Annotated in this window: 55 protein-coding genes, 2 pseudogenes and 1 riboswitch (1 of these 58 cut by a window edge); of the genes and pseudogenes, 31 read left to right on the top strand and 26 right to left on the bottom strand. The window is 71.5% G+C overall.

The window, feature by feature from the left end; all coding sequences use genetic code 11:
• Nucleotides 1–56: 56 nt before the first annotated feature.
• From POF73_RS34370 to POF73_RS34405, 8 genes are all read right to left on the bottom strand, one after another.
• Nucleotides 57–1661: an alpha/beta hydrolase gene (locus POF73_RS34370; protein WP_272122999.1), complete on the bottom strand. Its 1605-nt coding sequence runs from the start codon at nt 1659–1661 to the stop codon at nt 57–59.
• Nucleotides 1662–1790: 129 nt separating this feature from the next.
• Entirely contained in the window at nt 1791–2564 is a 774-nt protein-coding gene (locus tag POF73_RS34375; RefSeq protein WP_272123001.1) for an urease accessory protein UreD, read from the bottom strand.
• On the bottom strand, nt 2552–3229 hold the full coding sequence (gene ureG / locus POF73_RS34380; protein WP_272123002.1) for an urease accessory protein UreG: 678 nt from the start codon (nt 3227–3229) through the stop codon (nt 2552–2554). Before ureG ends, POF73_RS34375 begins: the two co-directional genes overlap by 13 nt.
• A 77-nt stretch (nt 3230–3306) precedes the next feature.
• Nucleotides 3307–3981 carry an urease accessory protein UreF gene (locus tag POF73_RS34385; protein ID WP_272123003.1) on the bottom strand — a complete coding sequence of 225 codons (675 nt, stop codon included), beginning with the start codon at nt 3979–3981 and terminating at the stop codon, nt 3307–3309.
• Between the two features lie 13 nt (nt 3982–3994).
• Entirely contained in the window at nt 3995–5716 is a 1722-nt protein-coding gene (locus tag POF73_RS34390; protein ID WP_272123004.1) for an urease subunit alpha, read from the bottom strand.
• Complete coding sequence (locus POF73_RS34395; protein WP_272123005.1) at nt 5709–6020, bottom strand: urease subunit beta; 312 nt, start codon at nt 6018–6020, stop codon at nt 5709–5711. Before POF73_RS34395 ends, POF73_RS34390 begins: the two co-directional genes overlap by 8 nt.
• An 11-nt stretch (nt 6021–6031) precedes the next feature.
• A complete protein-coding gene (locus POF73_RS34400) occupies nt 6032–6334 on the bottom strand; it encodes an urease subunit gamma (RefSeq protein ID WP_147997413.1) in 303 nt (100 codons plus the stop codon).
• A gap of 112 nt (nt 6335–6446) precedes the next feature.
• Nucleotides 6447–7097 (bottom strand): TetR/AcrR family transcriptional regulator, encoded by a 651-nt coding sequence (locus POF73_RS34405; RefSeq protein WP_272123006.1) that lies wholly within the window; start codon nt 7095–7097, stop codon nt 6447–6449.
• 140 nt (nt 7098–7237) lie between these two features.
• Between POF73_RS34405 and POF73_RS34410 the strand changes: the two genes are divergently transcribed.
• Nucleotides 7238–8284 (top strand): ABC transporter permease, encoded by a 1047-nt coding sequence (locus POF73_RS34410; RefSeq protein WP_272123007.1) that lies wholly within the window; start codon nt 7238–7240, stop codon nt 8282–8284.
• Between the two features lie 107 nt (nt 8285–8391).
• Here POF73_RS34410 and POF73_RS34415 read toward each other — a convergent pair whose 3' ends face one another.
• On the bottom strand, nt 8392–8670 hold the full coding sequence (locus POF73_RS34415) for a type II toxin-antitoxin system Phd/YefM family antitoxin (protein WP_272123008.1): 279 nt from the start codon (nt 8668–8670) through the stop codon (nt 8392–8394).
• A 68-nt stretch (nt 8671–8738) separates the two neighbouring features.
• Here POF73_RS34415 and POF73_RS34420 point away from each other — a divergent pair, with 68 nt between their 5' ends.
• The 3 genes from POF73_RS34420 (at nt 8739) to POF73_RS34430 (ending at nt 10719) form a co-directional block, all read left to right on the top strand.
• Nucleotides 8739–9374 carry an ATP-dependent Clp protease proteolytic subunit gene (locus tag POF73_RS34420; RefSeq protein ID WP_272123009.1) on the top strand — a complete coding sequence of 212 codons (636 nt, stop codon included), beginning with the start codon at nt 8739–8741 and terminating at the stop codon, nt 9372–9374.
• Nucleotides 9375–9381: 7 nt separating this feature from the next.
• Complete coding sequence (locus tag POF73_RS34425) at nt 9382–9690, top strand: hypothetical protein (protein WP_272123010.1); 309 nt, start codon at nt 9382–9384, stop codon at nt 9688–9690.
• 419 nt (nt 9691–10109) lie between these two features.
• Nucleotides 10110–10242: riboswitch (cyclic di-AMP (ydaO/yuaA leader) on the top strand.
• A gap of 3 nt (nt 10243–10245) precedes the next feature.
• Nucleotides 10246–10719: a C40 family peptidase gene (locus POF73_RS34430; RefSeq protein ID WP_272123011.1), complete on the top strand. Its 474-nt coding sequence runs from the start codon at nt 10246–10248 to the stop codon at nt 10717–10719.
• 53 nt (nt 10720–10772) lie between these two features.
• Here the strand turns inward: POF73_RS34430 and POF73_RS34435 are convergent, their stop codons facing one another.
• Complete coding sequence (locus POF73_RS34435) at nt 10773–11387, bottom strand: LysE family translocator (RefSeq protein ID WP_272123012.1); 615 nt, start codon at nt 11385–11387, stop codon at nt 10773–10775.
• 124 nt (nt 11388–11511) lie between these two features.
• Here POF73_RS34435 and POF73_RS34440 point away from each other — a divergent pair, with 124 nt between their 5' ends.
• Nucleotides 11512–12426: a LysR family transcriptional regulator gene (locus tag POF73_RS34440; protein WP_272123013.1), complete on the top strand. Its 915-nt coding sequence runs from the start codon at nt 11512–11514 to the stop codon at nt 12424–12426.
• Between the two features lie 144 nt (nt 12427–12570).
• On the opposite strand, the gene POF73_RS34445 is transcribed toward POF73_RS34440, so the two are convergent.
• Nucleotides 12571–13014, bottom strand: a complete 444-nt coding sequence (locus POF73_RS34445; protein ID WP_272123014.1) for an ATP-binding protein — start codon at nt 13012–13014, stop codon at nt 12571–12573.
• A gap of 213 nt (nt 13015–13227) precedes the next feature.
• On the opposite strand from POF73_RS34445, the gene POF73_RS34450 reads away from it, so the two are divergent.
• The gene (locus POF73_RS34450) at nt 13228–14106 is read left to right on the top strand and encodes a helix-turn-helix domain-containing protein (RefSeq protein ID WP_272123015.1); all 879 of its coding nucleotides are present in this window, start codon (nt 13228–13230) and stop codon (nt 14104–14106) included.
• 9 nt (nt 14107–14115) lie between these two features.
• Nucleotides 14116–14343 (top strand): DUF397 domain-containing protein, encoded by a 228-nt coding sequence (locus POF73_RS34455; RefSeq protein ID WP_272123016.1) that lies wholly within the window; start codon nt 14116–14118, stop codon nt 14341–14343.
• Between the two features lie 100 nt (nt 14344–14443).
• Here POF73_RS34455 and POF73_RS34460 read toward each other — a convergent pair whose 3' ends face one another.
• Nucleotides 14444–15571: an 8-amino-7-oxononanoate synthase gene (locus POF73_RS34460; protein ID WP_272123017.1), complete on the bottom strand. Its 1128-nt coding sequence runs from the start codon at nt 15569–15571 to the stop codon at nt 14444–14446.
• Nucleotides 15572–15718: 147 nt separating this feature from the next.
• Here POF73_RS34460 and bioB point away from each other — a divergent pair, with 147 nt between their 5' ends.
• From bioB to bioD, 3 genes are read left to right on the top strand one after another with little or no spacing between them, the layout of a single operon-like run.
• Nucleotides 15719–16945 carry a biotin synthase BioB gene (bioB, locus tag POF73_RS34465; RefSeq protein ID WP_272123018.1) on the top strand — a complete coding sequence of 409 codons (1227 nt, stop codon included), beginning with the start codon at nt 15719–15721 and terminating at the stop codon, nt 16943–16945.
• 10 nt (nt 16946–16955) lie between these two features.
• Nucleotides 16956–18236, top strand: coding sequence for an adenosylmethionine--8-amino-7-oxononanoate transaminase (locus tag POF73_RS34470; RefSeq protein ID WP_272123093.1), 1281 nt, complete (start codon nt 16956–16958; stop codon nt 18234–18236).
• 1 nt (nt 18237) lies between these two features.
• A complete protein-coding gene (gene bioD, locus POF73_RS34475; protein WP_272123019.1) occupies nt 18238–18963 on the top strand; it encodes a dethiobiotin synthase in 726 nt (241 codons plus the stop codon).
• A gap of 95 nt (nt 18964–19058) precedes the next feature.
• On the opposite strand, the pseudogene POF73_RS34480 reads toward bioD, so the two are convergent.
• Both POF73_RS34480 and POF73_RS34485 read right to left on the bottom strand, forming a co-directional pair.
• Nucleotides 19059–20396 (bottom strand): annotated as a pseudogene (locus tag POF73_RS34480) (helix-turn-helix transcriptional regulator); the annotation flags it as partial.
• An 815-nt stretch (nt 20397–21211) separates the two neighbouring features.
• Nucleotides 21212–22070: pseudogene (locus POF73_RS34485) on the bottom strand (LuxR family transcriptional regulator); the annotation flags it as partial.
• A 115-nt stretch (nt 22071–22185) separates the two neighbouring features.
• On the opposite strand from POF73_RS34485, the gene POF73_RS34490 reads away from it, so the two are divergent.
• Both POF73_RS34490 and POF73_RS34495 read left to right on the top strand, forming a co-directional pair.
• Nucleotides 22186–22872: an esterase/lipase family protein gene (locus tag POF73_RS34490; protein ID WP_272123020.1), complete on the top strand. Its 687-nt coding sequence runs from the start codon at nt 22186–22188 to the stop codon at nt 22870–22872.
• 112 nt (nt 22873–22984) lie between these two features.
• Complete coding sequence (locus POF73_RS34495) at nt 22985–23677, top strand: class I SAM-dependent methyltransferase (RefSeq protein WP_272123021.1); 693 nt, start codon at nt 22985–22987, stop codon at nt 23675–23677.
• A gap of 42 nt (nt 23678–23719) precedes the next feature.
• Here POF73_RS34495 and POF73_RS34500 read toward each other — a convergent pair whose 3' ends face one another.
• Nucleotides 23720–24094, bottom strand: a complete 375-nt coding sequence (locus POF73_RS34500) for a fic family toxin-antitoxin system, toxin component (protein ID WP_272123022.1) — start codon at nt 24092–24094, stop codon at nt 23720–23722.
• A gap of 4 nt (nt 24095–24098) precedes the next feature.
• Nucleotides 24099–24326: an antitoxin gene (locus POF73_RS34505; RefSeq protein ID WP_272123023.1), complete on the bottom strand. Its 228-nt coding sequence runs from the start codon at nt 24324–24326 to the stop codon at nt 24099–24101.
• Nucleotides 24327–24515: 189 nt separating this feature from the next.
• Between POF73_RS34505 and POF73_RS34510 the strand changes: the two genes are divergently transcribed.
• From POF73_RS34510 to POF73_RS34540, 7 genes are all read left to right on the top strand, one after another.
• Nucleotides 24516–25364, top strand: a complete 849-nt coding sequence (locus POF73_RS34510) for an ABC transporter ATP-binding protein (protein WP_272123024.1) — start codon at nt 24516–24518, stop codon at nt 25362–25364.
• A 4-nt stretch (nt 25365–25368) separates the two neighbouring features.
• On the top strand, nt 25369–27948 hold the full coding sequence (locus tag POF73_RS34515; RefSeq protein ID WP_272123025.1) for an ABC transporter permease: 2580 nt from the start codon (nt 25369–25371) through the stop codon (nt 27946–27948).
• 46 nt (nt 27949–27994) lie between these two features.
• Nucleotides 27995–28936: an LLM class F420-dependent oxidoreductase gene (locus POF73_RS34520; RefSeq protein WP_272123026.1), complete on the top strand. Its 942-nt coding sequence runs from the start codon at nt 27995–27997 to the stop codon at nt 28934–28936.
• A 77-nt stretch (nt 28937–29013) separates the two neighbouring features.
• A complete protein-coding gene (locus tag POF73_RS34525) occupies nt 29014–29439 on the top strand; it encodes a GNAT family N-acetyltransferase (RefSeq protein ID WP_272123027.1) in 426 nt (141 codons plus the stop codon).
• Nucleotides 29440–29619: 180 nt separating this feature from the next.
• On the top strand, nt 29620–30960 hold the full coding sequence (locus tag POF73_RS34530) for a hemolysin family protein (RefSeq protein ID WP_272123028.1): 1341 nt from the start codon (nt 29620–29622) through the stop codon (nt 30958–30960).
• Nucleotides 30957–31970: a hemolysin family protein gene (locus POF73_RS34535; protein ID WP_272123029.1), complete on the top strand. Its 1014-nt coding sequence runs from the start codon at nt 30957–30959 to the stop codon at nt 31968–31970. Before POF73_RS34530 ends, POF73_RS34535 begins: the two co-directional genes overlap by 4 nt.
• A 71-nt stretch (nt 31971–32041) precedes the next feature.
• Nucleotides 32042–32824, top strand: coding sequence for an SGNH/GDSL hydrolase family protein (locus POF73_RS34540; RefSeq protein ID WP_272123030.1), 783 nt, complete (start codon nt 32042–32044; stop codon nt 32822–32824).
• Between the two features lie 95 nt (nt 32825–32919).
• On the opposite strand, the gene POF73_RS34545 is transcribed toward POF73_RS34540, so the two are convergent.
• On the bottom strand, nt 32920–33621 hold the full coding sequence (locus POF73_RS34545; protein WP_272123031.1) for a hypothetical protein: 702 nt from the start codon (nt 33619–33621) through the stop codon (nt 32920–32922).
• A 524-nt stretch (nt 33622–34145) separates the two neighbouring features.
• Here POF73_RS34545 and purB point away from each other — a divergent pair.
• Together purB and mug are read left to right on the top strand one after the other, a co-directional pair.
• A complete protein-coding gene (gene purB / locus POF73_RS34550) occupies nt 34146–35588 on the top strand; it encodes an adenylosuccinate lyase (protein ID WP_272123032.1) in 1443 nt (480 codons plus the stop codon).
• Between the two features lie 28 nt (nt 35589–35616).
• Nucleotides 35617–36165: a G/U mismatch-specific DNA glycosylase gene (mug, locus tag POF73_RS34555; protein ID WP_272123033.1), complete on the top strand. Its 549-nt coding sequence runs from the start codon at nt 35617–35619 to the stop codon at nt 36163–36165.
• A 41-nt stretch (nt 36166–36206) separates the two neighbouring features.
• Here the strand turns inward: mug and POF73_RS34560 are convergent, their stop codons facing one another.
• The 3 genes from POF73_RS34560 to POF73_RS34570 are packed head-to-tail and all read right to left on the bottom strand — an operon-like array spanning nt 36207 to nt 38326.
• A complete protein-coding gene (locus tag POF73_RS34560; protein WP_272123034.1) occupies nt 36207–36635 on the bottom strand; it encodes a hypothetical protein in 429 nt (142 codons plus the stop codon).
• Between the two features lie 41 nt (nt 36636–36676).
• Nucleotides 36677–37402, bottom strand: a complete 726-nt coding sequence (locus tag POF73_RS34565) for an ABC transporter permease (protein WP_272123035.1) — start codon at nt 37400–37402, stop codon at nt 36677–36679.
• A 3-nt stretch (nt 37403–37405) separates the two neighbouring features.
• On the bottom strand, nt 37406–38326 hold the full coding sequence (locus POF73_RS34570) for an ABC transporter ATP-binding protein (protein WP_272123036.1): 921 nt from the start codon (nt 38324–38326) through the stop codon (nt 37406–37408).
• Nucleotides 38327–38435: 109 nt separating this feature from the next.
• On the opposite strand from POF73_RS34570, the gene POF73_RS34575 reads away from it, so the two are divergent.
• The 3 genes from POF73_RS34575 to POF73_RS34585 all read left to right on the top strand — a co-directional run bounded on the left by POF73_RS34575 (nt 38436) and on the right by POF73_RS34585 (nt 41663).
• Entirely contained in the window at nt 38436–39605 is a 1170-nt protein-coding gene (locus tag POF73_RS34575) for a sensor histidine kinase (protein WP_272123037.1), read from the top strand.
• 14 nt (nt 39606–39619) lie between these two features.
• Complete coding sequence (locus tag POF73_RS34580; protein WP_272123038.1) at nt 39620–40282, top strand: response regulator transcription factor; 663 nt, start codon at nt 39620–39622, stop codon at nt 40280–40282.
• Nucleotides 40283–40505: 223 nt separating this feature from the next.
• Nucleotides 40506–41663 (top strand): ROK family transcriptional regulator, encoded by a 1158-nt coding sequence (locus POF73_RS34585; RefSeq protein WP_272123039.1) that lies wholly within the window; start codon nt 40506–40508, stop codon nt 41661–41663.
• 87 nt (nt 41664–41750) lie between these two features.
• Here the strand turns inward: POF73_RS34585 and POF73_RS34590 are convergent, their stop codons facing one another.
• Both POF73_RS34590 and POF73_RS34595 read right to left on the bottom strand, forming a co-directional pair.
• Nucleotides 41751–42512: a GntR family transcriptional regulator gene (locus tag POF73_RS34590; protein ID WP_272123040.1), complete on the bottom strand. Its 762-nt coding sequence runs from the start codon at nt 42510–42512 to the stop codon at nt 41751–41753.
• A 205-nt stretch (nt 42513–42717) separates the two neighbouring features.
• A complete protein-coding gene (locus POF73_RS34595) occupies nt 42718–43602 on the bottom strand; it encodes an RNA polymerase sigma-70 factor (RefSeq protein WP_272123042.1) in 885 nt (294 codons plus the stop codon).
• Between the two features lie 135 nt (nt 43603–43737).
• Between POF73_RS34595 and POF73_RS34600 the strand changes: the two genes are divergently transcribed.
• Nucleotides 43738–44568: an alpha/beta fold hydrolase gene (locus tag POF73_RS34600; protein WP_272123043.1), complete on the top strand. Its 831-nt coding sequence runs from the start codon at nt 43738–43740 to the stop codon at nt 44566–44568.
• A gap of 13 nt (nt 44569–44581) precedes the next feature.
• Here the strand turns inward: POF73_RS34600 and POF73_RS34605 are convergent, their stop codons facing one another.
• The 3 genes from POF73_RS34605 to POF73_RS34615 all read right to left on the bottom strand — a co-directional run bounded on the left by POF73_RS34605 (nt 44582) and on the right by POF73_RS34615 (nt 47514).
• On the bottom strand, nt 44582–45451 hold the full coding sequence (locus POF73_RS34605; protein WP_272123044.1) for an alpha/beta fold hydrolase: 870 nt from the start codon (nt 45449–45451) through the stop codon (nt 44582–44584).
• A 78-nt stretch (nt 45452–45529) separates the two neighbouring features.
• Entirely contained in the window at nt 45530–46036 is a 507-nt protein-coding gene (locus tag POF73_RS34610; RefSeq protein ID WP_443049680.1) for an SRPBCC family protein, read from the bottom strand.
• A gap of 95 nt (nt 46037–46131) precedes the next feature.
• Complete coding sequence (locus tag POF73_RS34615) at nt 46132–47514, bottom strand: cation:proton antiporter domain-containing protein (RefSeq protein WP_272123045.1); 1383 nt, start codon at nt 47512–47514, stop codon at nt 46132–46134.
• Between the two features lie 221 nt (nt 47515–47735).
• Between POF73_RS34615 and POF73_RS34620 the strand changes: the two genes are divergently transcribed.
• From POF73_RS34620 to POF73_RS34645, 6 genes are all read left to right on the top strand, one after another.
• Entirely contained in the window at nt 47736–48413 is a 678-nt protein-coding gene (locus tag POF73_RS34620) for a hypothetical protein (RefSeq protein WP_272123046.1), read from the top strand.
• A gap of 56 nt (nt 48414–48469) precedes the next feature.
• A complete protein-coding gene (locus POF73_RS34625; RefSeq protein ID WP_272123047.1) occupies nt 48470–50230 on the top strand; it encodes an NAD(P)/FAD-dependent oxidoreductase in 1761 nt (586 codons plus the stop codon).
• A gap of 235 nt (nt 50231–50465) precedes the next feature.
• Nucleotides 50466–50915, top strand: coding sequence for an RNA polymerase sigma factor (locus POF73_RS34630; RefSeq protein WP_272123048.1), 450 nt, complete (start codon nt 50466–50468; stop codon nt 50913–50915).
• Nucleotides 50916–50937: 22 nt separating this feature from the next.
• Nucleotides 50938–51510, top strand: a complete 573-nt coding sequence (locus POF73_RS34635) for a hypothetical protein (protein ID WP_272123049.1) — start codon at nt 50938–50940, stop codon at nt 51508–51510.
• An 81-nt stretch (nt 51511–51591) separates the two neighbouring features.
• Nucleotides 51592–53175 (top strand): ABC1 kinase family protein, encoded by a 1584-nt coding sequence (locus POF73_RS34640; protein WP_272123050.1) that lies wholly within the window; start codon nt 51592–51594, stop codon nt 53173–53175.
• Between the two features lie 70 nt (nt 53176–53245).
• A complete protein-coding gene (locus POF73_RS34645) occupies nt 53246–54133 on the top strand; it encodes an SAM-dependent methyltransferase (protein ID WP_272123052.1) in 888 nt (295 codons plus the stop codon).
• Between the two features lie 120 nt (nt 54134–54253).
• Here the strand turns inward: POF73_RS34645 and POF73_RS34650 are convergent, their stop codons facing one another.
• Nucleotides 54254–55396 carry the 3' portion of a wax ester/triacylglycerol synthase domain-containing protein gene (locus POF73_RS34650; protein WP_272123054.1) on the bottom strand. It continues 102 nt past the right edge of the window, so 1143 of the gene's 1245 nt are visible here — the last part of the coding sequence; its start codon lies beyond the right edge, outside the window — the gene reads right to left on this strand; the stop codon is at nt 54254–54256.

The raw sequence follows: 55396 nt of genomic DNA on the forward strand, positions 1-55396 counted from the left end.
CCCCCCCCCCCCCCCCCCCCCCCCCCCCCCCCCCCCACACTTCGTACACCTACTTCTTACGGCTTGGGCGTGGCGTGCGGGGTACAGGTCACGTCCGCGGCGTCCAGCTTGCCGCTCAGCAGGTAGTCGTCCACCCGCTGGTTGATGCACGGGTTGACCAGGCCGGTCACACCGTGCGAGCCCGCGTCCTTCTCGGTGATCAGACGGGAGCCCTTGAAGCGGTTGTGCAGTTCGACGGCGCCGTCGAACGGGGTGGCGGCGTCATGGGTGGACTGCACGATCAGGATCTGCGGAAGCCCCTTGTGGGTCTTGACGTTCACCGGGCTTTGCTGCTTGACCGGCCAGGTGGCGCACGGCAGGTTCAGCCAGGCGTTCGCCCAGGTCATGAACGGGTAACTCTTGTTGAGCTCGGTGTTGTCCCTGTCCCACTTCTTCCAGCTGGTGGGCCACTTGGCGTCGGTGCACTCGACGGCCGTGTAGACGGCGTTGCCGTTCTCCGAGGCGATGTTGCCCGCGGTGTCGGACAGGTCCGGGGCGGCCGCGTCGATGAGCGCCTGGGTGTCGCCGGCGAAGTACTTGCTGAACACCGTCGCGACCGGCACCCACGAGGAGTCGTAGTACGGGGCGCTCTGGAAGAAGGAGATCAGCTCGGCCGGGCCGACGACCCCGCCGATGGGGTTCTTCTTGGCGGTGGCGCGCAGTTCGAGCCACTTGGCCTGTACGGCGTCGCGTGTCGTCCCCAGGTGGAAGGTGGCGTCGTTGGCGGCGACCCAGTCCTCCCAGTCCTTCCAGCGGCCTTCGAAGGCGACATCCTGGTCCAGGTTGGCCTGGTACCAGATCTTCTCCCGCGAGGGGTTGACGACGCTGTCCACGATCATGCGGCGCAGGTGGCCGGGGAACATGGTGCCGTAGACGGCGCCGATGTAGGTGCCGTAGGAGACGCCCAGGAAGTTGAGCTTCTTCTCGCCGAGCGCGGCACGGATGACATCCAGGTCGCGCACGGTGTTCGGCGTGGTCATCTGCGAGAGCATCGCCTTGCCGGTGCGCTCGGCGCAGCCGTCCGCGTACTCGCGGGCCAGCTTGCGCTGGGCGAGCTTGTCGGCCTCGGAGTCCGGCACCGGGTCGGCCTTGGGCGCCTTCACGAACTCCTGCGGGTCGATGCAGGAGATGGGCGCGGAGTGGCCGACGCCGCGCGGGTCGAAGCCCACGAAGTCGTACGCCTTGGCCACATTGGCCCACACCGGGTTCTTGTTGGTGACCCGGGTCGGGAAGCGCAGGCCGGAACCGCCGGGGCCGCCCGGGTTGTAGACGAGGGCACCCTGCCGCTCGTCCTTCGTCCCGGTGTTGCCGATGCGGTCGACCGCGAGCTTGATCTGCTTGCCGTACGGCTTGGCGTAGTCGACCGGGACGCTGACCCAGCCGCACTGGATGGGCTTGGCGATCCCCCAGTCGGCGGGGCAGTCCTGCCAGTCGATACCTGCCTTCGCGGCGCGCTCGGCGGCGATGGCTACGCCGCGGGCCTCGCTGTCCTGTCCGTGCCGCGAACCCGCACTCGCGCTGGCACTCGGCGCCGCGACGGCGCCGGCTATGAGCGTGGCCGTGACGAGCACTCCGGCCGAGCCGAGTGCCGTGACCCGCCTGTTCGGTCTCATGTCCCTCAAGTGGGACCTCCCCCTGCGTCATGTCGATTGGTGGGGGGATCCTCTCCGCTGTGAAGACTCGGAGAACAGGGGGCGCTGACCTTTTTTACCAATCCCATAAACGGAGAAGGCGGTCCGCTCAGCGGAGACTCACCCCAGGGCGGCAAGCGCCTCGTCCAACACCCGCCGCAGCCGCAGGGCGTCGGCGGCCACAGCACTCACCAGCACGGCGGGCCCGGCAAGCGGCACGACCGCGGCACTCTCCCCCAACACCCGAGCCGCTACCGGCGACTTCCCGAACTCCGGCCGTACGACGACGAGTTGCCCCACCGCCCGATGCCCGCCCAGCACGGCAGGACCGTCCCACCCGCCCGGCGCTCCGGGCCCGCAGGCCAGCTCCTGGTCGAGCAGCGTCCGCCCCTCGGCCCGCACCGTAAGACGACTGGTGAGCCGTCCGGGTTCCTCCCCGACCCGCCCGAGTACCTGCTCCTCGCGCAGCACGAGCCGGGCGTCGGCGCCAAGCTCGACCCTCGTCGCGACATACAGGTCACTGCCCTTCGCGGAGATCAACTGCTCGGGCAGCCACTCCAACTCACCCCCGTCGGCGACGCGGAGCCGCACGTCGTAGTGCGCCTCCCCCTTCGCCTGCCCGGGCAGCGCGATGGTCGCGGCGGCCGACCCGACGCGCAGCCGCGCCCCGCGCTCCACCTCCACCTCCACGGCGAACGCGTCCCCGCCGAGCGGCCCGCTCATCGCCCCGACGAGCATGACCCGCGCCTCGTCACCACTCCCCCGCGTCCGCCGCAGCGCGAGAGGTCCGTCGCCCTCCAGCACGGGCAGGGCCGTGCCGCCCCGGCCGTCCTCCCGGGCGACGACCCGAGCGATGGCCCGCACCCCGCTGAGACGCACGCTCACGCCGTCCAAGCGGCGAGCTGCGCTCGCACCCAACCGGCGACATCCTGCACACCGTCCTCGCTACGCAAAGACTGGAAGACGACAGGCAGTTCGGCCCGCTGAGCCTTGGCATCGGCGGCCATCCGCCCGAGGTCGGACCCGACGTACGGCGCGAGATCGGTCTTGTTGACGACGAGCAGATCAGCGGTGGTCACGCCGGGTCCGCCCTTGCGGGGAATGTCGTCCCCGCCGGCCACGTCGATCACGAAGATCTGCGCATCCACGAGCCCCTTGGAGAAGGTGGCGGTGAGATTGTCCCCGCCCGACTCGACGAGGATGAGGTCGAGCGGACCGACCTCGTCCTCCAGATCCTCCACGGCCTCAAGGTTCGCGGAGATGTCGTCCCGGATCGCCGTGTGCGGACAGGCCCCCGTCTCCACGGCGGTGATCCGCTCGGGCGGCAGCACGGCCTCCCGCAACAGGAACTCGGCGTCCTCGCGCGTGTAGATGTCGTTCGTGACGACGGCCAGGGACAGTTCGTCGCGCAGGGCACGGCAGAGCGCCGCGACCGTGGCCGTCTTGCCGGAACCGACAGGCCCTCCGAGGCCGATGCGCAGGGCTCGGCGCGTCCCGTCGGGGCGGTGGGCGTCGGCGCTGACGGCGGAGGGGCCGTCGTGGGAGTGGTCGAGGTGCATGGGCGGCTCCTTCGGTAGGCGATGTGCTGCGGGGATGGCGGGGGTTTCTTCACAGGTTCTGCGGGGTGGGCGACCCGCTACGAGGCGAAGAGTCGTACGGCCCAGGCCGCATGCGCCTCCGCCCCGATCTCCAGCAACGGTGCCGAGGCCGCGGGCAGTTCATCGACCCCGTCGGCGGCGACGCGGCGCGCCGCCTCCACGGCCCGGTCCGCGACCTGGTCCATGTCCGGCGCCAACCGGGCCAGCACGGCCGTGGCGTCGAAGGGATCAAGACTGAGCAACCGCACCGTCGCACTCGCCGGCCCGCTCACACTCTCGTACGCCGCGCAGTACGCCGCGTCGACCGCCCCCAGCCCGGCAGCCCGAGCGGCGACCCCGAGCACGACCGGCTGATGGGCCCCCTTGGGAAACCGCCGGGCCAGGTCGTCGAGTTCCGCGGACGGCCAGGTCGCCCGGGCGGCCCGCATCAGCTGCCGGCCGAGCTTCCGGCCCGCCGTACGCAGTGCGGGCGACGGTGTGCGCGCGTCGGCCGCCTCGTCCAAGGCCACCGCGTCGACCCCCAGTGCGGCCGCCGCCGCGAGCGAGGCCGCGACCAGCCCTGCCGTGTGCAACCGCCCCCGGCAGAAGCCCTCAAGGCTCCCGGCCCCGGTGATCCGCCCCGCCTTGACGGCCGCCTCGGCCCCGCCGGAGTGCGCATGCCCCCCGGCGGGAAAGCGGCCGTCGGCCAGGACGAGAAGTGCTGCTCGTGACATCGGAACCCGGCCCTCAGAAGAGGAAGTACCGCTGGGCCATGGGCAGTTCGGCGGCAGGCGTGGCCTCCACCAGCTCCCCGTCGATGTGCACGGCGAAGCTGTCGGGATCGATCCGTACGTCGGGCCGTGCGTCGTTCTGCCGCATGTCGGCCTTGGTGACCCCACGCGTCGACTCGATGGCCACGAACCGCTTCCCCAGCTGCAGCCGCTCCGGCAGCCCGTCCTCGATCGCGAGCGGCGCCACGAAGTTGACCGAGTTGGCGGCCGGTGCCCGCCCGATCGCCCCGAACATGGGCCGGGGCAGGATGGGCTGCGGCGTGGGGATGGAGGCGTTGGCGTCGCCCATCTGCGCGTACGCGATCTGCCCGCCCTTGATGACGAGCTGCGGCTTGACCCCGAAGAACGCCGGCTCCCACAGCACCAGGTCGGCGAGCTTGCCGCTTTCCACGGACCCGATCTCACGGCCGAGACCCTGCGCGAGCGCGGGGTTGATCGTGTACTTGGCGACATACCGCCGCACCCGCAGGTTGTCGGCGCGCCCGTCCCCCGCCAGCGCACCGCGCCGCCCCTTCATCACATGGGCGGTCTGCCAGGTCCGCATGATGACCTCGCCCACCCGCCCCATGGCCTGCGCGTCGGAGGAGATGATCGAGATGGCGCCGAGGTCGTGCAGTATGTCCTCCGCCCCGATGGTCGACGGCCGGATCCGCGACTCGGCGAAGGCGAGGTCCTCGGGCACCGCCGCGTTGAGGTGGTGGCAGACCATCAGCATGTCGAGGTGTTCCTCGGCGGTGTTGACGGTGAACGGCCGGGTCGGGTTGGTCGAACTGGGCAGTACGTGCGGCTCGGATACGACGCTCATGATGTCCGGCGCGTGCCCGCCGCCCGCACCCTCGGTGTGGTACGCGTGGATGCCCCGGCCGGCGATCGCGGCGAGGGTGTCACCGACGAAGCCGGCCTCGTTGAGGGTGTCCGTGTGGATGGCGATCTGGATGCCGGTCTGGTCTGCGACGGTCAGCGAGGCGTCGATGACGGCCGGCGTGGAACCCCAGTCCTCGTGCAGCTTGAGGCCGAGCGCGCCGCCGCGGATCTGGGACAGCATCGCCTCGTGGGAGACGGTGTTGCCCTTGCCCAGCAGGCCGAAGTTGATGGGGTGCTCCTCCATCGCCTCCAGCATCCGGGCCAGATGCCAGGGGCCGGGCGTGACCGTGGTCGCCTTGGAGCCCTCGGCGGGTCCGGTGCCGCCGCCGATGAGCGTGGTGGTGCCCGAGGCGAGCGCCTCGTCGGCGATCTGGGGACAGATGAAGTGGACGTGCGCGTCGATGGCGCCGGCCGTGAGGATCCGCCCGTTGCCGGCGATGATCTCGGTCTCGGGGCCGATGACGAGGTCCGGGTGCACCCCGTCCATCGTGTCGGGGTTGCCGGCCTTGCCGATACCGGTGATCCGGCCGTCGCGGATGCCGACGTCGGCCTTGACGATGCCCCAGTGGTCGATGATCACGACGCCGGTGATGACCGTGTCGGGGGTGCCGTCTGCGCGCGTAGCACGCGACTGGCCCATGGACTCGCGGATGACCTTGCCGCCGCCGAACACGGCCTCGTCACCGGCGAGCCCGGGTCCGCCGGAGCGGTCCTCCTCGATCTCGACCAGCAGGTCGGTGTCGGCGAGCCGGATGCGGTCGCCGGTCGTCGGGCCGAACAGATCGGCGTACGCGGCGCGGGAGATCTCAGGCATCGAGGGCACCTCCGGTCTCACCGCGCAGTCCGGGCACCACACGGGCGCCGGTGAGCGGGACGAGTTCGATGTCGACGGGGATCCCGGGCTCGAAGCGCACGGCAGTGCCGGCGGCGATGTTCAGCCGCTTGCCGCGCGCCGCGGCACGGTCGAAGTCCAGACCGGGGTTGGCCTCGGCGAAGTGGTAGTGGGAGCCGACCTGGACGGGCCGGTCGGCGGCGTTGAGGACGGTCAGCCGGGTGACCTCACGGCCCTCGTTGTACGCAATCGGGCCGTCGGCGAACAGGATCTCTCCGGGAATCATCGAGGCCCCCTTCAGACGATCGGGTCGTGGACGGTGACGAGCTTGGTGCCGTCCGGGAAGGTCGCCTCGACCTGGACGTCGTGGATCATCTCGGGGATACCGTCCATGACGTCGTCGCGGGTGAGCAGCTTGCGCCCGGAGGACATGAGCTCGGCGACCGTACGGCCGTCCCGGGCGCCCTCAAGGATGTGCGACGTGATGAGGGCGACCGCCTCGGGGTGGTTCAGCTTGAGGCCGCGGGCCCGGCGCTTCTCGGCAACGTCGGCCGCCACGTGGATGAGCAGCCTCTCTTGCTCGTGCGGGGTCAGTTGCACGTCCCACCTCACAGTCCTCGCCCGGACCGTGCGGGGTCCGGTTGCCGCAGCCGCCGGGCAAAGTCCCTGGTGGCGTGGATGTGCAGGCTAGTTGGACCGCATTTCAAGCAAGTTAACCAAGCTGTGATCCGGTCGACTCGTCCGACTGTCCGCCCGGCATGCTCATCAGCCCCCGCAGACCGTCCTGGAGCACCTCCACCGGCGCCGCCCCGAACAGGGCCTGATGGGCGACGAACCCCTGCGCGGTGGCGATCATGGTGCGCGCCACATGGTCCGCGGGGATGTCCGACCGCATCATTCCGGCGTCCTGATACGCCTCGACGGCCAGCACCCAGCTGTCGCGCAGCTCCGTGTACCCGTCCGCCAGCACGGCCGCCAGTTCCTCGTTGCGTACGGTCTCCGCCCAGACCTGCATGATCAGCCGCGGCAGGAGCGGCTCATCTGCGACGCTGAGGGACGACCAGACGCGCAGCGTCCGGCCCATGACCAAGCCGACCAGCACGTCCGGCGGTGGCGGCGGGCTCTGCCGGGTGACGTCCGCGAAGGCCGCGCGGATCTCACCGAGCACCTCTTTGACGATCGCGGCGATCAGCTCGTCCTTGCCGCTGAAGTAGCGGTAGACCGCTCCGGCCGAGAGGTCGACCTCCTTCAGCACGTCCTGCATGGAGGTGGCGTGGAAGCCGTTGCGGGCGAAGAGCCGGGCGGCGCCGTCGAGGATCTGCCGGCGGCGGGCGTCGAGGTGCTCCTGGGATACGCGTGCCATGGCCCCCAACGTAAAACGAACATTCCTTCTTGACAAGGAAGCACAACCGGAGGACGGTGACCCTAGCTAAAACGAACGATCCTTCTTTTTAGCTGAACCCTCTAGAAGCCGTCTCCATCCCGCCCTCTCAGGGAGTTCCCATGCCCACCCGCCGCCTGATCGCGGTCGTCGTGCTCGTTCCCGTCCTCGCCGCCCTCGCCCTGTGGGCCTTCGCCTGGCCCGCCGCCCGCACCGCTCCCCGCGACCTGCCGCTCGGCGTCGCCGGCCCGGCAGCGGCCACCGCACAGGTGGAGCGGCAACTCGCGCAGCAGGACGGCGCGTTCGAGATCCACCGTTACGCCGACGAGGCCGCCGCCCGGGACGCCATCGAGGACAGGACCGTGTACGGCGCGGTCGTCGTCACTCCGCAGGGACCCGAGCTGCTGACCGCCTCGGCCGCGAGCCCGACGGTCGCCCAGATGCTCCAGCAGGCGGTGGCACGGCAGGCCGCCGCCGAGGGCACGGAGGTCAGGACGGTCGACGTGGTGCCCGCACCCGAGAGCGACCCGCGCGGCGCGGCCCTCACCGCGAGCGTCCTGCCGCTCGCCCTGGCCGGCATCGCGGCCGGCGCCGCGGTGACCCTGGTGGGGCTGCGCGGAGTGCGCGCGGCGACCGCCCTGGTCGGCGCGGCCGCCCTGATCGGCGTGACCACGGCCGCCCTCGCGCACAGCTGGCTGGGCGTCGTGGCCGGTGACTGGCGGGCCGAGGCGGGCGTGTTCGCCCTGTCGACACTGGCTGTGAGCGCCGCCGTCGCGGGGCTCGCCGCCCTCATCGGCACCGCCGGTGTCGGCATCACGGCGGGCGTCATGATGCTGTTCGGCAACCCCTTCTCCGGCGCGTCCTCCGCCCCGCAGATGCTGCCCGAGCCGGCCGGCACGATCGGCCAGTGGCTGCCGCCGGGCGCGGGCGCGACCCTGCTGCGCTCGGTCTCCTTCTTCGACGGCGCGGCGGCGACCGGCCCGGCCCTGACGCTCACCTGGTGGGCGGCGCTGGGTTTGGGCGCCGTCCTCCTCGGCAGCACACTCAGGCAGCGCACTCGAACCGCTGATCTGCAGCGCGGAAAAGGGGCGCGGGGAACTGCGCGGCCGGCCACGGTGGCGCCGCAGACGCAGGACGACGTAACGCGGCACTCCCCACAGAGCGCCTGACTCCCGTCGGCCGACCGGCCGACGGTCACGGAACCGACCGTGCACCCCCGCCGTAGCGGACGGGGGTGCACGGTCTCGTCGTTTCTACGAGGGGGCCGGTACCCGATCTACGAGGGGCCGGCGCCCCGATGCTCCGCCGCGATCCCGAACCGCCGCCGTTCGCGGGGAGCGGAAGCGACCTCGCGGACGCTGGAGACCGCGCTGATCACCTGCTCCTCGACGGGCGCGTCGAGGGCATCGAGTCGCTCCAGGTCAGCGGCGGAGACAAGGGCGACGAGGGGCTTTCCGTGCCGCGTCACGACGACGCGCTCGCCGCCGTACACCACGCGGTTGATGAGGTCGGCGAGCTCAGCCCTGGCTTGCGTCACCGGAATCTCGTAGGCCATGCTCCCCACATTACGTCATGTACGTCCTGTACATTTTTTACAGGCACCCCGCCAAGGGAGCGTGAGCCATGATCCGACCGTCCGCCCGCCATGTCCTGCCCGAGTTCACCGAGCGCACGAGCCACGGCACCCGGACCCAGGACCCCTACTCGAAGCTGCTGGAGGAACGGATCGTCTTCCTCGGCACACAGATCGACGACACCTCGGCGAATGACGTGATGGCCCAGTTCATGTATCTGGAGCACAAGAACCCCGACCAGGACATATCGCTGTACATCAATTCGCCGGGCGGCTCGTTCAGCGCCATGTCGGCGGTCTACGACACGATGCAGTACGTCACCTGTGACGTGGAGACGATCTGCCTGGGCCAGGCCGGCTCGGCCGCCGCGGTGCTGCTGGCGTCGGGCACCGCGGGCAAGCGGTTCGCGCTGCCGGGGGCTCGGGTGGTGATCCATCAGCCGGGGCTGCCCGAGCCGGTCGAGGGCCAGGCGAGCGATCTGGCCATCCAGGCCGACGAACTGACCCGCGTTCGGGTCCGCCTTGAGGAGATGCTCGCCCGCCACACCGGGCGCGACCGGGAACAGGTGAGCGCGGACATCGAGCGGGACAAGATCCTGGGCGCCCAGGAGGCACTGGAGTACGGGCTGGTGGACCGGATCATCCCCAGCCGCAAGGCCACCCTCGCCCCGCCGACGGGGCGGTGATCGGCCGGTGCTTCCACCCGAGCTGCCGCCCCTTCCCGCGCTGACCCGCGCGGAGGGGGAGCTGATCGACCGTTACCTCGACGTGGTCGACCTGCTGGGCCGGATCAACCCGGCCCAGCACGGCGACACCTACCGCGGACTGCGCGCCGCCCAGGCGCTCGTGAGCAAGGCGGCCGAGCTGCGGGACGCGCTGGCGCTGATGCACCAGCGCGGCGAGACGGAGCTGCATGCGCTCACGCTGGCGCGTGCGTTGCGCGTGCTGGACGGAGAGCGCCGCACGGCTCGTGTCACGGTGCCGCCGCGCTCCGACAGTTGACGTCCCGTACGGACCCGGATCCGGGCGCCCGACCCTCTGACGAGGCGTCCGGCCCGGCGCCGAAACGGACCAAATGGCGTACCCCCTTTCGGCGTAGCCACCTCTCCTTTTGCGCGCCCTTCAAGGTTGCGCAAGAGGCATGGCCGCTAGGCGGAATTGGGCGTTCCATCCCTGGTCCGAGGCTCCTCGGGCACCTGGACACCACCCCGGACACGAGGGTGTCCACCCGAACGGGTGAGTGGTGAGTAACACCACAAATCCCCGGTTCCGTTGGGTTTTTCGTTCATCCGTGCGTCAAGATCCCTGTCTGACGACAAGCCCCCGCCACAGCGGCGGGGCGATCCGGGTGGACGCCGAGTCCTGCCGCCGCCCGGATGACCGGTCGACAGGAGTGGATCGGCAGGAGTGGAGGACCCAAGCAAGACGGGTCGCCGGAGCGGACGTTCGTTCGAGCCGAGCAACCCTTGGGGTGAAGCCGTGGCAACGCGGCCGGGCAACTTCGCCAGCCCGAATCCGACAGGTCATCCTTCACAGGCGGCTGACGAAGGGTTGCGCATGACTGCGCTCAATCGTGTCCCGTCGCTCATGGTCCGGGCCGGTACGGCCTCGGCCCTCACCATCGCCGCTGTGGGCGGCTCGATCGTGGCACCCGGCTTCGCCTCCGAGGCAGAAGCCGCCACGCCGGCGTCAAAGGCACTTCAGGTCGCGGCCTCGAAGAAGGGCTCCCCGTACAGGTGGGGCGCCACCGGGCCGAACAGGTTCGACTGCTCCGGGCTCACGCTGTACTCGTACAAGAAGGCGGGCAAGAAGCTGCCCCGTACGGCGGCCCAGCAGTACAACAAGACACGCCACATCTCCGCCCATAACCGCAAGGCCGGGGACCTGGTGTTCTTCCACTCGGGGTCGAACGTCTACCACGTGGGCATCTACGCCGGGAAGGGAAAGCTCTGGCACTCCCCGAAGAGCGGTGACGTCGTAAAGCTGCAGAAGATCTGGACCAGGAGCGTCTGGTACGGCCGGGTCAAGTGACCCTCCCGGGGGCGGTGGCGGCGGACTGACACGCCGTCACCGCCCTCGGGGCCTCAGAGGGCCGCCAGCGGCCCCGCGAGGAGCCCCAGGCCGAAGGCCGTCAGCGCGGCGCCCGTACCGACCGTGACCGCCCTCGCGGCGCGCGGCCGGCACAGCCACCTGCCGAGCCGGTCCACCAGCAGGGCGACCACCTGGAACCACACCAGCGCGATCGCGAGCACGATCAGCGCGAGCAGCAGCGTCCGGGGCAGCGCCGGAGCGCCCGCGGGCACGAACTGCGGCAGCACGCTGAGGAAGGTCAGCGACGCCTTCGGGTTGAGGGCGTTGGTGACGAAGCCCTGCCGCAACGGGCGGCCGGTGGAGTCCTCGTGTGCCTCGGCCACGTCGGTGTGCCGCTGCCGCAGCGTCTGGACGCCCAGGTACAGCACGTAGACACCGCCCACCACCTGCAACGCCCGGAACAGCGCCGGTACGGCGGCCAGTACCGCGGCGACCCCCACCACCGCCAGCGTCACATGGACCAGCAGCCCGGCCCCGATCCCGAGAGCGCAGGCGATGCCGGCCCGGCGGGAGACGAGAGCGTTGCGTACGACGACGGTGAAGTCGGCCCCGGGCATGGCGACCAGGCCGGCGGAGACCCCGGTGAAGGCGATGAGCTGAGCGTCCATGCGGCCAGAGTGCCGTGCGGAAGCCTTCAGCAGGTATTTCGAATATTCTGGAGAAGCCTTAAGCATTGCTTTAGGCAAGTCCACCGCGCCCCACCAGGCCGTCGGCCCTCCGGAGGAACCCACCATGTACGACCCGACCCGCCTCGCCGCGCTGGTGGCGGTCGCGGAGGCGGGTTCGATCACCCGGGCCGCCGAGCGGCTCGGTTACACCACGCCCGCGCTCTCCCAGCAGCTGGCGAAGCTGGAGCGCGAGACGGGCACCGCCCTTCTGGTACGGCACCACCGCGGGGCGCGGCTCACCGGCGCGGGCGAGTTGCTGGTGGCCAGGGCACGGCGGGTGCTCGACGAGCTGGAGCGGGCCCGGCACGAACTGGCCCGGCTGACCGGACTGTCCGGCGGCACGCTCCGGCTGGCCACCTTCCAGACCGCCGGCATCCATCTGCTGCCCCCGGCCCTCAGCGCCTTCCGCCGGGCCCATCCGGACGTGGAAGTGACGATCACGGACTACGAGCCCTCGGCCGGTGTCGCCGCCGTGGCCTCCGGCGAGGTCGACCTGGCCCTGACGCACACCTACGAGCCGGGCGACCCGACCCCGATCCCGTCCTCCGTCGGCATCGAGCCGATCCTCGTGGAGGAACTGGTCCTGGTGTCTGCCCCGGGCCACGCCCTCACCAGCGGATCCGCTCGCCTCCCGCTGGCCGAACTCGCCGGCCAGCCCCTGATCAGCATGGCTCCGGACGCTCCGGCCCGACGGGGTGTCGAGGCGACCCTGGCCCGGGCGGGCGCCACGCCCTCGGTCCTGGTTCCGACCCCCGGGTATCTCCTGGTGTGCGCGCTCGCCAGCGCGGGGCTCGGCGTCGCGGTCGTACCGGAGATGGTGGCTCGCACGTCGGTCACGCCGGTCGGGGTGCGCGCGCTGGAAGGCGGAGGCCTGCGCCGTACGATCTCGGTCGCCTTCCGCAGCGATGAGACGGCACCGGCGGCGGACGCCTTCCGGGCGCTGCTGCGCGGCACGTTCGGTCGGGCCCAGCAGCCCTGAGCACGCCCGGCCGATTCCAGGTGCGGTTTCTGTGACGCCCCAGGGGCGCGGGGCTGTAGCGATCCGCGGCTCCGCCGCGTGGGCGCGACCAGCCACGTCGGACCCGCAGACGCCGGACAGCCGTTCGCGGCACCCGACCGAGCGCTACGGCTCCTGCGCCGCAGGCACTCGCACGGTCCACGGCAGTTCGATGGACACGGTCTTGCCGCCCTCCCGGGTGGGCCGCACCCTGAGCTTGCCGCCGCACTCCGCGGTCAGCCAGCGGATGATGACCAGACCGCGGCCGTTGTCCTGCTGGACGGCGGCCGGCAGCCGCCTGGGCAGACGCGGGTGGCTGTCGGTCACGCCGATGCGCAGTTGTTCGTCACGGTCGAGTTCGATGTCCACCGTGAAGGTGGGTGACTGCCCGAGGGTGTGCTGTACGGCGTTGGTGGTCAGTTCGGAGACGATCAGCCGAATGGTCTCGGCCTCCTCCGTGTCCGGTGGCAGCCCCCATTCGGCGAGGGTGGAGACCACGTAGGACCGGGCCGCGGAGACCGAGGCGGGATCGCTCGGCAGAGTGACGGATGCTTCCAGGTGATCTGCCATGGCGATGTCGTCCCTTTCCCACGGGACCGAAGTCCGACACGGAGCGGATGGTTCGAGTACGGTCCCGGACTGGTGCTTCGTCGCCAGACTGCCATTACCGCGCCCGTCAGAGGTGGCGATCCACCAAGATATGCATATATCTGTCGCTCGAAGCGGTGAACTCTGCGACGGCAGACCGTATTTGGGCGGCTCGGTTGGAGTAAGGAGTTGTCCATGCAGCACGGTCCCGCGGTGCGCCGCCGAAAACTGGGCGCAGAACTGCGTGCGTTGCGCACCGAGGCGGGGCTCACCAGTGGTGAGGCGGCCCGGCTGGTGGGCTGGCACCAGTCCAAGGTCAGCCGAATCGAAACCGGCGCCAGCGGGGTGAAACCGGCCGATGTGCGGTTACTGCTCGACGCCTACGGCGTGCGGGACGCCCAACTGCGGGAGTTGTTGCTGGTGTTGGCGGGCTCCGACGAGGGGGGCGGCCGCCATCACTGGTGGCACGCGTACCGCGGAGTGCTGCCGCCGACGTACCGGGATTTCATCAGCCTGGAGTCCCAGGCGAGTGCGATGCGCACGCTGGAGACGTCCGTTGTGCCCGGGTTGCTGCAGACACCCGAATACGCCCGGGCGGTGACCCGGGCCGCGGTGAGCGGACTCGCCGACGAAGCAGACGCCGCCGACGAACGACTGGACGCGCTGGTCGCGGTGCGTCTGGCCAGGCAGGACGTGCTGCTCGGCGATCCTCCGCTGAAGCTGTGCGCGGTGCTGGACGAGGCGGTGCTGCGCCGGGAGATCGGCGGGCCCGAGGTGATGGCGCGGCAGCTGAGGCGGCTGATGGAGGCGGCGCGACTGCCCCAAGTCCGGCTGCAGGTCCTGCCGTTCGCGGCCGGGGAGCATATCGGCATCACCGGGCCTTTCGTTATCTTCTCATTTTCGAGCACCTCTGATCTGGATGTGGTTGTTCTCGACCACTTGACGAGTAGCCTCTACCTCGAACGGAAAGAAGACCTCCAGGCCTACACGGAGGCCTTCAACGCCCTTCGGATCCACGCCCTTTCGCCCGAGGAATCGATGGATTACATCGCCGCGCTTGGTGGCGGCGCGTAAGGAGGCACCATGACCGCACTGCCTCGGAACGTGACTTCAAGCACCGATCTACCCGCTGCGCGATGGCTGCGCAGCAGCTACAGCACGGGAGCGAACAACTGCGTCGAGACGACACGGGCGCTCTCCGGTCCCTGGATCGGACTGCTCGCCGTACGTGACTCCAAGGATCCGGCCGGACCCGCGCTGCTCTTCTCCCCCGAGAGCTGGGCGGGTTTCACGGCCGCGTTCCAGCCCTGACCGTTCCGATCACCTCTGACCGGTTCTGATCAGTTCCACTCTGACCGGTTCCAGTCCGATCAGTTCCGCCGATACGCCGGCACGGCCGTGTCACGCCGACTCATGGTCGTGTCTCGCAGATCACCCGTACAGCTCGTTCGATCTGCCCCTCGGAGAGGTCCGCGCGGGCGGTCAGCCTCAGCCGTGAGATGCCGTCGGGGACGGAAGGAGGACGGAAACAGCCCACGGCGAGGCCCGCCGCCCGGCACTCGGCCGCCCAGGCCACGGCCTCCTCCGGGGACGGCGCACGCACGGAGACGACCGCGGCGTCCGGACGTACCGCTTCCAGGCCCGCGGCCGTCAGGCGGGTGTGCAGTTCACCCGCCACCGTGCGCGCCCGCGCCGCCCGCTCCGGCTCGCGGCGCAGCAGCCGCAGTGCCGCGAGGGCCGCGCCCGCCGACGCGGGGGCGAGGCCCGTGTCGAAGATGAACGTCCGGGCCGCGTTGACCAGGTGGTCGATCACCCGGGCGGGGCCGAGCACGGCGCCGCCCTGGCTGCCGAGCGACTTGGACAGCGTGACCGTCACGACGACGTCGTCCGCGCCCGCGAGCCCCGCCGCGTCCGGGGCGCCACGGCCGCCGTCGCCCAGTACGCCCAGTCCGTGCGCGTCGTCGACGACCAGCCCGGCACCGTGTGCCCGGCACGCCTCGGCGAGCCCGCCCAGCGGGGCCGCGTCGCCGTCGACCGAGAAGACGGTGTCGGACACGACGACCGCGGGGCCGTCATGCGTCTGGAGTGCCTTGCGCACCGCGTCCGGTTCGGCGTGCGCCACGACCTGGGTGGTACCCCGGGCCAGCCGGCAGCCGTCGATCAGCGAGGCGTGGTTGCCCGCGTCCGACACGATCAGCGAGCCGTGCGGCGCCAGGGCGGTCACCGCCGCGAGGTTGGCCGCGTAGCCGGAGGAGAAGACCAGCGCCGCCTCGAAGCCGCAGAAGTCGGCCAGCTCGCGCTCCAGCTCGGCATGCAGCTCGGTCGTGCCCGTGACGAGCCGGGAGCCGGTCGCGCCGCCGCCCCAGGTCCGCGCGGCCCGCGCCGCACCTTCGGTGACCTCCGGATGGCGGGCCAGGCCCAGGTAGTCGTTGCTCGCGAGGTCGAGGAGCGGTGAGTCGGCGGGGCGGGGGCGCAGTGTCCGTACGAGTCCGGCGCGGCGGCGCAGCTCCGCCTGCTCGTCGATCCAGCCGAACGCCATGACTCCTCCGGGGCTTTTGTAGGCAGTGGACAGACACTAGCCGCACGGCCGACGGCGCACGGTGTGGCAATACCCACACATCGAATCGACAGGGTTGTGCAAACTCTCCTTGGCTCGGGACCACTCCGTACGTCAGGATCAGCTCCCATGGACCTGCTGAACACGCTGGTGGACAAGGGGCTTCGGCGCGAGCTGCCGACCCGCGAGGAAGCCTTGGCCGTCCTCGCCACTTCCGACGACGACCTGCTCGATGTCGTGGCCGCGGCCGGAAAGGTACGCCGGCAGTGGTTCGGCCGACGGGTGAAACTCAACTACCTCGTCAACCTCAAGTCGGGCCTGTGTCCCGAGGACTGCTCCTACTGTTCCCAGCGGCTCGGCTCCACGGCCGGCATCCTGAAGTACACCTGGCTGAAGCCGGACGAGGCATCCGAGGCGGCGGCGGCCGGGTTGGCGGGTGGCGCCAAGCGGGTGTGTCTGGTGGCGTCCGGGCGCGGCCCGACCGACCGTGACGTGGACCGGGTCTCCGAGACCATCAAGACGATCAAGGACCAGAACGAGGGCGTCGAGGTGTGCGCCTGTCTCGGTCTGCTGTCCGACGGTCAGGCGGAGCGGCTGCGCGAGGCGGGCGCGGACGCGTACAACCACAACCTCAACACCTCCGAGGGCACCTACGCGGAGATCACGACCACCCATACGTACGCCGACCGGGTGGAAACCGTGCAGAAGGCGCACGCGGCCGGGCTGTCCGCCTGCTCCGGTCTCATCGCGGGCATGGGCGAGAGCGACGAGGACCTGGTCGACGTCGTCTACTCGCTGCGCGAGCTGGACCCGGACTCGGTGCCGGTCAACTTCCTGATCCCGTTCGAGGGCACCCCGCTCGCCAAGGAGTGGAACCTCACCCCGCAGCGCTGTCTGCGCATCCTGGCGATGGTCCGTTTCGTCTGCCCGGACGTCGAGGTCCGCATCGCCGGTGGCCGCGAGGTCCACCTGCGCACGATGCAGCCGCTCGCCCTGCACCTGGCCAACTCGATCTTCCTCGGCGACTACCTCACCAGCGAGGGCCAGGCGGGCAAGGCCGACCTGGAGATGATCGCCGACGCCGGGTTCGAGGTGGAGGGCGCCGACCAGGTGACGCTGCCGGAGCACCGGGCGACGGTGGCCGGGGGCGGCTGCGGCTCGCACGAGAGCGCGGGCTGCGGGTCGCAGGAGAGCGCCGGGTGCGGTGGGCACGACGAAGCCGGTGCCGGGTGCGGGTCGCACGAGGGGGGCGGGGTGTGCGGTACGGCCGCCGCCGCGCCGGCCGCCGAGCCGCGCACCGACCTGGTCTCCGTACGCCGCCGGGGTGCCGGTACGGACCTCGCGCCCAATGCCTGACCCGCGCCCGATGCCCGACCTGACGGTGCCCGAGCTGCTGGAGCTCGACCGGCGGCACGTCTGGCATCCGTACGGTCCGATGCCCGGCCGTGTCGAACCGCTCGTCGTGGAGTCGGCGAGCGGGGTGCGGCTGAAGATGGCCGACGGCTCGGGTGAGCTGGTCGACGGGATGTCGTCCTGGTGGTCGGCGATCCACGGCTACAACCACCCGGTACTCAACGAGGCCGCGCACGAGCAGCTGGCGCGGATGAGTCACGTGATGTTCGGCGGGCTCACGCACGAGCCCGCCGTACGGCTGGCGAAGCTCCTTGTCGACATGTCACCCGAGGGTCTGGAGCATGTGTTCCTCGCCGACTCCGGGTCGGTGTCGGTCGAGGTCGCGGTCAAGATGTGCCTGCAGTACTGGCGTTCGCTGGGCCGCCCCGGCAAGCAGCGGCTGCTGACCTGGCGCGGCGGCTATCACGGCGACACCTGGCAGCCGATGTCGGTGTGCGACCCCGAGGGCGGGATGCACGAGCTGTGGACGGGCGTCCTCCAGCGCCAGGTGTTCGCGGACCCGCCGCCGGCCGAGTACGACGAGTCGTACGCCGAGCATCTGCGGTCGCTGATCGGGCGGCACGCGCACGAGCTGGCGGCGGTGATCGTCGAGCCGGTGGTGCAGGGTGCGGGCGGGATGCGGTTCCACTCCCCCGCGTATCTGCGGGTGCTGCGGGAGGCGTGCGACGCACACGACGTGCTGCTGGTGTTCGACGAGATCGCGACCGGGTTCGGGCGCACGGGCGCGCTGTTCGCGGCCGACCACGCGGCGGTGACGCCGGACGTGATGTGCGTGGGCAAGGCGCTGACCGGCGGCTACATGACGATGGCGGCGACGCTGTGCACATCGCGCGTGGCCGACGGCATCTCGCAGGGCGACGTCCCGGTGCTGGCGCACGGCCCGACCTTCATGGGCAACCCGCTGGCGGCCGCGGTCGCCTGCGCCTCGATCGAGCTGCTGCTCGGCCAGGACTGGCCGACCGAGGTGAAGCGGATCGAGGCGGGGTTGCGGGAGGGACTGGCGCCCGCGGCGGACATCCCGGGCGTGAAGGACATCCGTGTCCTGGGCGCCGTCGGCGTCGTCCAACTGGACCACTCCGTGGACATGCAGGCGGCGACGGCAGCGGCGGTGCGCGAGGGTGTGTGGCTGCGGCCGTTCCGCGACCTCGTCTACACGATGCCGCCGTACGTCACGGGCGACGCGGACGTCGCACGGATCGCCCGCGCGGTGTGCGCGGCGGCGCGGGAGGGCTGACATGCCGGTACTGGTGATCACGGGCACGGGCACGGAGGTCGGCAAGACGGTCACGACCGCCGCGGTCGCCGCGTCGGCGCTCGCCGCCGGCCGCTCGGTGGCCGTGCTGAAGGCCGCACAGACCGGCGTGACGCCGGACGAGCGCGGGGACGCCGACGAGGTCGCGCGGCTGGCGGGGGCGGTGACGACGGCCGAACTCGCCCGCTATCCCGACCCGTTGGCCCCGGCGACGGCGGCCCGGCGGTCCGGTCGGGAGCCGGTGCGCCCGCGGGCGGTCGCCGAGGCCGCGGCCAAGCTGGCCACCGAGCACGACCTGGTGCTGGTCGAGGGGGCGGGCGGGCTGCTCGTCCGCTTCGACGAGGCGGGCGGCACGCTGGCCGACGCGGCGGAACTGCTGCGCGCGCCGGTGCTGGTGGTGGCGTCGGCGGGCCTGGGCACCCTCAACACCACGGAACTGACGGCTCGGGAACTGCGCTCACGCAGCGTCGAGTTGCTGGGCGTGGTGATCGGCAGCTGGCCCGACTCCCCCGACCTGGCGATGCGCTGCAACGTCACCGACCTGCCGGACGTCGCCGCCGCCCCACTCCTCGGCGCACTCCCCGACGGCGCCGGTTCCCTCGCCCCCACCGAGTTCCGCGTCCAGGCACCGGGCTGGCTGGCCCCACGACTGGACGGCTCGTGGCAGGCCGAGACGTTCCGGGAGGCGGCGGCGCCCCAGGTGCGCTGACCGGAGAGGTCGGTGACGCGGCCGGCTGCCCTCGGCGCACGGGGGCGCCCGGGGCCGCGGCAGGGGCCCCCTTCACGCGGGCGGGCCGGTCTGTGTTACCGCTTCCCGCCGCCCGATCCGCCCGGCAGGCCCTGGTCGGCCTCCGCGAGCAGGCGGACCAGTTCGATGCGGGAGCGGATCCCCAATCGGGTGAAGACGCCCCGCAGATGGTGGTCGATGGTGCGGGGGCTGAGGGCGAGGCGGGTGGCGATCTCGCGGTTGGTGGCGCCCTCGGCGGCCATGCGGGCGACCAGGAGCTGCTGGGCCGTGAGGCGTGCGGTGGGGGTGTCGGGGCCGGGCTGTGCGGGAGCGGCCGGGGTGCCCAGGGCGCGGAGTTCGGTGCGGGCCTGGCCCGCGCAGTGCGGGGCGCCGAAGGAGTCGAAGGCCTCCAGGGCACTGTGCAGACGGTCGCGTGCCTCCGTACGGCGGCGCAGTCGGCGCAGTGCGCTGCCGAACAGCAGCTCCGTGCGGGCGCGTTCGAAGTCCCGGGTGCCGTGGGCGTGCAGATCGAGTGCCGTGCGGTAGTGGTCGACCGATTCCGCGCCGGGCGCGAGCAGGGCGCGGCAGCGGGCGCTGAGTGCCAGGTCGTCGGGGCTGCGTACGGTGCTCGCCCAGTGGTGGTAGTCGGCGTGCGCGACACGGGCGACCCTGGTGTCACCGGTGCGGACGGCGGCCTCGACGTAGTGCGGGGTGGCCAGGTGGCGGATGGCCCGGTGGCCGTGGCCGGGGCCGAATCCGGCGAGGGCGCGCAGTCGGGCGGCCGCGGCGGCGAACCGGCCGCTGCTCAGGTCGAGGAAGGCCAGCGCCCACTGGGCGAGGGCGGCAGGCAGACCCAGGCCGTGGGCGAGGGCGTACGACCGTGCGGTCGCGGCGCGTTCCCGGCAGACGTCGGCGTCGCCGGTGAGCGCCGCGAACATGGCGAGGGCGGCCTGCAGATGGCAGGCACCGTTGTCCTGACCGGTGGCGTGGGCCTGCCACAGCGCGTCGGCCGCGGCGGACTCGCCGGCCCTCGGGCGCCCGGTCCAGAAGTCGGCGTACGCACGGAATTCCATCGCCTGCGGCACGGTCACCGGGGTGCCGAGTGCCCGGGCTGAGGCGGCTGCCCGGACGGTCGCCGTGGCCGCGCGGGTGTGATCGCCGAGGAGCAGCGCGGCGATCCCGGCGTGGATCAGAACGGTGGGGTCACCACCCGGCCCACATCTCCCCGCCGCCGACTTCAGCAGGTCACGGGCGTCCTCGTACCGTCCCTCGAAGGCGGCCACGAGCCCCGTCAGAGTGCCGGGCGGCACAACACCAAGCCGCCCCGCAACCCGACCCGCCTCGCGCAGGCGCCGGATGTCCCCGGTGTAGATGGCGGCTTCGGTTGCTCGGGCCAGGAGGTGAGCGGCGGGGTCGGGCACGGGGGTGCCGACGGCGGCGGCCCGGGAAGGGACGACGCCGACCGAAGCGGGGGATGCGGTGGCCACCGGCACGACGGCGGCGGCCGCCCCAGCCGACATGGGCGAAGCGGTGGCCACCGGCATGGGCGGGGCTGAGCCGACTGGCACGGACGGAGCTGAGCCGACTGGCACGGACGGAGCTGAGCCGACTGGCACGGACGAGGCTGAGCCGACTGACACGGGTGGGGCGGAGGCCCCCGACACAGGCGAAGCACTCCCGACCGACACGGACGACGCGGAAGCCCCTGGCCCGGGCGAGGCCGTACCGACCGGCATGGGCGAGGCGGAAGCCGCCGGCACAGGCGAAGCGGAAGCCGCGGACGCAGGCGACGCGGTCCTAACCGACCCGGAAGCCGCGGATGCTCCTGACACAGGCCAAGCGCTCCGGACCGACACGGGCGAGGTGGAGGCCGCCGACACGGACGCCACAGTCCCGGCCGACCCGGACGACGCGGATCCGCCCGACACAGGCGAAGCGCTCCCGACCGGCACAGGCGAAGCGGAGGCCCCCGACACGGACGCCACAGTCCCGGCCGACCCGGACGACGCGGATCCGCCCGACACAGGCGAGCCGCTCCCGACCAACACAGGCGAAGCAGAGGCCGCCGACACAGGCGACGCAGCCCCCGCAGACAGAGAAGAAGCGGAAGCCGCCGGCACACGCGACGCGGTCCCGGCCGACGCGGAAGGCGCCGACGGTGCCTGGAGCTCTCCCGCCGGGGGCGTTGCAGGTTCGGCAACGGTGCGGGGCTGGGCCGCGGCGGCTGCCACCCCCGTCAGGAGGGCGTCGAACGCCTCCGTCGCGTTGCCCGCCCGTAGCGCGAGTACGCCGCTCAGGGCGTCGTCCGAGGTGGTGGACGCCAGTTGGCGCGCCCGGTCGCCGTCGCCCGAGCGCCAGGCGTAGGCGGCGGCCCGGGTCAGCAGGCGGGCCTGTTCGGACGGGTCGGGGCAGAGGGCTGCGGCTCGTTCCGCCAGGGCGCGTGCCAGAGGGAGTCGTCCCGTGTCCCCCGCCCGGCCCGCGGCGGCGCCGAGTTCGGCGGCCAGCCGTCCGCTGGGGCCGAGCGCCCCCGCGCCCCGGTGCCAGGAGCGCCACGGCGTCTCGCCCTCGCCGCGCAGCACGCGGGCCAGCAGACGGTGGACGTCGCGGCGGTCGGCCGGGGAGCCCGTCTCGTAGGCGGCGATCCGCGTCCACGCGTCGCGGAACACCACACCGCCCGCTCCCGCGTGCGCGATCCCGGCCGACTCGGCGGCGTCCAGGGACCGGGTGTCGAGGCGGGCGGCCGTGACGGCGCGCAGGAAGGCGTCGGTGGGGACCGGGTACTGGTCGGCGGCGGCGAGGAGCAGCAGCAGACGGGTTTCGTCCGGCAACTCCCTGATCTCCGCCCGGCGTTCACGCAGCAGGCCCGGGGCGAGTGCGGCCGGTTCGGTGGGAAGCGGGTCGAGGCCGGCCGCCTGGCGGTCGGTCAGGCGCGGGGCCAGTTCGGCGGCGGCGCGCGGATCGCCGTACACGGCACGCAGCACCCGTACTTGGACGCCCTCCGGGAGGGGGGCGGCCAGTTGTCGCCACGCGCCCGTGCGCTGCGGTGGCGAAGTGCGGTCGAGAGGCGAGGGGTTCACCGGAGTCACCACACAAATGACGTTACTGGCGAGTTAATTGAACCGTAAAGACCGGCGATTTCGCCGATGCGGCGCGCGTAGACCCGGCTCGACACTCCTGACAACCCCACACGTTTCAGGAGGCACCATGCAGCGCCACAAGCGTCGCATCGCCACGGCCCTCACGGCCTTGGCCTCTTCGCTCCTTCTGTCACTGTCCCTCTCCCCCACACCCGCGCACGCCGCCACCCACGACCCCGTCGTCTTCGTGCACGGCCTGAGCAGCTCGGCGAGCAGCTGGGACGACTGGGTCGGTTACTTCAAGGCCGACGGCTACACCTCCGCCGAGCTGGACGCCTGGTCGTACGACTGGACCAAGTCGAACGCCACCACGGCCCAGCAACTCTCGACCGAGATCAAGAACGTGCTCGCCCGGACCGGCGCCTCGAAGGTGGACCTCGTCGTCCACTCCATGGGCGCTCTCAACTCCCGCTACTACCTCAAGAACCTCGGCGGGACGTCGTACGTGGACGACTTCGTCTCGACGGCCGGGGTGAACCACGGCACGTCCACCGCCTCCTGGTGCGCATGGCTGTACACCTCCTGCGCGGAGATGAACACCGGCAGTTCGTTCCTGACCACCCTGAACTCCGGTGACGAGACCCCGGGCGGTGTGTCGTACGCCAGTTACTGGTCGAACTGCGACGACGCGCTCACGCCCGACACCACCGCGATCCTCAGCGGTGCGACCAACGTCGAGGTCGGCTGTGTCTCGCACACCGACATGAACAACGACCACGGCGTGTACGAGCAGGTCAGGGACTTCATCGGCTGAGGCCGGTCCCGGACGGGGGGACAGCAGTACGCCAGCCGCACGACAGCGGGGGTGGGCCGGTCCCGGACGGGGGACAATCGGGAGTGAGTCCCGTCCCGTCCGGGAGGTCCCCATGGCGCTCAGGTCCGCCGGTTCCGGCAAGGTGTCACGGGATGCCGTGCACCACCCGCTGTTCGCCCGTTTCTACGCCCGTATCAGCGTCAACGCCGAGACCCGGATGGGCATGGGCGACATCCGTGAGCGGCTGCTGGCCGGGCTGTCCGGCCGGGTGATCGAGATCGGCGCGGGCAACGGTCTGAACTTCTCCCACTATCCGAGCGCGGTCTCGGAGGTCGTCGCCATCGAACCGGAGCGCCTGCTGCGGAAGTTGGCACAGGAGTCCGCGCTGCGCGCCGGGGTCCCCGTGGACGTGGTGCCGGGCGCGGCGGAGGCGCTGCCGGTCAAGAGCGAGGCCTTCGACGCGGTGGTGCTCTCGCTGGTGCTGTGCAGTGTGCGGGACGTGTCGCGGGCACTCGGCGAGGTACGGCGGGTGCTGCGGCCCGGCGGTGTCGTGCGGTTCTTCGAGCACGGCCGGGGCGGCGGGCCCGCGATGCACTTCACGCAGCGTGCGCTGGACCGGACGGTGTGGCCGCTGGTGAGCGGAGGCTGCCATGTCTCCCGCGAGCCGGTCGCGGCGCTGCGGACGGCCGGCTTCGAGCTCGGCCCGTACCGGCAGGTGATGATGCCGGAGAACGGGCCGGTGCTCCCCTCGTCGTACTGCGTGCTGGGCACGGCCTGGCGGCCGGCCGAGGAGCAGCCCGTCTGATCATGGACGCCACGTCACGGACTTCTGATCACGGACGCCGCTTCACAGGCTCCACTGGCGCAGTTCGTGTGCGATGTCCTCGACCGTGGCCTCACCGCTCTTGACCAGGCGTGCCAGATCGCGCACCTGCTCGGGCGAGGTGACGACCTTGAGGCCGCTGGCGACCAGATAGGCGTAGGCCACCGCGGAGGCGAACAGCGCGTTGGAGCGCTCCAGGGCCGGGACGTGGATGAGCAGTTGGAGCAGGGCGGCGGCGCGGGCCTGCGGGCTGTCGTAGACGGGGATGTCGAATATCTCCGCCTGATGGCGGGCGACGGCGGCGACGAGGGCACCCCAGTCGGTGACCTGGGGGTCGCCCGGAGTCCGCTTCTCGGCGAGCATCAGCAGCCAGGCGAGGTCGATGTTCAGATGACTCAACGGATCAGCGACGACCTTCGCGCTCCGCGCCGAACTCCTCGGCGAAGACGGATTCGTACTGCTTCATGAAGTCGGCGGCGGCGTCCACGAACGTGTGGCCGACCTCCCCGGTGTCCTTCTGGACCAGCTCTTCGATGTAGCGGTTGACGCTCATGCCACGGGCCAGGGCGCGTTCGCGTGCCGCGCGGGCCGTGCCCTCGTCGACTCTCACGTTCAGCTGAGTCTTCGCCATACCTAGAAGCTAGCGCGGCAGTGCTAGCACCGGCAAGCCCCTCCCCGGGAAGGCGCATGCCCCTTACATCGACATCGGGGGCCCGACCTGGGTCGGAGAGCAGCCGGGACCTTGGGGGGATACATGTGTGCCGTGGATCACATTACGCTCGGCGGGGACGAGAGTCGTGACGTCCGTGAGGAGGCGGTCTTGTCCACAGCAGCTGCCCAGTACGCCCCGGGCCCCGCGTCGGCGGCCGGCATCGCGGCCCGCGCCCGCTCCCTGACCAAGGCGTACGGCTCGGGTGAGACGACGGTGCTCGCCCTCGACGCGGTGGACGTGGACATCGCGCGCGGCCGGTTCACGGCGGTCATGGGGCCGTCGGGCTCCGGGAAGTCCACGCTGATGCACTGCCTGGCAGGCCTCGACAACGTCTCCGCGGGACAGGTGTGGCTCGGCGACACCGAGATCACCGGACTGAAGGATCGCGAGCTGACGCGGCTGCGGCGGGACCGGATCGGGTTCATGTTCCAGTCGTTCAACCTCATCCCGACCCTCAACGCGGCCGAGAACATCACCCTGCCGATGGACATCGCCGGCAAGAAGCCCGACGAGAAGTGGCTGGACCAGGTCATCGACACGCTGGGACTGCGGGACCGCCTCAAGCACCGGCCCTCCCAGCTCTCCGGCGGTCAGCAACAGCGGGTCGCCTGCGCCCGTGCGCTCGCCTCCCGGCCGGAGCTGATCTTCGCGGACGAACCCACCGGCAATCTGGACTCGCGGGCCGGTCTTGAGGTGCTCGGCTTTCTGCGGGAGGCCGTGGACCAGCTGGGGCAGACCGTGGTCATGGTCACCCACGACCCGGGCGCCGCCGCCCACTCCGACCTGGTGCTCTTCCTGGGCGACGGGCGGATCGTGGACGAGATGGAGCGGCCCACGGCGGAGGCCGTCCTGGAGCGCATGCGCCTCTTCGCTGGAGGGAACCCCCAGACCCCCGGCTCCGACGCGCTCCGCGGCCAGTCCGATGACCCCGCACCCAAGGCGCCCGAGGAGAACTGACCCCGTGCTGAAGGCGACGCTCCGGAGCTTCCTCGCCCACAAGGGGCGACTGCTGCTCTCCGCCCTGGCGGTGGTCCTGTCCGTGGCGTTCGTCGCGGGCAGTCTGATCTTCTCGGACACCGTCAGCCGCACCTTCGACCGGCTCTTCGCCTCGACCGCCGCCGACGTCACGGTCACCCCCAGGGAGACCCTCGACGAGACGGTGCCCTCGGGGCAGACCCTGACCCTGCGGGCCTCGCTCGCCGACCGGCTCGCCCGGGTCGACGGCGTCGCATCGGCCCGTGCGGACGTGGACGTGGACGGCCTCACCGTCGTCGACAAGGACCGCGAGTCGGTGGGCCCGACGACCGGCGCCCCCACCATCGGCACCGACTGGAACCCGACCGAGCGCAGCCCCGTGGAGCTCACCTCCGGACACGCCCCCAAGGGCGACGGACAGGTCATGATCGACGCGGACACCGCCGACGACAAGGACGTGCGGATCGGCGACCGCCTCACGGTCATCGGGCAGGAGGGCTCCTTCCCGGTCGAGGTCGTCGGCATCGCCACCTTCACCACCACCAACCCCGGTGCCGCGCTGGTCTTCTTCGACACCCCGACCGCGCAGACCAGGCTCCTCGGCGACCCGAAGGCGGCCACCAGCATCTCGCTGGACGCGGCCGAGGGCGTGAGCGACGCCGACCTCAAGCGGAACGTGGCCGACGCGCTCGGCGCCGACACCGACACCGGCACCTACCAGCTGCGCACCGCCGAGGAGCAGGCCAAGTCGGACGTCGAGCAGCTGGGCGGGTTCCTCGACATCATCAAGTACGTGATGCTCGGCTTCGCCGGGGTCGCCGTGCTGGTCGGCGTGTTCCTGATCGTCAACACGTTCTCCATGCTGATCGCGCAGCGCACCCGTGAGCTGGGCCTGCTGCGGGCGCTCGGCGCGGACCGGCGCCAGGTGCGGCGCTCGGTGCTCGCCGAGGCGCTGCTGCTCGGGCTGGTCGGCTCGACGCTGGGCCTCGCGGCCGGCATCGGGCTGGCCGCCGGACTCATCGAGCTGATGGGCCTGCTGGGCATGAACATCCGGACGACCGAGATGGTCATCGGCTGGGGGACGCCGGTGACCGCCTACGTCGTCGGTCTGGGTGTCACCTTCGTGGCGGCGTACCTGCCGGCCCGGCGGGCGGCGGGCGTCTCGCCGATGGCGGCGCTCGCGGACGCCGAAATCGCCGAGATCGGGCGGCCGCTGCGGCTGCGCGCGGTGCTGGGCTCGCTGGTCGGGGCGGCCGGTGCGGCGGCACTCGTGGGCTGCACGGTGTCGTCGAAGACGTCGTCGGCGGCGTCCCTGCTGGGCCTCGGCGTCCTGCTGACCCTCGTCGCGACCGTGATCGCGGGACCGCTGCTGGTACGGCCCGTGATCCGGGTCCTCGGCGGGGCGTTCCCCGCCCTGTTCGGCTCGATCGGCCGGATGAGCCAGCGCAACGCCCTGCGCAACCCGCGCCGCACCGGGGCCACGGCCGCCGCCCTGATGGTGGGTCTGGCACTGGTCGGCGGGATGTCGGTGGCGAGCGCCTCGATGACGAGGTCGTTCGACCAGCAGATCGACAAGACCCTCGGCGCCGACTTCGTGGTGCAGAACAGCAACTTCGTGCCGTTCCCGCGGGAGGTCACGGAGCGCATCCGCGACACCGAGGGCGTGGGGCTCGTCGTACGGTCGCAGTTCACGACGATCGCGGTACGGCTCCCGGACGGCGACCGGGTGAAGACGACCGCGGCGGGTTACGAACCCGAGCTCGACAAGGTCGCCAACATCACCTACGCGCAGGGCGGCAGCGCGGCAGCGCTCGCGGCCGGGCACCTCGCCATGGACAAGGACTTCGCCGAGGACCACGGCGTCCGCGTCGGCGACACGCTGCCCGTCGAGTTCCAGGGCGACCGGCGGGCCGAGCTGACCGTGGGCGCCCTGACCGACCAGGAGTCCGCCGACGGGTTCGGCACCACGGGCGGGTTCTACTTCGGTCTGGCCACCCTGGACAGGTACGCGCCGGGCGGGCAGGACGCCGCCGTGTACGTCAACGCCGCCTCCGGCACGGGCACGGACGACCTGCGGGCCGCTCTGGAGAAGACGCTCGACCCGTATCCGCAGGTGCAGGTCCGTGACATCGCCGACTACAAGGACCTGGTGCACAACCAGATCGCCGTACTGCTCTACCTCGTGTACGCCCTGCTCGGGCTCGCGATCGTCATCGCGGTGCTCGGCGTGGTCAACACCCTCGCCCTGTCGGTCGTCGAGCGCACCCGGGAGATCGGGCTGCTCCGGGCCATCGGGCTGGCCCGGCGGCAGCTGCGCCGGATGATCCGGCTGGAGTCGGTGGTGATCGCGGTGTTCGGGGCGGTGCTGGGACTGGCGCTGGGGCTGGTGTGGGGCGTGTGCACCCAGCAGGTGCTGGCGTTGCAGGGCATGACGGCGCTGGCGATCCCGTGGGGCACGATCGTCGCGGTGGTGATCGGCTCGGCGGTGGTGGGCGTGGTGGCGGCACTGCTGCCCGCGTTGCGTGCATCCCGCATGAATGTGCTGGCGGCCATCGCGCACGAGTGATGGAATCGCGGCAGGTGCTCAATTCCCTTGCAGGTGAGGAGAGTTCATGTCGCAACCGGCGAGCCCGCAGCCGTTCCGCTTCGGCGTCAACCTGATGACCGCCGGCCCGGCCGAGGAGTGGCGGGCCAAGTGCCGCCGGGCCGAGGAGCTCGGCTACGACGTGATCCTGGTCCCCGACCATCTGGGCATGCCCGCGCCGTTCCCGGCCCTGGTCGCGGCGGCGGAGGCGACCGAACGGCCCCGGCTGGGCACGTTCGTGCTGAACGCGGGGTTCTGGAACCCGGCCCTGCTCGCCCGGGAGGTGGCGACGGCCGACGCGCTGACGGGCGGGCGCCTCGAACTCGGGCTGGGCACCGGCTATGTGCGGGCCGAGCACGACACGGCGGGCCTGCCCTGGCTCTCCCCCGGCGCACGGGTGGAGCATCTGCTGCGCACGATCGAGGAGCTGTACCGACTGCTCGGCTCCGCGGAGTTCCCCCACTCTCGGCTTCGCTCGACCGGGGGGACCCCCATGCCGCAGCCGGTGCAGAAGCCGCGCGTCCCGCTGCTCGTCGGCGGCAACGGCGACCGTGTGCTGCGCCTGACCGCCGAGCACGCCGACATCGCCGCCTTCACCGGCGCACGGTCGGTGCGGGGAAGTGCGACGGGGCAGCTGGAGGTCATGCTCGCCGGGGAGCTCGACGAGCGGGTCGGGCTGTACCGGGAACTGGCGGCGGGCCGTGAGGAGCCGGCGGAGCTGAACCTGCTCATCCAGTTCGTGCTCGAAACCGACGACCGCGAGGCCGCCGTACAGCCCTTGATGGAGCGGGTCCCCTACCTCACGCCGGACCAGGTCCTGGAGCTGCCCATCGGTCTGGTCGGCAGCGTGGCGGAGATGGCGGAGCAGGTGCTGGCGCAGCGCGAGCGGTACGGGTTCACCTATCTGACCGTCCTCGAACCGAGCATGGAGGCGTTCGCCCCGGTGATGGCGCGGCTGCGCGGTGAGTAGCGGCGAGTGGCGGCGAGCAGCCGTCCGGATGTTGGAATTCCGCCTCCCGTTCCACCGCCCGTGATGGGATCGGCACCATGACTGATCTGCGGATACGGGCCGCCACGGCCGACGACCTCGACACCGTGCTGGCCTTCTGGAAGACGGCCGCCGAGGGCACGAGCATCAGCGACGACCGGGACGGCGTGGAGCGGCTGGTCGCCCGCGACCCCGAGTCGCTGATCCTGGCGGAGCTGGACGGCGAGCTGGTGGGCACGGTGATCGCGGGCTTCGACGGCTGGCGGTGCCACCTGTACCGGCTGGCGGTGCACCCGGAGCGTCGCCGCCGGGGCATCGGCTCGGCGCTGCTGACCGCCGCGGAGGAGAGGTTCGTACGGCTCGGCGGGCGCCGCGGCGACGCCATGGTGCTGGTGCGCAACGAGACCGGGCAACATGCCTGGCGCGCGGCCGGGTACGCGCCGGAGGAGCAGTGGCGACGGTGGGTGAAGCACCTCACCGACTGATCCCCCTCCGACGCACGTGACCGATCACTCGACCGAAGCGCTTTGCCCTTCCTTTACCATTGGGAGACCACTTCGGTCCTCCAATGAAAGGTGTGAGCGTCCGCCCATGGGCGAGCCTCCCAGTACCCGACATCGCGCGATCCTCCCCACCCTGTCCGACCATGGGACGGAGGTGACCCGATGACCGAAGTGCTCCTCCTTCTGGTGGCGATCCTGCTGTCGCTCGCCTGTGGTGCCTTCGTCGCGGCCGAGTTCTCGCTGACCACCGTCGAGCGCCATGAGCTGGAGCGGGCCGTGGAACGCGGCGAGCGGGGCGCTGCCGGCGCCCTCAAGGCCGTACGGAATCTGACGTTCCAGCTCTCCGGCGCGCAGCTCGGCATCACGGTCACCAACCTGGTCGTCGGCATGCTCGCCGAGCCGTCCATCGCCACGCTGCTCGCGGGCCCGCTGGAGTCGCTCGGCATCTCCCGCTCGACGGCGAGCTCGATCGCCCTGGTGATCGGTACGGCCCTGTCCACCGTCGTGCTGATGGTGGTCGGCGAGCTGGTGCCCAAGAACTGGGCGATCTCCTCGCCGCTCGCCGTGGCCAAGCGGGTCGGCAACGCGCAGCGCTGGTTCAGCGCGATCTTCCGCCCCTTCATCACCCACCTCAACAACACGGCGAACCGCATAGTGCGCCGCTTCGGCGTGGAACCCATCGAGGAACTGGCCGCCGCGCGCGGCCCCCAGGAACTGGCCGCCCTCGCCCGCCACTCCGCCCGGGAGGGCGCCCTGGAGGCGGACACCGCCGAGCTCTTCGTACGGACCCTGAACCTGGCCGATCTGACCGCGGAGAACGTCATGACCCCGCGCGTCCAGGTGGTCGCCCTCGACGCCCAGGCGACCTGCGAGGACGTGGCCAACGCGACTCGGGCCACCGGCCTGTCCCGGTTCCCCGTGTACCGCGGCAGCCTCGACTCGGTCGTGGGCACCGCGCACATCAAGGACATCCTGGCGGTGCCCGCCGAGCGCCGCCCCCGCGTCTCCGTCGCCGAGCTGATGCGCGAGCCGCTCCTCGTCCCCGAGACACTCACCGTCGACCGGCTCCTCGACCGGCTGTCCGGCAAGCGCACCATGGCCGTCGTCATCGACGAGTACGGCGGCACGGCCGGCGTGGCCACGCTGGAGGACATCGTCGAGGAGGTCGTCGGCGAGGTGCGGGACGAACACGACCCGCACGAGACACCCGACCTCGCCCCCGCGGGCAGCGACGACCAGGGCCGGGCGCTGTTCTCGGCCGACGGTTCGGCGCGCCTGGACCAGCTCGCGCGGGTGGGGCTGAGGGCGCCCGAAGGGCCGTACGAGACGCTGGCGGGGCTGGTCGCGACCGAGCTGGGCCGGATACCGGCCGTCGGTGACTGTGTCGAGGTCGCCGGCTGGCGGCTCGACGTGGTGGACGCCGCGGGCCGCAGGGCCGCGCGGGTGCTGCTGCACGCGCCGCTCGACGACACCACGGACCACGAGAAGGAGGCTGGGCGATGACCGCCGTACAACTGCTCATCGGCTTCGCGACGCTGGTCGTCAACGCCTTCTTCGTGGGCGCCGAGTTCGCGCTGATCTCGGTGCGCCGCTCGCAGATCGAGCCGTACGCCGAACAGGGCGACCGGCGCGCCAAGAGCGTGCTGTGGGGTCTGCAGCACGTGTCCGCGCTGATGGCGGCCGCGCAGCTCGGCATCACGCTGTGCACCCTGGTGCTCGGTGTGGTCGCCGAGCCCGCCATCGAGCATCTCCTGGCGCCGGTGTTCCACGCGGTGGGCGTACCGGAGAGCGCCGGGCACGTGGTGTCCTTCGTGATCGCGCTGACGCTGGCGACGTATCTGCACATGCTGCTCGGCGAGATGGTGCCGAAGAACATCGCGCTGGCCGAGCCGGTCCGCAGCGCCCTGGTGCTCGGTCCGCCGCTGGTCACCCTGTCCCGGGCGATGCGGCCGGTGATCTTCGCGATCAACGCCTTCGCCAACGCACTGCTGAAGCTGATGCGTGTGGAGACCAAGGACGAGGTCACCGCGACCTTCTCGGACGCCGAGCTGGCCCGGCTGGTGCGTGACTCCGGCGAGGCCGGCCTGATCGACGAGCGCGCCCGGGAGCGGCTGCACGACGCCCTGGAACTGGGCCGCAGGCCGGTGCGCGACGTGGTGCTCCCGCTGGAACACGTCGTCTACGCGCGCGTGGGCGTCACACCGGAGGAGCTGGAGCGGCTGTCGGCCGAGTCGGGCTTCTCCCGCTTCCCGGTCGTCGACGCGGAGCGCCACATAGTCGGCTACCTCCATGTGAAGGACGCGCTGGACGCCCCCCAGCAGGACGTGCCGTTCCCGGTGACGGACATGCGGCCCATCGCGCGCGTACGGGAGGGCACCCCGCTGGACGACGTGCTCACGGCGATGCGGGGCAGCCGTACGCATCTGGCGGCCGCGCTCGGCAGCGACGGGCGGCTCGCCGGTCTGGTGACCATGGAGGACGTACTGCGGGAGCTGTTCGGGCAGCGGGCCTGACGGCAGCGCGGAGGTGATACCCGGGCCGACCGACCGGCGGGTATGGAGCCCGGGATACCATCTCTGTCGCCATGCAGACGAACCCCACTCACACCAGCCTGGTCGCGGTCGGCGACTCCTTCACCGAGGGCATGTCGGATCTGCTCCCGGACGGCTCCTACCGGGGCTGGGCCGACCTCCTCGCCGACCGGATGGCCGCCCGCACACCCGGTTTCCGCTACGCCAACCTCGCGGTGCGCGGCAAGCTGATCAAGCAGATCGTCGAGGAGCAGGTGGACGTGGCGGCCGCGATGGGCGCCGACGTGATCACGCTCGTCGGCGGGCTCAACGACACGCTGCGGCCCAAGTGCGACATGGGGCGGGTGCGCGGTCTCCTGGAGGAGGCCGTGGAGAAGCTCGCCCCGTCGTGCCGCCAGCTGGTGCTGATGCGCAGCCCAGGGCGGCAGGGGCCGGTGCTGGAGCGGTTCCGGCCGCGGATGGAGGAGCTGTTCGCCTGCGTCGACGAGCTGGCGGCGCGGCACGGCGCGGTCGTCGTCGACCTGTACGGCGCCCCGTCGCTCAGCGATCCGCGCATGTGGGACGTGGACCGGCTGCATCTGTCGGCCGAGGGGCACCGCCGGGTGGCGGAGGCGGTGTGGCAGACGCTCGGCTACGAACCCGAGGACACCGAGTGGCGCACGCCGATGCCGGCCACGATGCCGCCCGGGTGGGCCGCGCGGCGGGTCGCCGATGTGCGCTTCGCGCGGCAGCATCTGCTGCCGTGGATCGGGCGGCGCCTGACGGGACGGTCGTCCGGGGACGGGCTGCCGCCGAAGCGGCCGGAGCTGCTGCCGTACGAGGGGCCCGCGGCGTAGGGCCGCTGCATGAGGGCCGCTGCAAGAAGAGCCGCTGAACGGGACGCGCCCGGTGTTCCCTGCCGGGGCACCGGGCGCTGTCACAGAGGTGTGCGCTACTGCTGACGCGCGGCCCTGCTGCGCCGGTACAGGAAGGCTCCGGCGATCAGCAGCGCCCCACTGCCGGCCACGCCTCCGACGATGGCACCGGTGTTGGTGCCGGTCTCGGGCATGTGGGGGTGATGCGGCTTGTGGGGCTTGTGGGGCATGTGCGGGGGAGGCGCCGGCCGGTGCTTGTGCGGAGGCCGGGGCTTGTGGGGCTTGTGGGGCTTGTTCGGCTTGTGCGGGCGCTCGTGGCCGTAGCCGTTGCCATAGCCCTCGTCGGAGCCATAGCCGTAGCCGCTCGACTCCTCCGAGCCATAGCCGTAGTCGTCCGACTCCTCGGAGCCGTAGCCGTAGTCGTTCTGCTCCTCAGAGCCGTAGCCGTCGTCCTTGGGCTTCTCGTACCCGTAGCCGTGGTCCTTCGGCTTCTCGTACCCGTACCCGTGGTCCTTGGGCTTCTCGTAGCCGTGGTCCTTGGGCTTCTCGTACCCGTAGCCGTGGTCCTTCGGCTTCTCGTAGCCGTGGTCCTTGGGCTTCTCGTACCCGTACCCGTGGTCCTTCGGCTTCTCGTAGCCGTAGTCGTGGTGACTCGGCTTCTCGTAGCCGTCGCTGGAGTTGCCGTATGCGGAGGTGGTGCTGCTGGACGTGACCGTGACGTTTTCGGATGCCGGCGCCGGCCGGCTCATCCCGCTGAGCCGCTCATTCACCTCCTGCATTCTTTCGTGCACCTCGCCGAATTTTTCATGCATCTCGCCGAATGTGTCGTCCAGCTGCTCTTCCAGCCCCTCCGAGTCCCACAGGTCCGAACGGCTCGACAGTGAGCTGGCGGAGTTCAGCGCCGTCCCCTGCATGCGCGGGGCCGCGGACGCCCAAGTGCCGCATAGAGACAGGGCACTTGTCGTGGCGGCGGCCACAATCAATCCCTTGGTCAGGGCCTTTCGCATTCTCGTCGTCTTTCTCTCAGGCGGAATGGGGAAGCCGACGTCGGCTATTGACGCGGTCTTTTCGGTTGCCGGGATTCGCAAGTCATCGCAGGAGTCGTGATGCCGTACGAACACACTCATCACGACCTGGTGACTATGAACGAGAAATGGAGGCCACAGGGAGCCGGGACGCGTTGATGACCGGGTAATTCACCCGATCGCCCGTATTCGACCGCCGATCGCGCCGCTGACCTGGGGTGCTCGCGCCCGCAGGCACGAACCGGGGCCCCTCGGGACGCCGGGTAAACTCCGTGCACGTGACTTCTGCGCCCGCCAAGCCCCGCATCCCGAACGTCCTCGCCGGACGCTACGCCTCCACCGAGCTCGCCACGCTCTGGTCCCCCGAGCAGAAGGTGAAGTTGGAGCGGCAGCTCTGGCTCGCCGTTCTGCGGGCCCAGAAGGACCTCGGCATCGAGGTGCCGGACGAGGCGCTCGCCGACTACGAGCGCGTCCTCGACACCGTCGACCTGGCCTCGATCGCCGAGCGCGAGAAGGTCACGCGGCACGACGTGAAGGCGCGGATCGAGGAGTTCAACGACCTCGCCGGGCACGAGCACGTGCACAAGGGCATGACCTCGCGCGACCTCACGGAGAACGTCGAGCAGCTGCAGATCCGGCTCTCCCTGGAGCTGATGCGCGACCGTACGGTGGCTGTGCTCGCGCGTCTGGGCAAGCTGGCCGGTGAGTACGGCGAGCTGGTCATGGCCGGCCGCTCCCACAACGTCGCCGCGCAGGCCACGACGCTGGGCAAGCGCTTCGCGACCGCCGCCGACGAGCTGCTCGTCGCGTACGGGCGGGTCGAGGAGCTGCTGGGCCGCTACCCGCTGCGCGGCATCAAGGGCCCGGTCGGCACCGCGCAGGACATGCTGGACCTGCTGGGCGGTGACGCCTCGAAGCTCGCCGAGCTGGAGAGCCGGATCGCCGGGCACCTGGGCTTCTCGCAGGCGTTCACCTCGGTCGGCCAGGTCTACCCGCGCTCGCTGGACTACGAGGTCGTGACCGCGCTGGTGCAACTGGCGGCGGCGCCGTCCTCGCTGGCCAAGACGATCCGCCTGATGGCCGGGCACGAGCTGGTCACCGAGGGCTTCAAGCCGGGCCAGGTCGGCTCCTCCGCGATGCCGCACAAGATGAACACGCGGTCGTGCGAGCGCGTCAACGGCCTCATGGTCATCCTGCGCGGCTACGCCTCGATGACCGGCGAGCTGGCGGGCGACCAGTGGAACGAGGGCGACGTGTCCTGCTCGGTGGTGCGCCGGGTCGCGCTGCCGGACGCGTTCTTCGCGCTGGACGGCCTGCTGGAGACGTTCCTGACGGTGCTGGACGAGTTCGGGGCGTTCCCGGCCGTCGTGGCCCGCGAGCTGGACCGCTACCTCCCCTTCCTCGCCACCACCAAGGTGCTGATGGGCGCGGTGCGCGCGGGCGTCGGCCGTGAGGTCGCGCACGAGGCGATCAAGGAGAACGCGGTCGCCTCCGCGCTGGCGATGCGGGAGCAGGGCGCCGAGCGCAACGAGCTGCTCGACAAGCTGGCCGCCGACGAGCGCATCCCGCTCGACCGTGCCCGGCTGGACGCGCTGATGGCCGACAAGCTGTCCTTCACCGGCGCCGCGGCCGACCAGGTGGGCATCGTCGTGGGCCGGATCGAGGAGATCGTGAAGCAGCGCCCGGAGGCCGCCGGTTACACGCCCGGCGCCATCCTCTGACACCTCTCGCTTCGAGGCTCTTCACCGCATGACGCGCTTCACCCAGGCGGAGCTGGAGGCCGCTCGCGACCGACTCGTCCCGGACGTCGTCGCGGGTGGTCTCCGTGTGCTGTTCTGCGGCATCAACCCCGGTCTGATGACGGCCGCGACCGGCCATCACTTCGCCCGCCCCGGCAACCGTTTCTGGCCGGTCCTGCACCTGTCCGGGTTCACGCCGCGGCTCATGCGGCCGTCGGAGCAGGAGGAGCTGCTGTCGTACGGGCTCGGCATCACGAATGTCGTGGCGCGGGCGACGGCGCGGGCCGACGAGCTGAGCGCCGAGGAGTACCGCGAGGGCGGGCGGCTGCTCGCGACGAAGGTGACGGGGCTGCGGCCGCGGTGGCTGGCGGTGGTGGGCGTGACCGCCTATCGGGCCGCGTTCGACGATCGCAAGGCCCAGGTGGGGCCGCAGGAGCGGGTGATCGGGAGCACGCGCGTGTGGGTGCTGCCCAACCCGAGCGGGCTGAACGCGCATTGGACGGCGCAGACGATGGCCGAGGAGTACGGGCGGTTGCGGGTGGCGGCCGCCGAGGTCTGACGGGTCAAGGCCGGTTCTGACGGTCAGGGCGGAGCTGACGGTCAGGGTGGGGCTGTCTCGGTGACCACGGCGAGCAGTTGGACGTCGTGGGCCTGCTCCCGGTCGACGACGACGACCACGACCCAACGGCCCGTCCCCTCCGCCTCCCAGAGGTAGGCCACGCGGGCGCGTGCGCTCAGCCAGGCCCAGGGCTCGGGTATCTCCTCCTGTTCGGTGCGCAGCAGCGTGGTCTGGAGGTTGCAGGGGGCCGTCTCGCCCCAGCGGGACGCGAGCCGGTCGTAGAGGGCGTCGCGGTCCTTCTCGTACTGCTCGACCGTCGCCGCCCGCGCACCGCAGTCGCCCTGGCTGCTCTCTAACACCACGACGTGGTAGCCGGGTCCGCCCTCCTCGACGCCCGACGCGTCGTGCTCCGCCGTGAAGGGGCGGAAGCACAACTCCTCGATGAGGGCGATGTGCCGTGCGATGTTCATGTGGTCCAGTAAACCCGGCCCCACTGACAATTGGTGTGCCGTCAGGCATCCCGGCGCCGCACGCTCCACGCCCCCGCCAGCAACGCGCCCACCGTCCACAGCGCGGTCACCGCCAGCCCCGACCACGGCCCGAGGGTCCCCTCGTACGTCTGGTGCAGGGCAACCTGCCCGGCCTTGTCCGGCATGAAGTCCGCGACGGTGCCCGCGGCATCGCCGATCACGAAGGACACGACGAGAATGAACGGGATCAGGATGGAGAGCGTGGCCACGCCGCTGCGCAGCAGGGCGGTGAGGCCCGCCGCGAACAGGGCGATCAGCATCAGGTAGATCCCGCAGCCCAGCACGCCTCGGACCTGCTGGCCGACGGTGAGCCCGTCCGCCGCGGAGCCGAGTCCCGCGCGTCCCACGACGAGCGCCGTGACGGCGGTGACGAGGCCGACGAGCAGGGCCGGGACGGCGATGGCGGTCACCTTGGCGGCGAACCATCGTCCGCGCTGCGGCACCGCGGCGAGCGTCAGTCGGAGCGCACCCCCGTGGTACTCCGACGACACCGCCAGGGCGCCGAACGAGATGGCGGCGATCTGGCCGGGCAGGACACCGGACAGTGCCGTGAAGAGCGGGTCGAAGTCCGGGTCGGCGCTTCCGTCGGTGCCGGCCGGCGCGGAGAACGCCGCTGTCACCGTGAACAGCGCCAGCAGCGCTCCCGGGAGTGAGCGCAGCGTGCGGATCTTGAGCCACTCCGAGTGGAGCACGGGCGCGAACGGCATGGTTCAGACCTCCTGGGGCTGTGCGGTGAACTCGGCCTCGGCCGCGGTCAGGTCGAGGTAGGCCTGCTCCAACGTGCCTTCTTCGGCGGCGAGTTCGAGGATGGGAACGCCCGCCTCGGAGGCGAGTCGGCCGATGTCGTCCACGCGCGCGTGGTGCACGGTCCAGTGGCCGTCCTCGTGTTGGACGGCCTCGTGACCGTGCTGGCCGAGAGCGGACTTGAGCGCGGTGGCGTCGGTGGTGCGAATCCGGACGCGGGGTTCCACGCGCGCGTGGATGAACTCCCGCATCGGGGTGTCGGCCAGCAGGCGGCCCCGGCCGAGGACGACGAGGTGGTCGGCGAAGGACGCGGTCTCGTTCATGAGATGGCTGGAGACCAGGACCGTGCGCCCCTCCCCCGCGAGGCGCCGCAGCAACGCGCGGATCCAGATGATGCCTTCGGGATCGAGCCCGTTGGACGGCTCGTCGAGCATGACCACCTCGGGGTCACCGAGCAGGGCGGCGGCGATGCCCAGCCGCTGACGCATGCCCAGGGAGTACGTCTTCACCCGGCGTCGCGCCACCGACGCGAGTCCCGTCTCCTCCAGGACCTCGTCGACCCGGCGGTTCGGGATGCGGTTGCTCGCCGCGAGGACGCGCAGATGGTCGCGGGCGCTGCGGGAGCCGTGCGCGGCCTGGGCGTCGAGCAACGCGCCGACGCGGCGCAGGGGTTCGGTCAACGTCGCGTAGGTGCGGCCGCCGAGGGTGGCGGTGCCGGAGGTCGGCCGGTCGAGGCCGAGTACGAGCCGCATGGTGGTGGACTTTCCGGCGCCGTTGGGGCCGAGGAAGCCGGTGACACGGCCGGGGAGGACGGTGCAGGTGAGGTCGTCCACGGCTCGCCGGGTGCCGTACTCCTTAGTGAGGGCCTGGACTTCGATGCTGGTCATGGCAGTCAGCCTGGCCGTCGGGCGGGGGCGCGTTCCTCCCCCGGCGGTGGAGATCGTCTCCCCCGTGCGGGGGAGGCTCGTTGTCAGTGGCGGCTGGCACGATGACGCAATGGTCCGCTTGCTGCGCCCGTTCGGCCGGGCGGTGACGTACACACGATTGCTGCATCTGTTCATCGCGATCGTGTGGCCGAGCATGTGGCTGTTCATCGAGGAAGGGTGGTGGACCTGGGTGGGGGCCGCCGTGCTGCTCGCGCCCATCGGGCTGCTGCCGGCGATGCGGACCGTGGAGGGGCTGCAGGCCAGGCTGCTGCTGACCGGCCACGGGCCCGACGGTGGGAACTCCGACATCGTCGTCGCGCCGTCCGCCTCCTGGAGGGACCGGGGGCGGCTCGTCGTATGGCTGGAGGCGCGGCTGCTGATCGGCTGCGCGACCTCGGTGTTCTGCGCCCAACTGCTGATCACCACGGTGGACTTGGGGTGGGCGGCGTTCCGCGGTGACACCGACGACGGCGAGCTGTTCGTCCTCGACGGCCACGCCTGGTGGCATCTCCTGCTGATGCCCGTGGCGCTGGGCACGCTCGCGGTGACCGTGGTCGCGTCGGGCCACCTCATCACCGCGCTCGCCCGCCGGCTCCTGGGCCCCTCCCCCGCCGATCGGCTGGCCGCCCTGGAGGAACGCACCGAGCAACTGCTGGAGCGGACCCGCATCGCGCGTGAGCTCCACGACTCCATCGGACACGCCCTGACCGTGGCCGTGGTGCAGGCGGGTGCGGCGCGCGCGGCGAACGACCCCGCCTTCACCGAGCGGGCACTGGACGCCATCGAGGAGACCGGCCGGGCCGCCCTGGAGGATCTGGAGCGCGTCCTGGGCATCCTGCGCGAGTCGGGGCGGCCGGTCGGCAGCCGGCCGACCCTGGTGGACGCGGATCGTCTGCTGGAGTCCGCGCGTGCCTCCGGTGCCAAGGTCGAGGCCGACCTGACCGGGCAGTTGGACACCGTGCCCGGCCCGGTGTCCCGGGAGGGCTATCGCATCCTCCAGGAGTCGCTGACCAATGTGCTGCGCCATGCGGGGTCCGTCCCGATCCGGGCCCGCATCGCCGTCGCGGACGGCACGCTCACCCTGGAGGTCCGCAACCCGCTCACCGCCGACATACCGGGGCCCGGCCGGGGCAGCGGCCTGCGCGGCATACGCGAGCGGGCGGCCCTGCTGGGCGGGCGCGCGCGGACCGGCCCCGACCAGGGTGACTGGCAGGTACATGTAGAGCTGCCGCTCCGCTGATCTACGCTGGCCGGATGCCGGTCACCGTTCTCCTCGTCGATGACGAACCCCTCGTACGCGCCGGTCTGCGAGCCGTGTTGGAGGCGCAGCCCGACATCGAGGTCGTCGGGGAGGCGGCGGACGGGGCGGCGGTGATTCCGCTGGTGCGGCAGCTGCGCCCCGACGTGGTCGCCATGGACGTGCGGATGCCGCTGCTGGACGGGATCGAGGCCACGCGCGCGGTGCTGCGGACGGTCGACCAGCCGCCCAAGATCGTCGTCATCACGACCTTCGAGAACGACGAGTACGTGTACGAGGCGCTGCGGGCCGGTGCCGACGGCTTTCTGCTGAAGCGGGCCCGGCCGGCCGAGATCGTGCACGCGGTGCGGCTGGTCGCCGAGGGCGAGTCGCTGCTGTTCCCGGCCTCCGTACGACAATTGGCCGCACAGTACGGCGAGGAGGGCGGGAACCGGGCGGCCCGCGCGCTGCTGGAGCGGGCCCGGCTGACCGAGCGGGAGGCCGAGGTGCTGCGGCTGATGGCCCGCGGCCTGTCGAACGCGGAGATCGCCGCCCGGCTGGTGGTGGGGACGGAGACGGTGAAGTCGCATGTGAGCGCCGTCCTGGCCAAGCTGGGGGCACGGGACCGCACTCAGGCGGTGATCACGGCGTACGAGTCGGGGTTCGTTGCGCCGGGGTGACCCGGGCGCGTCAGGTGGATCCGTGCGGTCCGGAGTGATCCGTGCGGTCCGGGGTGACCTGTGCGGTCCCGGAGTGATCCGTGCGGTCCGGGGTGGCCTGTGCGGGCCGGAGTGACCTGTGCGGGCAAGGTGATCCCAGGTACGTGTGGCGGACGGGACTCGCCGGGGTCCGTCTCGGCCGGTAGCATCCGGCCAACATGCGCACGAGCTGGGAGGACGGACGTTGCCGCGGCTGACCGGCGGGGATCCCTCGCTGCTGCGAAGGATCAACTCCGCGGTGGTGCTGCACGCGCTGCGTGCCACGGACGCCGCGACGCTGACGGAGATCACCCGGGTGACCGGCCTGTCCCGGCCCACCGTCGAGGGCGTGGTCGAAGGGCTCATCGAGGCGGGTTACGTCGTCGAGAAGGCGGCCGACGAGTCCGTCGTCCGGCGGCAGGGGCGGCCCGCACGGCGCTTCCGGTTCCGGGCCGAGGCGGGTCATCTGCTGGGCCTGGACATCGGGGCGCATCGGGTCGCGGCGCTCCTCGCCGACCTGGACGGACGGGTGCTCGGCGCCATCGCCAAGGACGTCGACGAGGCGGCTCCGGCCGACGAGCGGCTCGAAAGGGTGCGAACGGCCGTCGCCGAGCTGTTGCGCCGGGCCGGCGTCGCGCGCAGTTCGCTGCGGGCCGTCGGGGTCGCGACGCCGGGCATCGTGGACGCGGACGGCACCGTGCGGCTGGGGGCCGCGCTGCCGGAGTGGACGGGGCTGCGGCTGGGCGAGCGGCTGAGCCGGTCCTTCAAGTGCCCGGTCCTGGTGGAGAACGACGCCAACGCGGCGGCGGTCGCCGAGCACTGGAAGGGCTCGGCGACCGAGTCCGACGACGTCGTGTTCGTGCTGGCGGGGCTGAGTCCGGGCGCCGGTGCGCTGATCGGCGGCCAGCTACACCGGGGGTTCGGCGGTGCGGCCGGCGAGATCGGCGCGCTGCATCTGCTGGGCCGCGAGGCCACACCGGAGACGCTGCTGTCCACCACGGACGAGCCCCTGCGCCCCCTCGACGAACATGCCGTGGCCGAGGTCTTCGCACAGGCCCGTGAGGGCGACGAGCGGGCCCGCGCGGCCGTCGACCGCTTCATCCACCGCCTCGTCCACGACGTGGCCGCCCTGGTCCTCGCCCTCGACCCCGAACTGGTCGTCGTCGGCGGCTGGGCGTCCGGCCTGGACGGCGTACTGGAGCCGCTGCGGCTCGAACTGGCCCGCTACTGTCTGCGCCCGCCGAAGGTCGCCCTGTCCCTGCTCGGCGAGGCGGCGGTGGCGACGGGCGCGCTACGGCTGGCGCTCGACCATGTGGAGGAGCAACTGTTCGCGGTGGAGGGCACGGTGACGGGGCGGCGCTGAGAGGCGCCGGTCAGCGCGAAGTCACGCGGACGTACGCCGCGCGCCCCGGAGCGGGTCCGGGGCGCGCGGCATATGTCGTCACTGCGGTCAGGACGCCCGGCGCTCCGGGTCCTGGTGGATCTCCACGCTGCCGGAGTCGCCGAAGGTCAGCCGGCAGGTGTCCGCGCGGTAGGTGGCGACGGAGAGCGCGGCCGTGCGGCCCTCGGCGAGGTAACGGGTGGTCACGACGAGGACGGGCGCTCCGGGGAGCCGGTCCAGCTCCTTGGCGTCGTCCGCGCGCGCCGAGCCCAGCTCGACGGCGTTCTCCTGGCCCTCCAACTGCAGGTGCTGCAACTCGCGCAGCACGGCACGCGCGCGTGCCGCTCCGGACGGGGCGTCTATGGCGGTGAGGTCGGGCACCGACGACTGCGGGACGTAGAGCAGTTCGGCGGCGAGGGGCTGACCATGCGTCACCCGGGAGCGGCGCACGGTGTGCACGGGCTCGTCCCGGCCGGTCTCCAGGGCGTCGGCGACGGACGCGGGCGGTACCGCCTGGGTGCAGTCCGCGGGCTGCCAGACGTCGTCGTTCGCGCCCGGCCAGGCGTGCTGCTCGGTGCCGACGGCGACGCCCACGCGCGGGGGCGCGACGGTCGTACCGACGCCGCGGCGGCGCTGCAGCCTGCCTTCCAGTTCGAGCTGTTCCAGGGCCTGGCGGAGCGTGGCCCGGGCGACGCCGAAGCGGGCGGCCAGGTCGCGCTCGTTGGGCAGGATCTCGCCCACCGTGAACTCGGTCTCCAGTGCCTCACTGAGCACGGTCTTCAGATGCCAGTACTTCGGTTCCGGCACCGATTCCAGCTGCGTGGTCCCCACCCTGTCCTCCGCAATCGCCGTGGCCCAGCGGCGTTTTAGCGCCCTTGTTTATTAAAGGTTGTTGCACTTCTCTGCGACCATAGGACGGCCCTCCACCTTGGTCAATACCAATCCTCCATCCCATGTCGCGGCACGTACACATGCACCGGGAACGTTCACGGCGTGTTCGCGCAGCGACATCTTGCCGACATGCCGGCAACGTGACCTAGACGTCGGCGAGGGAGTGCAGCTTGTCGGGGTTGCGGATGATGTAGACCGCCTGGATCCGGCCGTCGACCACGTCCAGCTGGAAGACCGAGTCGGGCTTGTCCCCGGACAGGGCAATCACCGCGGGTCCGCCGTTGAGCTCCAGGAACCGCCAGGACAGGTCGGGGACGCTCTTGCGTGCGGCGCCGACGATGAAGCGGCTCACCTTGTCGGCGGTCTCCAGCACCCGCAGCGGCGCCTTGGACTTTCCGCCGCTGTCGCCGACGAGGCGCACGTCCGGGGCCAGCATTGACATCAGCCCCTCCAGGTCGCCGTCCGCGGCCGCGGCCAGGAACCGCTCGGTGAGGTCGCGGCGCTGGGTGGGGTCGACGTCGTAGCGGGTCCGCCGCTCGTCCACGTGCTTGCGGGCCCTGCCGGCCAGTTGGCGCACCGCGGGCTCGCCGCGGTCGAGCATGACGGCGATCTCGGCGTACGGATACCCGAAGGCCTCCCGCAGGACGAACACCGCGCGCTCCAGCGGTGACAGCGACTCCAGGACGACGAGGACGGCCAGGGAGACGGAGTCGGCGAGGACGGCCCGCTCCGCGGTGTCCGGGACGGTGTCCCCGAAGTCGGTGATGTACGGCTCCGGCAGCCAGGGGCCGACATAGGTCTCGCCCCGCGCCTTGACCTGGCGCAGCCGGTCGATGGCGAGGCGGGTGGTGATGCGCACCAGGTAGGCGCGCGGTTCGCGCACCTCGGACCGGTCGGCGCCCGACCAGCGCAGCCATGCCTCCTGCACGACGTCCTCCGCGTCGGCCACGCGGCCGAGCATGCGATAGGCGACGCCCAGCAGGACGGGCCTGTGCTCTTCGAAGACGTCGGTCTCGGTATCGGTGGTCACCGCACCATCCCATCCGACGTGTCCGGCCGTGTCCAGGCGAAATCGACGCACCCGCCCCTCGGGTCTACCCGCCAGTAGCAATTGCTGACAGGCTGTCTACCCAGTACCGGCCCGTTCGCCCCGCCGAGGAGCAGCATGTCCGCGACCGTCTCCTTCAAGATCCCCACTCCGCTCGGCCCACAGAGCATGAGCGTCTCCTACGCACGCGTGGGCACCGGTGAACCGCTGCTCCTGCTGCACGGCATCGGCCACCACCGTCAGGTGTGGGACCCGGTGATACCCGTCCTGGCCCCCGAGCGCGACGTGATAGCAGTGGATCTGCCCGGCTGCGGTGAGTCCCCGGCGCTGCCGGACGGACTGGGGCACGACCTGCCGACGATGAGCGGCGTGCTCGCCGCCCTGTGCGAGGCCCTGGAGCTGGAGCGGCCGCATGTGGCGGGCAACTCGCTGGGCGGTCTGCTCGCCCTGGACCTCGGTCGCGCAAACCTCGTGCGCTCCGTCACCGCGCTGTCCCCGGCCGGGTTCTGGTCGCAGTGGGAGCGGCAGTACGCCTTCACGGTCCTGACGGGGATGCGCCGGACCGCCGAGCGTATGCCGCTCCCCCTCGTCGAGTGGCTGTCCCGCTCGGCGCCCGGCCGGGCCGCCCTGACCAGCTCCATCTACGCCCGCCCGGGCCGCCGTTCGCCCGAGTCCGTGGTCGCCGAGACGCTCGGGCTGGCCCGCGCGCAGGGCTTCTTCGAGACGCTCCGGTCGGGCAGGGAGGTGCAGTTCACCGACGATGTGTCGGGGATCCCGGTCACCGTGGCGTGGGGCAGCAAGGACCGGCTGCTGGTGCCCCGGCAGGGCGTCCGCGCGAAGCGGATCATCCCCCGGGCCCGTCTCGTGCGGCTGCCCGGTTGCGGCCATGTGCCGATGAGCGACGATCCGGCGCTGGTGGCGCGGGTGCTCCTCGACGGCAGCCGCTGAGCCGGCCGTACGCTCACTCGGCCAGCGCTTCGAGGACCACCTTCAGCACGGTCGGGTTGTAGGGCATCGCGGCGTGCGCGGTGTGGTCGTCGGGGTCGAGGTCCTGGAGGAGGACGTTCCGGACGTGCCGGCCCTCGGTCTCGGCGAGCGCGCACGAGGTGTACGGCGTGACCACGTCGTCGTGCCGGGTGGCGATCACCGTGTGCCGGACGCCCTCCGTGGTCTCGCCGAGGTCGGCGAGTTCACGCTGGAAGGGGTGGTCGTGCTGGAGCTGGGGCCAGGCCGGGACGACGGTGCCCACGGCGCCCTGCTCGACCAGCTCCCTGGCGCCGGGGATCTGTCGCGCGAGGTTCATCAGGCCCTGGGCGGTGACGCCGTGGTTGCTGGGGGCGATGCCGACGAAATTGTGCACCTTGGGGGCGCCGCCCAGGGCGCCCAGGTAGTAGCGCGGCATCATGCCGCCCTGCGAGAAGCCGACGAGGTCCACCTGCCGGGCGCCGGTGCGGTGCAGGACCTCGTCGACGAACTCGCCGAGCTGCCTGGCAGAGGTCTTGATGTCGCCTAGCCCGAAGATCACCGGGTGCAGGTGCTGCCCGTAGTCGAGGCGGAAGACGCGGTAACCGTTCCGCCTCAGCAGCGGTGCCGCCTCGGTCCAGGTGTAGCCGCGGTTGCCGAAGGTGCCGTGCACGAGCACCACCGGGCGTGGATGTTCCTCGGTCAGGGGCAGTTCCCAGTCGTCCTCCCCCGCCTCCACGTCGACGGTGGCGACGATTCCGGCGACGGCGGCCTGGCCGAGCCCGGCCGCCCGGTGCGGTGCCTCGGTGAGGTCGGTGGTGACGTCGTCGGTGTTGATGCCGGGGATCTTCGGATGGGGGAAACTCACGGCGATCCGCCTTCCTGCGAGCAACCGTCCTTCGTTCTCCCGGTCTTACGGTCCCGAAGGCCCCGCCCCTGATCCGGCTCAGGCGGCGAGTCGGGGCGCGAGGCGGGCGGTCGCGGCGCGCAACAGCCTGACGTACCAACCCCATTTCACGGGGCGCGCCACGCGCCCGGTCAGGGCACGCTCGGCGCAGTCCAGGCTGTGCCGGAAGGCCGCGTCGTGCAGGGGCCGGAAGAACAGCAGCCAGCCCAGCCAGCGCACCCCGTGCGGGCGCAGGACGAGGGTGTTGCGCAGGACGGTGACCTCCCGGTCCAGGGACTCGACGCTGAACTCGTGGAAGCCGTCGAATCCGCGCGGTCCGGTGAACCGGAAGCGCACCCAGTGGCCCGGCACATAGTGGCTCACCACATAGCGCACCGGGCCGTGGCCGCCGGCCACCCCGACGGCCAGCGGCCCTTTGAAGCGCACCGGCGGCCAGTCGGGCGGCCAGAGCCGGTCGTCCGCGCCGCCCAGCGCGTCGATGAGGGCGCCGACGGTGTCCCGGGATGCGGGGAGGGTGCGCTCGTGGACGTTCAGCACAGTGATCACGGTGTCTGGCTGCCCGGCCCCGCGCACCCGGCAACTCCGCCGAACGGGGAACGGAAGAGCATGCCCGGCGCGCAGGTCCCCCGCCGCACGCCGGGTCAGTCGTCCATGAGTCGCAGCAGCGGTCCGGTCATGGCGGTCGTGGCGAGTGCCATGACCACCAGCATGGCGAACAGCGCGGGCGACAGCAGTCCGGCCGCGAGTCCGGTGTTGAGGATGATGAGTTCGGTCAGGCCCCGGCAGTTCATCATCGCGCCGAGCTGGGCCGACTCCCGCCAGGAGAAGCGCAGCAGCCGGGCGGGCACCACGGTGCCGACGAACTTGGACACCGCCGCGGCGGCGAGCACGGCCAGGCAGACCAGCCAGCCGGTCGCCCCGTGCACCGTGCCGAGATGCGTGCTGAGGCCGACGGCCATGAAGAACGAGGGCAGCAGCATCCAGCTGGTGAGGCCCTCCACCCGCCAGGCGATCTGCTCCACCGCCTCGGTGCGCGGCATGGCCAGCCCGGCGGCCACCGCACCGAAGAGCGCGTGTACGCCGATCTGTTCGGTGGCCAGCGCGCACAGCAGGACGGTCACCAGGACGATGGACGCCGTACGGGCCGCCGCCATCGGGCCGTCGGCGCGGCCCGGAGCGAGCAGGCGGTCCAGCAGCGGGCGTACGACGAACCAGACGACGACACCGAACAGCGCGACCCAGCCGACGGTGGCGGCGGCCGCCGCCGGTGAACCGCCGCTCGCGATCGCCAGGACGAGGGCCAGCAGGCACCACGCCGTGACGTCGGCGACGCTCGCCGAGGCCATCGCGAGGGTGCCGAGCCGGGTGTTGAGCCTCCCCTCGTCGGACAGCAACCGGGCCAGCACGGGTACGGCCGTGATGCTCAGACTGAGCCCCATGAAGAGCACGAAGGCGACGTCGCCCACGCCGGCGGGCCGGTAGCTGTCCGGGAGGGCCAGGGCGACCAGGACGCCGGTCAGAAAGGGGATGGCGATGCCAGAATGGCCGATAAGTGTCGATGCGGACAGACCGTCCCGGCGCAGGGCGGACAGCGACAGCTCGCGGCCCACGGTGAACATGAAGAGGGTGACGCCGAGTTGACCCAGCGTGTTCAGGAACGGGAACACCTCGGGGGGCAGCAGCAGGCGCTGGGCGTCGGGTAACAGCGCACCGAACACCGAGGGGCCCAGCAGCAGCGCGACGGCGATCTCCCCGACGACGCGGGGCTGTCCGATCCGCCGGGCCAGTGCTCCGCCCCCCGCGGCGCAGGCGGTCACCAGGGCCAGGGCCCCGAGGATCCGGTACAGGGGTACGGCCGCCGAGTGGGCGGGGGCGTGCCCGGAGGGGCCCGCGTAGCCGACCGACGCGAGGATCAGCGCCGTCACGGCGACGGGTATCCCGACGAACGCGCCGTAGCCCAGGAGCATCCGGCGCGGGGCGAGGGTGGCTGTGGGTTCCGGCAGGTGTGACGTACTGGCCTTCACTGGCGGCTCCTTGTCGAGCGCGGTGGCGACTGGTCAGTGCCGCTCATCCCTGCCCGGGTTCGCCGTGTTCGCGCCCTGCCGTATTCGCGTTCGACGGTGCGAGGGCGAAGATCGGCCAAGGTCCGGGCGGTGGCCGGACGGGGGCAGGGGGAAGCCCGGCGCGCGCGTAAAGAGAAGAGACAGGCGCAACCGGCATGTCGCATATGCGAGAGGAGTTCGTCATGCCTGCGAAGCCTCACGACATCCCCGCGAAGCCGCCCGGCAGCCCGGCGAAGCCGCACGACGCACCGGGCCCCGGCCCGGGCGAGGTCGGCCGGCTCGACGCGGAGCCGGAGGCATGGCGTCCGCTGCTCGCCGAGCCCAACGTGGTGGGACTGCTCGGGGACCGGCTCGTGGCGGCGGCGCTGCGCGAACTGCACCGGCTCGTGCCGCCGCGTACGGCGCTGCACTCGCTGCGTACGTTCCTGCTGGCCGACGCCTTCGCGCAGGCCCGCGGGATCCACTACGACCGGGCAGGGCTGTTCGTCGCCACCGCGTTCCATGACACCGGGCTGACCTGGGGTGGTGGGCCGCTGCGGGGCGGATTCCCCGGCCGGTCGGCCACGCTGCTCGACCGCTTCCTGGCCGGGCACGGCGTGGACGACGCGCGGCGCGCGGCCCTGACCGGGGCGGTCCGCGATCACATGCGGCCCCGGCCCGCGCGCCACTCGGGTCCGGAGGCGCGGCTGCTGCACTTCGGGGCCTGGCTGGACGTCACCGGGCGCGGTGCCCGTCGACTGCCGGGCGAGCGGCGGCGGTTGGCCGCGCTGGCACCCACTCCCTGGTTCGCCCTGTCGTTCTCCGCCCGGGTCGCCGCCTGCGGGCTGCGCCGGGCACTGCCGGGCGGCCCGGCGGTCTGACGGCCGCCGGACACCGGCCCGGCACAGCGCATTTCCCGTCGCGAAAGGACGAAGACGTGCAAGACGACCAGCGTGTTTTCGATGTCGCCATCGTCGGAGGCGGCATCGGCGGGACGATGTTGGCGGCGATCCTCGCCCGCCACGGCGTGCAAGTCCTGCTTCTGGAGGGAAGCGGGCACCCCCGGTTCGCCATCGGAGAGTCCACCGTCCCCGAGACCACCTTCGGCCTGCGGGTCCTGGCCCGCCGCTACGACGTCCCGGAGATCGAGCACCTGGCGACCAACGGGGCCCTGCGCCGCCATGTGTCGTCGAACTGCGGCGTCAAGCGCAACTTCAGCTTCGTGTACCACCGCGAGGGAGAACCCACTCGCGCCGAGGAGTGCACCCAGTACCCCACCTGGGGACCGCCGCTCGGACCCGACTCGCACTATCTGCGGCAGGACGTCGACGCCTACATGTTCCATGTCGCCGTCTCCTACGGCGCGACCGCCCACACCCACACGGTCGTGGACGACGTGAAGTTCGACGAGGACGGCGTCACTCTCGTCACCCGGGAGAAGGGCACCTTCCAGGCGGCGTACCTCGTCGACGCCGGCGGTATGCGAGCGCTGCTGCCGGAGCGGCTGGGGCTGCGGCAGGAGCCGCCGTACCGCACGCGCTCGCGCACCATCTTCACCCACATGGTGAACGTGCGCCCCTTCGACACCGTCGCTCCGCCGCGCGAACAGCACGGCATGCCCAGCCCGTTCAGCCAGGGCACGCTGCACCATCTCTTCGAGGGCGGCTGGTTCTGGGTCATCCCGTTCGACAACCACACCTCCAGCACGAGCGGGTTGTGCAGCGTCGGGATCAATCTGGACATGGACCGCCATCCGCGTCCCGAAGGGGTGTCGGCGGAGGAGGAGTTCTGGCGCCAGGTGCGGCGGTTCCCCAGTGTGGCCCGGCAGTTCGAGGAGGCGCGGGCGGTTCGGCCGTACGTGTCGACCGACCGTACGCAGTTCTCGTCGCGGACGGTCGTCGGCGACCGGTGGTGCCTGCTGCCGCACGCCAGCGATTTCATCGACCCGCTCTTCTCCAGCGGGCTGGCGGTCACCGTGATGGCGCTCAACGCGCTCGGTCACCGGCTCATCGGCGCGGTGCGCGAGAGCGACTTCGACACGGCCCGGTTCGCCTATCTGGAGCACTGGATCAAGCGGATGTTCCGCTTCTACGACGACCTGGTGTCGTGCAGTTATCTGTCGTTCGACGACTTCGAGTTGTGGAACGCGTGGAACCGGGTGTGGACCATCACCACGCTGTACGGGACGAATGCGCAGAACCAGGCCGCCGTGGCATTCGAGAAGACGCGTGATCCGGCGTCTTTCGACGCGCTGGAGAAAGCCCCTTACCGGGGCCTCCAGGGGGTCGACAATCCCTGGGTCGGGCAGCTCTTCGAGCAGGCCCGGGACGCCGTACTCGCCTATGGGGCGGGGGATCTGACGAAGGAGCAGACCGTCACGCGCATCTTCGATCTGCTGCGGGAGAGCGGGTTGTGCCCGGCGGTGTGGGGCACTCTCGACCCCGAGGACCGCTGCCCGTCCGGGGTGTTCACCCTGTTTCCGCTGATGAGGATCCTGCTGTGGGGCAAGTTCCGCTCCCCTCGGCACGTACGGGGCCTGTACTTCACGGGCGGCGCGCGGCTCGTCGGCAAGGAGGCGGCGCAGGCACTGGGCACCGACGTACGGCGTGGCTCGGCCCTGGTGCAGCAGACCGTGCGGGACATGTGGGTCAACTGGAACCGCGACTGGGCGCGGCGGGAGATTCCCTCGCGAAAATAAGCGCGGGGCGCGCGCCCGGAAAATCACTCCTGCTCTTTCCGCAAGAAGAACTCACGGTTTGCCGCCCCAGCGCCTCGGGTAGGAAAAATTCGGGGCCCACAAATCTGAATTGGGCCACCATTTCCCCTGCTCGATCGAGAGACTACGGGCTGCACTCCATATGGCGCAAAATTCCATCTGCCCATCGTCCGCCCCATGCTCTTGGGATGACATATCCCAGCACCGGGACCGCCTCATGCGGCTGGTCCGACGACGACTTCCGAGCCTTCAGGACGCCGAGGACTGCGTGCAGGAGACGATGGCCCGGGCGGCCGCGCATTCCGCCCTGGACGGCAGCCGACTGGGGCCCTTTCTCACCTCCGTGGCGCTGCGCCTGTGCACCGACTTCTATCGTGAAATGGAACGACACAGACGCCTGTTACAGCGCACGGCCTTCAAGGACGATCCGGGGACGACCGAGGAGGACGTCTGTGACGAGGACTTCGGCAAATGGCTGCTCGACCAGGTCCAGCAGCTGCGCGGGCGGGAGCAGGAAGTCATACTCGCCCGGGCCAGGGGAATTTCCACGGCGGAATTCGCGCGTATGCACAACATCTCCCTCAAAGCAGCAGAGGCCGCTTTCACCAGAGGACGGGCACGCCTCAGAACGGCCTGTGTGAAAGCCATGGAAGATGCCACGGGATAACCGACCGAAGGGAAACTCGCTCATGTCCGACAAGAACATGCAGGACATTCTCAAGGACCTCATGGGGAATATGGCCGACAACGGAAAGGAGGCGTTCGACGAAATCCTCAACCGATCCGGGAAGTCGTCGTCCGCCTCCGGTTCCGTCGAGGCCCTGGCCGCGCTCCCCGCGAGCACCCTGGCGGCCCTGGCCGGCGCCGCCAACCCGGCCGCGCTGCTCGCGGGGGCGGCGGGCAATCCGCTGGCCGCGCTGACGGGGACCGCGGGAGGGGCCGCCAATCCGCTGGCCGCGCTCACCGGAGCGGCGGGAGCCGCGGGAGCCGCCAACCCGCTCGCCGCCCTCACCGGGGCCGCCGGGGCCGCCAACCCCCTCGCCGCGCTCACGGGAGGCGCCGCCAACCCGCTGGCTGCGGCGAGCGCGCTCGGCGGGCTCGGGCAACTCGCCGGGGGCATGGGCCAGTTGGCAGGGGGCGTCGGAAACGCCGCCGAGGGCGTGGGCGACCTGCTCTCGCTGCCGGCCCAGCTCACCCAGCTCCTCGAACTGATCCCGAAGCTCATCCAGGCACTGCAGGGCCAGGCCGGCAAGGCGGCCTAGGCCCACCGGCGGGGCGCGTCCGGTTCGCTCGGGGGGACCGGACGCACCCACCTCCCGCTCTACCTGAGGAGATCACTCACGATGACGTCTGTCGTCGGGGATCGGCTGCGGCTGGTGGTCAAGGTGCTGGGAAGCCTCGTCGTGGACGAGGTCGGGCAGGCCACGCGGCTGCGCAGACGTACGAGACAGGGGCAGGCGGGACCGGCCGGAGCCGGGGCCGGCGCGGGCTCCGCCGGAACCTCGACCGGGACCTCCGCAGGGGCCGAGGAGCGGCGGGCCAAGGCCGTGCGGCATGCCCTGGAGAGTCTCGGCCCCTTCTATGTGAAGCTCGGACAGATTCTGTCGACCCGGCCCGACATGGTGCCGGAGTCGATCCGCGACGAGTTGCAGAACCTGCACGACCAGGTGGACGTCCAGCCGTTCGCGGTCTTCGAGCCCGTCCTGGCCCGGGACCTCGGGGCCGACTGGAAGCTGCGGTTCGACGACGTCGACACCGTCGCCCCGCTCGGCGCCGCCTCCCTCGCCCAGGTCTACAAGGTGACGCTGCCCGGCGGCCGGCCCGCCGTGGTCAAGATCCAGCGCCCCGGCATCCGCGAGGGCGTGCTCGCGGACATGGCCCTGATGCGCCGGGCGTCGCGGATCGTGGCCCGGGTCGCGCCCCGGTTCAACGAGGTCATCGACATCGAGGCGATGCTCGGCTCCGTCTTCGACGCGATGGAGCCGGAACTGGACTTCACCGGCGAGGCCCGCAACATGGACGAGGCCCGCGAGTACGTACGCCCCTTCCGCACACTGGAAGTGCCCAGGGTGCTGCACGCGAGCCCCCGGGTCCTGGTCCAGTCACTGGCCGCGGGGACATCGGTCCGGCATGTCGACCGCGGCCACTTCACCGACGCCGAGCGCATCGAGATCGGCAAGGACCTGCTGCGCTTCATGTACCACGGCTACTTCGTGCACCGCGTCTTCCACGCCGATCCGCACGCGGGCAACGTCTTCGCGGCGCCGGGCGGCCCGGCGACGCTGATCGACTGGGGCATGGTCGGCCGCCTGGACCGTCGTACCAGTCTCCAACTGCTGCCGCTGTTCATGACGTTGGCGCAGAACGACGGGGCCGGGCTCGCGCACCACTGGGCCGAGATGGGCCGGGTGACGTCGTGGTCCAACATGCCGGCGTTCGCCGCCGACATGGCGGCGTTCGTGCCCAAGGTCTCCCATCTGCCCCTGGAGGACCTGAACTTCGGCGTCTCCCTCACCACCGTGCTCGCGAAGGCGACCAAGCGGGGCATCGGCTCACCGCCGGCGGTCTCGCTGCTCGGCAAGTCGTTCGCCAACCTGGACGGTTCGGTGCGCTGCCTCGCACCGGAGATCGCCCTGCCGGAGGTGTTCCAGGGCGAGGTGCCGAAGATCCTCTTCGCGCTGGGCCGGGAGTTCCTGGGGCGGCATCAGTTCGCCCGCAATTCCATGGAGTTGCTGCTGGCCGCGGTCACCAGTCCGGAGCAGATGCGGGGCGTGCTCGGCGACATCGCCAACCGCCAGTTCGCGTTGCAGGTCCACGAGCCGCGCACCACCGCCGCGATGGGCGGCCAGCGCCCCACACGCCCGTCCGGCGGCCTCGTCGCCCTGGGCGCGCTGGCCTACCTGATGGCCCGCCGCCGCGCCCACTGATCTCTACGACCTCGATGCCCCAGTCGACCTGCTCGACCACTTGACGATGTTGACCCTACGGAGGTTCCTCTTGCCCGAGACCGCACGTCCGCAGCCCTCGTCGGCGCCGGACACCCTTGCCGAGGGCGCCTCACCGTCGTACGGCCTCTCACGTGTCGCGCTCTGGACGGCCGCCGCGCATGCCGCCGAGTGCGGCCGGGACACGCCGTATGTGCTCGACCCCTGGGCCGCGGACTTCCTGCACGCGGCGCGGTTCGGCGACGGGCCGCCCGGTGACGGTCCCCTGCAACGGCTGCTGCCCGACTGGGCCGTGGTGCGCACCCGCTTCTTCGACGAACAGCTGCTCACCGCGTCCCGCTCGGGCTGCCGCCAGGTGGTGCTGCTCGGCGCCGGTCTCGACACGCGCGCGTACCGGCTGCGCTGGCCGACCGGGGTGCAGGTCTTCGAGGTCGAGGCCCCCGCCGTACTGGACTTCAAGGACCGCGTGCTGGACTGGAGCCGGCCCACCTGCGGGCGGCGCAGCAGGGTCGACGTCGACCCGACCGGATCCTGGGCCGAGGAACTGGTGGCCACGGGCTTCGATCCACGCCGGCCCACCGCGTGGCTCGCCGAGACACTGCTCTACCACCTACGGCCCGAGGCGGTGGAGTCCATCGTCGGCACGATGACGGAACTCTCCGCGCCCGGCAGCACGTTCGGCGCCGAGTGCGTGAACGCCGAGGCCGCCTCGTCCGCGTTCGTGGCGCCCTTCCTGGAGGCCCTGTCCGCCACCGGCATCGCCTGGCACTGGCAGCTCGCCGAGCCCGAGGGCTGGTGGGCGGAGCAGGGCTGGGAGGCCCGTGTCGCCGACCTGTTCACGCTGCCGTATGTGGTCGAGCGGCTCTCCCCGTATCTGCCGCTGCTCACGGAGGCCGCCGCCAAGTGCGTGTTCCTGACGACCGGCACGCTGAGGAAGTGACCGGTGAAGGAGCAACCGTGGTGAGGCAGTGAACTCGCGAAGGGGGAGGCCCGGGCTGTACGGCCCGGGCCTCCCCCTCGCTGAGTCCATTTCCCTACGCCCCTGCGTCCGTACGACGCGCTACGCCCGCTCCAGTTCCAGCAGTGCCGCCAGCCACAGGTCCGGGAGTTCGTCGGCGGTGGACAGCGTCTCGTCGTGTACGACCGTGAGGCAGGCGGTGTCGTGCTGGCTCGTGAGGGTCGTGAGGCAGCGGATGCCGGCCGCCACGTCGGAGAAGACGGCGGCGCTGCGGGACGTGGCCCCCTGGTGGACCAGGGCGGCACCGAAGTTCACGCTGCTCGCCGGTCCGGCCACGACGTCACCGTTGACCATCCGCATGCCGACGCGGGCGCCGAGGGCCCGTGGGGTGGCCGACAGCAGCAGGCGTACGGCGTCGCGGCGCCGGGTCGCGCGCAGACGGGTCGTGGCCGCGATGACGCGGGCGAGGGCCGGCCGCGGTGACTGCTCGTCACAGGGCAGCAGCAGCCGCGCGGTGACCATCCGGTTGCCGGGGGCGCACTCCTCGCCGGGCGTCCGGACCGACATGGGGACCGCGACCGGCAGCGGCGGATGGACGGCCCCGGTCGCCTTCATGTGCCAGGTGTGGACGGCGTGCGCGAGGGCGGCGAGGAAGATGTCGTTGACGGTGCCGCCGTGGGCTCGGCCGATGGCGCGCAGCCTGGCCAGCGGGGTGTGGGTCCGGCAGAGCGTGGTGCGGCCGCTGCTCGGCCCGTCGAAGGCCGGCTTCGCGGTGGGCGCGCGGAATCCGCCGACGACGTCGCCGAGGGCGTCGGCCAGTCCTCGGGCGGTCGGCCAGGAGGGCCGGTTGGCGGCAGGGCCGCCGCCGGGGTGGTCGTCGAGGAGGGCCCGGGTCGTGTGGGCGGCACCGACTCCGTCCTGGAAGGCGTGCTCGGAGCGGTAGCAGAGGCTGTAGCCGCCCGTCGGTCCGTGGACCAGCCACACGTCCCACGACGGCCGTTCGTCCGCGCCCATGGGCCGGTTCAGCATCAGCCGCCCGGCCGCCGCCTCGTCGGCGCCCTCGGGCAGCCGCGCCTCGTGCACGTGCTGCTCGACGGCGATGCTGTCGACGCGCCGGAGCACCGGGCGGTCCCGTGCGATGCGGTAGCGCAACGCCGGAATGCGGTGGGCGCGTTCGGCCACGCGCGCGCGTACGGCGTCCAGGGTCGGGGCCGGGCCGTCGAACGCGAACACGAAGACGACCGG

The sequence above is a fragment of the Streptomyces sp. HD genome, assembly GCF_028369295.1.
Taxonomy (GTDB): Bacteria; Actinomycetota; Actinomycetes; order Streptomycetales; family Streptomycetaceae; genus Streptomyces.

Coding starts and splice junctions, on each gene's coding strand:
- POF73_RS34470 (WP_272123093.1), top strand. CDS start 16,956: ATGCCCGACCTGACGGTGCCCGAGCTGCTGGAGCTCGACCGGCGGCAC.
- POF73_RS34435 (WP_272123012.1), bottom strand. CDS start 11,387: ATGGACGCTCAGCTCATCGCCTTCACCGGGGTCTCCGCCGGCCTGGTC.
- POF73_RS34630 (WP_272123048.1), top strand. CDS start 50,466: ATGCGGCTGGTCCGACGACGACTTCCGAGCCTTCAGGACGCCGAGGAC.
- POF73_RS34640 (WP_272123050.1), top strand. CDS start 51,592: ATGACGTCTGTCGTCGGGGATCGGCTGCGGCTGGTGGTCAAGGTGCTG.
- POF73_RS34540 (WP_272123030.1), top strand. CDS start 32,042: ATGCAGACGAACCCCACTCACACCAGCCTGGTCGCGGTCGGCGACTCC.
- POF73_RS34620 (WP_272123046.1), top strand. CDS start 47,736: ATGCCTGCGAAGCCTCACGACATCCCCGCGAAGCCGCCCGGCAGCCCG.
- POF73_RS34410 (WP_272123007.1), top strand. CDS start 7,238: ATGCCCACCCGCCGCCTGATCGCGGTCGTCGTGCTCGTTCCCGTCCTC.
- POF73_RS34385 (WP_272123003.1), bottom strand. CDS start 3,981: ATGTCACGAGCAGCACTTCTCGTCCTGGCCGACGGCCGCTTTCCCGCC.
- POF73_RS34495 (WP_272123021.1), top strand. CDS start 22,985: ATGGCGCTCAGGTCCGCCGGTTCCGGCAAGGTGTCACGGGATGCCGTG.
- POF73_RS34575 (WP_272123037.1), top strand. CDS start 38,436: ATGGTCCGCTTGCTGCGCCCGTTCGGCCGGGCGGTGACGTACACACGA.
- ureG (WP_272123002.1), bottom strand. CDS start 3,229: ATGCACCTCGACCACTCCCACGACGGCCCCTCCGCCGTCAGCGCCGAC.
- POF73_RS34635 (WP_272123049.1), top strand. CDS start 50,938: ATGTCCGACAAGAACATGCAGGACATTCTCAAGGACCTCATGGGGAAT.
- POF73_RS34395 (WP_272123005.1), bottom strand. CDS start 6,020: ATGATTCCCGGAGAGATCCTGTTCGCCGACGGCCCGATTGCGTACAAC.
- POF73_RS34535 (WP_272123029.1), top strand. CDS start 30,957: ATGACCGCCGTACAACTGCTCATCGGCTTCGCGACGCTGGTCGTCAAC.
- POF73_RS34445 (WP_272123014.1), bottom strand. CDS start 13,014: ATGGCAGATCACCTGGAAGCATCCGTCACTCTGCCGAGCGATCCCGCC.
- POF73_RS34440 (WP_272123013.1), top strand. CDS start 11,512: ATGTACGACCCGACCCGCCTCGCCGCGCTGGTGGCGGTCGCGGAGGCG.
- mug (WP_272123033.1), top strand. CDS start 35,617: ATGACGCGCTTCACCCAGGCGGAGCTGGAGGCCGCTCGCGACCGACTC.
- POF73_RS34455 (WP_272123016.1), top strand. CDS start 14,116: ATGACCGCACTGCCTCGGAACGTGACTTCAAGCACCGATCTACCCGCT.
- POF73_RS34405 (WP_272123006.1), bottom strand. CDS start 7,097: ATGGCACGCGTATCCCAGGAGCACCTCGACGCCCGCCGCCGGCAGATC.
- POF73_RS34530 (WP_272123028.1), top strand. CDS start 29,620: ATGACCGAAGTGCTCCTCCTTCTGGTGGCGATCCTGCTGTCGCTCGCC.
- POF73_RS34525 (WP_272123027.1), top strand. CDS start 29,014: ATGACTGATCTGCGGATACGGGCCGCCACGGCCGACGACCTCGACACC.
- POF73_RS34460 (WP_272123017.1), bottom strand. CDS start 15,571: ATGGCGTTCGGCTGGATCGACGAGCAGGCGGAGCTGCGCCGCCGCGCC.
- POF73_RS34570 (WP_272123036.1), bottom strand. CDS start 38,326: ATGACCAGCATCGAAGTCCAGGCCCTCACTAAGGAGTACGGCACCCGG.
- POF73_RS34505 (WP_272123023.1), bottom strand. CDS start 24,326: ATGGCGAAGACTCAGCTGAACGTGAGAGTCGACGAGGGCACGGCCCGC.
- POF73_RS34430 (WP_272123011.1), top strand. CDS start 10,246: ATGACTGCGCTCAATCGTGTCCCGTCGCTCATGGTCCGGGCCGGTACG.
- POF73_RS34420 (WP_272123009.1), top strand. CDS start 8,739: ATGATCCGACCGTCCGCCCGCCATGTCCTGCCCGAGTTCACCGAGCGC.
- POF73_RS34600 (WP_272123043.1), top strand. CDS start 43,738: ATGTCCGCGACCGTCTCCTTCAAGATCCCCACTCCGCTCGGCCCACAG.
- POF73_RS34520 (WP_272123026.1), top strand. CDS start 27,995: ATGTCGCAACCGGCGAGCCCGCAGCCGTTCCGCTTCGGCGTCAACCTG.
- POF73_RS34490 (WP_272123020.1), top strand. CDS start 22,186: ATGCAGCGCCACAAGCGTCGCATCGCCACGGCCCTCACGGCCTTGGCC.
- POF73_RS34580 (WP_272123038.1), top strand. CDS start 39,620: ATGCCGGTCACCGTTCTCCTCGTCGATGACGAACCCCTCGTACGCGCC.
- POF73_RS34390 (WP_272123004.1), bottom strand. CDS start 5,716: ATGCCTGAGATCTCCCGCGCCGCGTACGCCGATCTGTTCGGCCCGACG.
- POF73_RS34415 (WP_272123008.1), bottom strand. CDS start 8,670: ATGGCCTACGAGATTCCGGTGACGCAAGCCAGGGCTGAGCTCGCCGAC.
- POF73_RS34565 (WP_272123035.1), bottom strand. CDS start 37,402: ATGCCGTTCGCGCCCGTGCTCCACTCGGAGTGGCTCAAGATCCGCACG.
- POF73_RS34545 (WP_272123031.1), bottom strand. CDS start 33,621: ATGCAGGAGGTGAATGAGCGGCTCAGCGGGATGAGCCGGCCGGCGCCG.
- bioB (WP_272123018.1), top strand. CDS start 15,719: ATGGACCTGCTGAACACGCTGGTGGACAAGGGGCTTCGGCGCGAGCTG.
- bioD (WP_272123019.1), top strand. CDS start 18,238: ATGCCGGTACTGGTGATCACGGGCACGGGCACGGAGGTCGGCAAGACG.
- POF73_RS34450 (WP_272123015.1), top strand. CDS start 13,228: ATGCAGCACGGTCCCGCGGTGCGCCGCCGAAAACTGGGCGCAGAACTG.
- POF73_RS34560 (WP_272123034.1), bottom strand. CDS start 36,635: ATGAACATCGCACGGCACATCGCCCTCATCGAGGAGTTGTGCTTCCGC.